General features: G+C 66.4%; 43 protein-coding genes and 1 tRNA gene (1 of these 44 running past the window's edge). 37 read left to right on the top strand and 7 right to left on the bottom strand.

Annotated features, from left to right (window positions below):
* Window positions 1-86: 86 nt before the first annotated feature.
* Together asd and ACJ7C5_RS03050 are read right to left on the bottom strand one after the other, a co-directional pair.
* Window positions 87-929: an archaetidylserine decarboxylase gene (asd, locus tag ACJ7C5_RS03055; protein WP_049436790.1), complete on the bottom strand. Its 843-nt coding sequence runs from the start codon at window positions 927-929 to the stop codon at window positions 87-89.
* Window positions 926-1,576 carry an SCO family protein gene (locus ACJ7C5_RS03050; protein WP_006381470.1) on the bottom strand — a complete coding sequence of 217 codons (651 nt, stop codon included), beginning with the start codon at window positions 1,574-1,576 and terminating at the stop codon, window positions 926-928. The genes asd and ACJ7C5_RS03050 overlap by 4 nt, the downstream gene beginning before the upstream one ends.
* A gap of 122 nt (window positions 1,577-1,698) precedes the next feature.
* Here ACJ7C5_RS03050 and prmB point away from each other — a divergent pair, with 122 nt between their 5' ends.
* From prmB to ACJ7C5_RS02985, 13 genes are all read left to right on the top strand, one after another.
* Window positions 1,699-2,628, top strand: a complete 930-nt coding sequence (gene prmB, locus ACJ7C5_RS03045) for a 50S ribosomal protein L3 N(5)-glutamine methyltransferase (protein WP_005410487.1) — start codon at window positions 1,699-1,701, stop codon at window positions 2,626-2,628.
* Window positions 2,625-3,728, top strand: a complete 1,104-nt coding sequence (aroC, locus tag ACJ7C5_RS03040; protein WP_412703012.1) for a chorismate synthase — start codon at window positions 2,625-2,627, stop codon at window positions 3,726-3,728. The genes prmB and aroC overlap by 4 nt, the downstream gene beginning before the upstream one ends.
* Window positions 3,721-4,758: a 2-hydroxyacid dehydrogenase gene (locus ACJ7C5_RS03035; RefSeq protein ID WP_412703011.1), complete on the top strand. Its 1,038-nt coding sequence runs from the start codon at window positions 3,721-3,723 to the stop codon at window positions 4,756-4,758. Before aroC ends, ACJ7C5_RS03035 begins: the two co-directional genes overlap by 8 nt.
* A gap of 92 nt (window positions 4,759-4,850) precedes the next feature.
* Window positions 4,851-5,879, top strand: a complete 1,029-nt coding sequence (locus tag ACJ7C5_RS03030) for an aspartate-semialdehyde dehydrogenase (RefSeq protein WP_049445577.1) — start codon at window positions 4,851-4,853, stop codon at window positions 5,877-5,879.
* A gap of 172 nt (window positions 5,880-6,051) precedes the next feature.
* Window positions 6,052-8,100 carry a FimV/HubP family polar landmark protein gene (locus ACJ7C5_RS03025; protein ID WP_412703010.1) on the top strand — a complete coding sequence of 683 codons (2,049 nt, stop codon included), beginning with the start codon at window positions 6,052-6,054 and terminating at the stop codon, window positions 8,098-8,100.
* Between the two features lie 26 nt (window positions 8,101-8,126).
* Window positions 8,127-8,489, top strand: a complete 363-nt coding sequence (locus ACJ7C5_RS03020; protein WP_088026667.1) for a VOC family protein — start codon at window positions 8,127-8,129, stop codon at window positions 8,487-8,489.
* A gap of 32 nt (window positions 8,490-8,521) precedes the next feature.
* Window positions 8,522-9,292 carry a tRNA pseudouridine(38-40) synthase TruA gene (gene truA / locus ACJ7C5_RS03015; protein WP_412703009.1) on the top strand — a complete coding sequence of 257 codons (771 nt, stop codon included), beginning with the start codon at window positions 8,522-8,524 and terminating at the stop codon, window positions 9,290-9,292.
* Window positions 9,289-9,945 carry a phosphoribosylanthranilate isomerase gene (locus ACJ7C5_RS03010; protein WP_088026665.1) on the top strand — a complete coding sequence of 219 codons (657 nt, stop codon included), beginning with the start codon at window positions 9,289-9,291 and terminating at the stop codon, window positions 9,943-9,945. The genes truA and ACJ7C5_RS03010 overlap by 4 nt, the downstream gene beginning before the upstream one ends.
* 168 nt (window positions 9,946-10,113) lie before the next feature.
* On the top strand, window positions 10,114-10,788 hold the full coding sequence (locus tag ACJ7C5_RS03005) for a hypothetical protein (RefSeq protein WP_412703008.1): 675 nt from the start codon (window positions 10,114-10,116) through the stop codon (window positions 10,786-10,788).
* Entirely contained in the window at window positions 10,788-12,806 is a 2,019-nt protein-coding gene (locus tag ACJ7C5_RS03000; protein WP_176433041.1) for a hypothetical protein, read from the top strand. Before ACJ7C5_RS03005 ends, ACJ7C5_RS03000 begins: the two co-directional genes overlap by 1 nt.
* A gap of 85 nt (window positions 12,807-12,891) precedes the next feature.
* Window positions 12,892-18,288 (top strand): DNA repair ATPase, encoded by a 5,397-nt coding sequence (locus ACJ7C5_RS02995; protein ID WP_412703007.1) that lies wholly within the window; start codon window positions 12,892-12,894, stop codon window positions 18,286-18,288.
* On the top strand, window positions 18,285-18,992 hold the full coding sequence (locus ACJ7C5_RS02990; protein WP_412703006.1) for a hypothetical protein: 708 nt from the start codon (window positions 18,285-18,287) through the stop codon (window positions 18,990-18,992). Before ACJ7C5_RS02995 ends, ACJ7C5_RS02990 begins: the two co-directional genes overlap by 4 nt.
* A gap of 44 nt (window positions 18,993-19,036) precedes the next feature.
* Window positions 19,037-20,146, top strand: a complete 1,110-nt coding sequence (locus ACJ7C5_RS02985) for a toxic anion resistance protein (protein WP_412703005.1) — start codon at window positions 19,037-19,039, stop codon at window positions 20,144-20,146.
* A gap of 71 nt (window positions 20,147-20,217) precedes the next feature.
* On the opposite strand, the gene ACJ7C5_RS02980 is transcribed toward ACJ7C5_RS02985, so the two are convergent.
* Window positions 20,218-21,105, bottom strand: coding sequence for a LysR family transcriptional regulator (locus ACJ7C5_RS02980; protein WP_412703004.1), 888 nt, complete (start codon window positions 21,103-21,105; stop codon window positions 20,218-20,220).
* A 96-nt stretch (window positions 21,106-21,201) separates the two neighbouring features.
* On the opposite strand from ACJ7C5_RS02980, the gene trpB reads away from it, so the two are divergent.
* The 6 genes from trpB (at window position 21,202) to ACJ7C5_RS02950 (ending at window position 27,139) form a co-directional block, all read left to right on the top strand.
* Window positions 21,202-22,419: a tryptophan synthase subunit beta gene (trpB, locus tag ACJ7C5_RS02975; RefSeq protein WP_088026659.1), complete on the top strand. Its 1,218-nt coding sequence runs from the start codon at window positions 21,202-21,204 to the stop codon at window positions 22,417-22,419.
* On the top strand, window positions 22,416-23,093 hold the full coding sequence (locus ACJ7C5_RS02970; protein ID WP_412703003.1) for a hypothetical protein: 678 nt from the start codon (window positions 22,416-22,418) through the stop codon (window positions 23,091-23,093). The genes trpB and ACJ7C5_RS02970 overlap by 4 nt, the downstream gene beginning before the upstream one ends.
* A 1-nt stretch (window position 23,094) precedes the next feature.
* Window positions 23,095-23,904 carry a tryptophan synthase subunit alpha gene (gene trpA, locus ACJ7C5_RS02965; RefSeq protein ID WP_088026657.1) on the top strand — a complete coding sequence of 270 codons (810 nt, stop codon included), beginning with the start codon at window positions 23,095-23,097 and terminating at the stop codon, window positions 23,902-23,904.
* A 259-nt stretch (window positions 23,905-24,163) separates the two neighbouring features.
* Window positions 24,164-25,039, top strand: coding sequence for an acetyl-CoA carboxylase, carboxyltransferase subunit beta (gene accD / locus ACJ7C5_RS02960; RefSeq protein WP_005410473.1), 876 nt, complete (start codon window positions 24,164-24,166; stop codon window positions 25,037-25,039).
* On the top strand, window positions 25,039-26,400 hold the full coding sequence (glmM, locus tag ACJ7C5_RS02955; RefSeq protein WP_088026656.1) for a phosphoglucosamine mutase: 1,362 nt from the start codon (window positions 25,039-25,041) through the stop codon (window positions 26,398-26,400). Before accD ends, glmM begins: the two co-directional genes overlap by 1 nt.
* A gap of 256 nt (window positions 26,401-26,656) precedes the next feature.
* A complete protein-coding gene (locus ACJ7C5_RS02950) occupies window positions 26,657-27,139 on the top strand; it encodes an RcnB family protein (protein WP_093999831.1) in 483 nt (160 codons plus the stop codon).
* Between the two features lie 48 nt (window positions 27,140-27,187).
* Here ACJ7C5_RS02950 and galE read toward each other — a convergent pair whose 3' ends face one another.
* The 4 genes from galE to ACJ7C5_RS02930 all read right to left on the bottom strand — a co-directional run bounded on the left by galE (window position 27,188) and on the right by ACJ7C5_RS02930 (window position 32,179).
* Window positions 27,188-28,210, bottom strand: coding sequence for a UDP-glucose 4-epimerase GalE (gene galE, locus ACJ7C5_RS02945; protein ID WP_093999832.1), 1,023 nt, complete (start codon window positions 28,208-28,210; stop codon window positions 27,188-27,190).
* Window positions 28,211-28,284: 74 nt separating this feature from the next.
* On the bottom strand, window positions 28,285-29,142 hold the full coding sequence (locus ACJ7C5_RS02940; RefSeq protein WP_088026653.1) for a polysaccharide deacetylase family protein: 858 nt from the start codon (window positions 29,140-29,142) through the stop codon (window positions 28,285-28,287).
* Window positions 29,135-30,280, bottom strand: coding sequence for a glycosyltransferase family 4 protein (locus tag ACJ7C5_RS02935; protein ID WP_412703002.1), 1,146 nt, complete (start codon window positions 30,278-30,280; stop codon window positions 29,135-29,137). Before ACJ7C5_RS02935 ends, ACJ7C5_RS02940 begins: the two co-directional genes overlap by 8 nt.
* An 18-nt stretch (window positions 30,281-30,298) precedes the next feature.
* On the bottom strand, window positions 30,299-32,179 hold the full coding sequence (locus ACJ7C5_RS02930; protein ID WP_412703001.1) for a DUF3413 domain-containing protein: 1,881 nt from the start codon (window positions 32,177-32,179) through the stop codon (window positions 30,299-30,301).
* 194 nt (window positions 32,180-32,373) lie between these two features.
* Here ACJ7C5_RS02930 and ACJ7C5_RS02925 point away from each other — a divergent pair, with 194 nt between their 5' ends.
* The 18 genes from ACJ7C5_RS02925 to nuoN form a co-directional block, all read left to right on the top strand.
* Window positions 32,374-33,309 (top strand): isopenicillin N synthase family dioxygenase, encoded by a 936-nt coding sequence (locus tag ACJ7C5_RS02925; RefSeq protein WP_412703000.1) that lies wholly within the window; start codon window positions 32,374-32,376, stop codon window positions 33,307-33,309.
* 681 nt (window positions 33,310-33,990) lie between these two features.
* Window positions 33,991-34,746, top strand: a complete 756-nt coding sequence (gene tpiA / locus ACJ7C5_RS02920; protein ID WP_088026649.1) for a triose-phosphate isomerase — start codon at window positions 33,991-33,993, stop codon at window positions 34,744-34,746.
* Window positions 34,747-34,777: 31 nt separating this feature from the next.
* Entirely contained in the window at window positions 34,778-35,215 is a 438-nt protein-coding gene (secG, locus tag ACJ7C5_RS02915; RefSeq protein WP_088026648.1) for a preprotein translocase subunit SecG, read from the top strand.
* A 51-nt stretch (window positions 35,216-35,266) separates the two neighbouring features.
* Window positions 35,267-35,351 (top strand) — tRNA-Leu (locus tag ACJ7C5_RS02910).
* 63 nt (window positions 35,352-35,414) lie between these two features.
* The gene (locus tag ACJ7C5_RS02905) at window positions 35,415-35,819 is read left to right on the top strand and encodes an NADH-quinone oxidoreductase subunit A (protein WP_006381135.1); all 405 of its coding nucleotides are present in this window, start codon (window positions 35,415-35,417) and stop codon (window positions 35,817-35,819) included.
* Window positions 35,820-35,839: 20 nt separating this feature from the next.
* Window positions 35,840-36,364 (top strand): NuoB/complex I 20 kDa subunit family protein, encoded by a 525-nt coding sequence (locus ACJ7C5_RS02900; protein ID WP_485873428.1) that lies wholly within the window; start codon window positions 35,840-35,842, stop codon window positions 36,362-36,364.
* Between the two features lie 33 nt (window positions 36,365-36,397).
* Window positions 36,398-37,147 (top strand): NADH-quinone oxidoreductase subunit C, encoded by a 750-nt coding sequence (locus ACJ7C5_RS02895; RefSeq protein WP_005410462.1) that lies wholly within the window; start codon window positions 36,398-36,400, stop codon window positions 37,145-37,147.
* Window positions 37,144-38,451, top strand: coding sequence for an NADH-quinone oxidoreductase subunit D (locus ACJ7C5_RS02890; RefSeq protein WP_006381133.1), 1,308 nt, complete (start codon window positions 37,144-37,146; stop codon window positions 38,449-38,451). Before ACJ7C5_RS02895 ends, ACJ7C5_RS02890 begins: the two co-directional genes overlap by 4 nt.
* A 97-nt stretch (window positions 38,452-38,548) precedes the next feature.
* A complete protein-coding gene (gene nuoE, locus ACJ7C5_RS02885) occupies window positions 38,549-39,076 on the top strand; it encodes an NADH-quinone oxidoreductase subunit NuoE (RefSeq protein WP_006381132.1) in 528 nt (175 codons plus the stop codon).
* A 4-nt stretch (window positions 39,077-39,080) separates the two neighbouring features.
* Window positions 39,081-40,421, top strand: a complete 1,341-nt coding sequence (gene nuoF, locus ACJ7C5_RS02880) for an NADH-quinone oxidoreductase subunit NuoF (RefSeq protein ID WP_005410459.1) — start codon at window positions 39,081-39,083, stop codon at window positions 40,419-40,421.
* On the top strand, window positions 40,418-42,652 hold the full coding sequence (gene nuoG / locus ACJ7C5_RS02875; protein WP_412702999.1) for an NADH-quinone oxidoreductase subunit NuoG: 2,235 nt from the start codon (window positions 40,418-40,420) through the stop codon (window positions 42,650-42,652). Before nuoF ends, nuoG begins: the two co-directional genes overlap by 4 nt.
* Complete coding sequence (gene nuoH, locus ACJ7C5_RS02870; RefSeq protein WP_057499473.1) at window positions 42,649-43,743, top strand: NADH-quinone oxidoreductase subunit NuoH; 1,095 nt, start codon at window positions 42,649-42,651, stop codon at window positions 43,741-43,743. Before nuoG ends, nuoH begins: the two co-directional genes overlap by 4 nt.
* Window positions 43,744-43,746: 3 nt before the next feature.
* Window positions 43,747-44,235, top strand: coding sequence for an NADH-quinone oxidoreductase subunit NuoI (gene nuoI, locus ACJ7C5_RS02865; RefSeq protein WP_006381128.1), 489 nt, complete (start codon window positions 43,747-43,749; stop codon window positions 44,233-44,235).
* Window positions 44,236-44,244: 9 nt separating this feature from the next.
* Complete coding sequence (locus ACJ7C5_RS02860) at window positions 44,245-44,901, top strand: NADH-quinone oxidoreductase subunit J (RefSeq protein WP_093999837.1); 657 nt, start codon at window positions 44,245-44,247, stop codon at window positions 44,899-44,901.
* On the top strand, window positions 44,898-45,203 hold the full coding sequence (nuoK, locus tag ACJ7C5_RS02855) for an NADH-quinone oxidoreductase subunit NuoK (protein WP_006381125.1): 306 nt from the start codon (window positions 44,898-44,900) through the stop codon (window positions 45,201-45,203). The genes ACJ7C5_RS02860 and nuoK overlap by 4 nt, the downstream gene beginning before the upstream one ends.
* Window positions 45,204-45,210: 7 nt before the next feature.
* Window positions 45,211-47,385: an NADH-quinone oxidoreductase subunit L gene (gene nuoL, locus ACJ7C5_RS02850; RefSeq protein WP_093999838.1), complete on the top strand. Its 2,175-nt coding sequence runs from the start codon at window positions 45,211-45,213 to the stop codon at window positions 47,383-47,385.
* Window positions 47,386-47,408: 23 nt separating this feature from the next.
* The gene (locus ACJ7C5_RS02845; RefSeq protein WP_032128647.1) at window positions 47,409-48,917 is read left to right on the top strand and encodes an NADH-quinone oxidoreductase subunit M; all 1,509 of its coding nucleotides are present in this window, start codon (window positions 47,409-47,411) and stop codon (window positions 48,915-48,917) included.
* Window positions 48,918-48,932: 15 nt separating this feature from the next.
* Window positions 48,933-49,065: the 5' portion of an NADH-quinone oxidoreductase subunit NuoN gene (gene nuoN / locus ACJ7C5_RS02840; RefSeq protein ID WP_032128648.1), read on the top strand. Its footprint extends 1,328 nt past the window's final position; the window shows 133 of its 1,461 coding nt (coding positions 1-133); it begins with the start codon at window positions 48,933-48,935; the stop codon falls past the right edge of the window.

The following is a 49,065-nucleotide window of genomic DNA, read 5'->3' as shown; positions in this document are numbered from 1 at the left end:
GTACCGGTAGTGCCGGCCGCTGGCCGGCAATGCTCGTCGCGTTGGATCAACGGAGATGCCGGCCAGCGGCCGGCACTACCGAAGCCTCAGCGCAGCTTCGCCAGGGCCTGGCCCAGCTGCACCGGGCTTTCGGCGCCCAGCTGCGGCGCGAATTCGGCCACGCCCGGCGGCAGCAGCACGATCACGGTCGAACCGTAGTTGAAGCGCGCCATTTCGGCGAAGCGCTCCAGCTGGATGCCCTGGCCGCGGTAGTCCTTACGGGTGATGCGGTCACCGTAGGCCGGGATCTCCTCGCCGCTCCACACGGTTTCCACGCCGGAGACCAGCAGCGCACCGACCATCACACTGACCATCGGGCCGAAGCTGGTGTCGAAGTGGCAGACCAGGCGCTCGTTGCGCGCGAACAGGCGCGGTACGCCGTTGACGGCGGCCGGGCCGACGCTGAACAGGCGCCCCGGCACGTGCACCGTCTCGCGCAGGGTGCCGGTCCACGGCATGTGCACGCGGTGGTAATCGCGCGGGGACAGATACACGGTGGCGTACAGGCCATCGTTGTACGGCTTGGCATCCTCGTCACTGCCCAGCAGCTCGGCGGCGGTGAACGACTGGCCCTTGGCCTGGAAAATGCGGCCGGCCTCGATCTTTCCCAGCTGGCTGATGCGGCCGTCGGCCGGCATCACCAGGCTGCGCGGATCGGCATCGGCCACGCGCGCGCCCGGCTTCAGCGCACGGGTGAAGAACTGGTTGAAGGTCGCATAGCTGCGCGGGTCCGGATTGGCCGCTTCGTCCAGGTTGACGTTGAACTTTCGGGTGACCGTATCGATCAGCCAGCGCGATACGCGCGGATCGTCCGAGTACGCCAACGAACGCGCCATCGAGGACAGCAGTCGGTGGGGCAGGGCGTACGTCAGGGCGGTGGTGAGGCTCATGGGGCGGTTTTCTCGGTCAGCTTCTGCAGGTCGCGGGCGATCGCCGGCGCATTGAACGGGGGCCGCACCAGGCCGGCAAGGCGGCCCTGCGGGTCGAGCACGGCCAGGCTGGCCGAGTGCTCGACGGTGTAATCCTCGGGGTTCTCGTCGAAGTGCTTGCCCGGCACCTTCTGGAACACGAAGCCCAGCGAGGTGGCGAAGCGCTCCAGCGAGGGAACGTCGGCGGTTGCAGCCAAGGTGTCCTTATGGAAGCCATGCACGTATTCGCCGAGGCGGGTGGCGCTGTCGCGATCCGGGTCGACCGAGATGAACAACACGCGCGGGCGCAGGCTGTCGGGCAGGGCCTCCCACTGGTTCTGCGCGCCGGCCAGCTCGGCCAGGGTGGTCGGGCAGACGTCGGGGCAGAAGGTGAAGCCCAGGAACACCAGGGTCCAGTGGCCCTTCAGTTCGCCCGGGATCAGCCGGGTGCCATCGGACTGGGCCAGGTTGAAGTCGGGCAGTTCACGCGGCTGCGGGTACAGCGTGATCGCTTCGGTGGCCGGGGCATTGGCCGGCGGCTTCGGCGCGAACACCTGCTGGGCGGCCAGCAGGCCGAGCCCCGCCGCCAGGGCGATCAGCAGGATGATGCCGGCGTTGCGATTGAACATGGGGGCTCCCGCGCGAAATGGGCTCCATCATACCGGCTGCGGCCCGATCGTTTCTGCCGCAACGGATGCCGCCGCGGGCGCCAGCCCCTATAATCGGGGGCCACTTTGCCCGCAGTACCGCCATGACCGCTGAAACGGCCGCCGAACTCCACACGATCATCGATCTGATCCGCTACGGCACCAGCCGTTTCAACGAAGCCGGACTGACCTTCGGGCACAGCTACGACAACGCGCTGGACGAGGCCACCCAGCTGGTGCTGCACAGCCTGCACCTGCCGCACGACCTCGGCCCGGCCTACGGCCAGGCGCGCCTGCTGCAGGCCGAGAAGCTGCGCGTGCTGGAGCTGTTCCAGCGCCGCATCGACGAACGCATCCCGGCCGCCTACCTGACAGGTGAAGCCTGGTTTGCAGGTTTGAGCTTCAAGAGCGACAAGCGCGCCCTGGTGCCGCGCTCGCCGATCGCCGAACTGATCGAGTGCGGCTTCGAGCCGTGGCTGGCCGGCCGCGATGTCAGCCGTGCACTGGACCTGTGCACCGGTTCGGGCTGCATCGCCATCGCCATGGGCCACTACTACCCGAACTGGGAAGTGGACGGTGTCGATCTGAGCGACGACGCGCTGTCGCTGGCCGAGGAGAACAAGGAGCGCCTGCAGGCGCACAACGTCACCCTGCTCAAGTCGGACCTGTTCAACGGCCTGACCGGCCGCCACTACGACCTGATCGTCACCAACCCGCCGTACGTCACCAACGACGAGACCGATGCCCTGCCGCAGGAATACTCCTACGAGCCGGAGATGGGCCTGCGTGCCGGCGACGACGGCCTGGACCTGGTGCTGAAGATCCTGCGCGATGCGCCGCTGCACCTGAGCGAAGACGGTCTGCTGATCTGTGAAGTGGGCGAATCCGAGCAGCACCTGATCAAGCTGCTGCCGGAAGTCGACTTCGCATGGATCGAATTCAAGGTCGGCCAGATGGGCATCTTCGCGGTCGAATGCCGCGAGCTGATCGCCCATAGCGCGCGCATCACCGAACTGGCGGCGCAGCGCCCGTGAGCTCCAATGCGTTCGGCAAGCTGTTCACCGTCACCACGTTCGGCGAGTCGCACGGGCCGGCCATCGGCTGCGTGATCGATGGCTGCCCTCCGGGGCTGGCGCTGGACGCGGCCGAATTCGCCCACGACCTGCAGCGTCGTGCCACCGGCAAGAGCCGGCACACCTCGGCCCGACGCGAGGCCGATGAGGTCGAGATCCTGTCCGGCGTGTACGAGGGCCTGACCACCGGCACGCCGATCGCCCTGCTGATCCGCAACACCGACCAGCGCAGCAAGGATTACGCCAACATCGGCCAGCAGTTCCGGCCGGGCCATGCCGACTACAGCTACTGGCACAAGTACGGCATCCGCGACCCGCGCGGTGGCGGCCGTTCCTCGGCGCGCGAAACCACCATGCGCGTGGCCGCCGGCGTGGTCGCCAAGAAATGGTTGGCCGAACGTTTCGGCGTCACCGTGCGCGGCTACCTGTCGCAGCTGGGCGACATCACCCCGGCCGGTTTCGACTGGTCGGCGGTGGAAGACAATCCGTTCTTCTGGCCGCACGCCGCACAGGTGCCCGAGCTGGAGGCGTACATGGATGCGCTGCGCAAGTCCGGTGATTCGGTCGGTGCGCGCGTGGACGTGGTGGCCGACAACGTGCCGCCGGGCTGGGGCGAGCCGATCTACGGCAAGCTCGATGGCGAACTGGCCGCCGCGCTGATGAGCATCAACGCGGTGAAGGGCGTGGAGATCGGCGACGGTTTCGCCAGCGCCGCACAGATGGGCACCGAACACCGCGACCTGCTGACCCCGCAGGGCTTCGCCAGCAACCACGCCGGCGGCATCCTCGGTGGCATTTCCACCGGCCAGCCGGTGGTCGCCTCGATCGCGTTGAAGCCGACCTCCAGCCTGCGCCTGCCGGGCCCGTCGCTGGATACCGCAGGCAACGTGGTCGAGGTGGTCACCACCGGCCGCCACGACCCGTGCGTCGGCATCCGTGCCACGCCCATCGCCGAGGCGATGGTGGCGATGGTGCTGATGGACCAGGCGCTGCGCCACCGCGCGCAGTGCGGCGATGTCGGCACGATCACCCCGCGCATTCCCGGGCAGATCGATGGCTGACACGCGGCCGACCGTGTGGGTGAGCCAGCCGCTGATCGACGCGGCCATCGCGCCGCTGCGCGATCGCGTGCAGCTGCGCAGCACCGACACTGTCACCGCCTGGTCACCCGAGCAGATTGCCGAACAGCTGGCCAGCGCCGACGGCGCGATCATCACCCTCAACGAGCGCATCGGCGCAGCGCAGGTGGCCGATGCCGCGCAGCTGCAGGTGATCGCCAATGTCGGTGTCGGCTACAACAACCTGGATGTCGACGCGCTCAGTGCGGCCGGCATCCTGGCCAGCAATACGCCGGACGTCCTGACTGAAACCACCGCCGATCTCGGCTTCGCACTGCTGATGGCCACCGCACGCCGCATCACCGAGTCCGAGCGCTGGCTGCGCGAGGGACAGTGGCAGCAGTGGTCGTTCCAGACCATGCTCGGTGCCGACATCCACGGCAGCACGCTGGGCATCCTTGGCATGGGCCGCATCGGCCAGGGCATCGCCCGCCGCGGCGCGCACGGTTTCGGCATGAAGGTGCTGTACCACAATCGTTCGCAGCTGCCGGCCGCGACCGAAGCGGAAGTGGGCGCCACCTATGTGGACCTGGACACGCTGCTGGCGCAGTCCGATCACCTGCTGCTGGTGCTGCCGTATACCCCGGCCTCGCACCACCTGATCGATGCCGCCGCGCTGGCGAAGATGAAGCCGTCGGCGACGCTGGTGAACATCGCCCGCGGCGGCCTGGTCGATGAAATCGCGCTGGCCGATGCACTGGCCAACGGTCGCCTGGCTGCAGCGGGTCTGGATGTGTACGAAGGCGAGCCGAAGGTGCGCCCCGAACTGCTGGCGCTGCGCAATGTCGTGCTGACTCCGCATATCGGCAGCGCCTCGCTGGCCACGCGCACGGCGATGGTACAGCTGGCCGTGGATAATCTGGTTGCCGGGCTGGGCCTGGACGGCGGCCCGTCGCGCATGCCGAGCGCGATCAACGCTGACGCGGCGATGGCCGCGCGCGTGACTCTGGGCAAAAAAACCGGGAAACGATAGGGAACCTCCGCGCGCCCCGCTTGAGGAGGTTCCCCGAACCCAGCTGTCGTGCGTGTTTTTTTCCTATCCCCGTTTTCGTGAGAGTTTCCCCCATGAGCAATGCACAGCGCAGTTTCCACGTCGCCGTCGTCGGTGCCACCGGTGCGGTCGGCGAGACCATGTTGTCGATCCTGGCCGAGCGTGATTTCCCGGTCGGCACCCTGAGCGTCCTGGCCTCCGAGCGTTCGGCCGGTGGCGAGATCGAATTCAACGGCCAGAAGGTTACGGTCCAGGACCTGGCCACCTTCGATCCGACCGGTGTCGAGATCGCGCTGTTCTCGGCCGGCGGCAGCGTGTCCAAGGAATACGCGCCGAAGTTCGCCGCCGCCGGTGCGGTGGTGATCGACAACTCCTCGGCCTTCCGTTACGACGATGACGTGCCGCTGGTGGTGTCCGAGGTCAACCCGGAGCAGGTCGCCAACCGTCCGCGCGGCATCATCGCCAACCCGAACTGCTCGACCATGCAGATGCTGGTGGCGTTGGCGCCGCTGCACCGCAAGTACGGCATCGAGCGCATCAACGTCTCCACCTACCAGTCGGTGTCCGGCGGCGGCCGTTCGGCAACCGAGGAGCTGGGCAAGCAGACCGGCCAGCTGCTGAGCTTCCAGGAGATCGATCCGCAGCGCTTCCCGGTGCAGATCGCCTTCAACCTGATTCCGCACATCGACGACTTCCAGGACAACGGCTTCACCAAGGAAGAGATGAAGCTGATCTGGGAGACCCGCAAGATTCTCGGCGACGACAGCATCCTGGTGAACCCGACTGCGGTGCGTGTGCCGGTGTTCTACGGCCACTCCGAGTCGGTGGCGATCGAGACCCGCGACAAGGTGACCGTGGCCGAGGCGCGCGCGCTGCTGGAGCAGTCGCCGGGCATCGAAGTGGTGGACCGCCATGAAGCCGGTGGCTACCCGACCCCGGTCACCCACGCCTCGGGCACCGACGCGGTGTATGTCGGCCGCATCCGCGAGGACCTGTCGCACCCGCGCGGCCTGAACCTGTGGATCGTGTCGGACAACGTGCGCAAGGGTGCTGCCCTGAATGCCGTGCAGCTGGCCGAGCTGGTCGCCGCCGAGCAGCGCTGATCTCCGGTTATGTAGCGGCGCGCCATTCTCGACTGTGGGTCGGTAGGGCCGGCCGCTGGCCGGCATTGCCCTGATCCACCAGCTGAAGGGATTGCCGGCCAGCGGCCGGCACTACCTCAAGGGTCTTTCCGGTGGGTGCGGACCCCGGTCCGCACGCTTTATAGTGTCGCCCATGAATAAACGGGCCAAGGGCGCAAAGCGCCCGCTCACCTATCTGTCCGCCGCACTGCTCGCCTTGGCCAGCAGTTCGGCGCTCGCCCTGGGCTTGGGCGACATCCGGGTCCTGTCCAAGCCGGGCCAGCCCCTGCTGGCCGAAATCCCGGTGGTCTCGGCGGACCCGTCCGAGCTGGAAAACCTGCGCGTGGCGCTGGCCTCACCGGTCACCTTCGAACGTGTCGGCCTGCAGCGGCCAACCGGATTGGTCAGTGAACTGCAGTTCGAACTGACCCGCGACACGCAGGGCAGGGCGGTGGTGCGCGTCACCTCGCAGGCGCCGGTGGAGACGCCGTCGCTGAGCTTCCTCATCGAAGCCGATTGGGGCCAGGGCCGCCTGGTGCGCGAGTACTCGGCGCTGGTCGATGCGGCGCCCAGTGCGTTGGCCGTGGCCGAGCCGGAGATCGTCGCACCGGCTGGCACGCTCTCCAATACCATCGTGCGCGAACCTGCGCCGGCTTCGGCAACGGTGCCAGCAGCAGAGACGCCCACCACGCCGCCACCTGCGGCGGCGCCAGCGCCGGCACGCCCGCGTGCGGCCTCCGCGCCGGTTGCTGCAGCGCCGACAGATGGCAGCATCACCGTGCAGCGCGGGCAGACCCTGTCGCAGATCGCCAGTGCGGTGGCACGTGGCAACCAGGTCAGTCGCGACCGCGCGATGATCGCCCTGCTGCGTGCCAATCCCGAAGCCTTCATCCGTGGCAACGTCAACCTGCTCAAGCAGGGGGCGGTGCTGCGCATGCCTGGCAGCGATGCGCTTGCTGCGGTCGACGCAGCCGAAGCGGCGACGCTCGTGCGCGAGCATGCTGCGCAATGGCGGCAGGCGCGTACCGTGCCGCAACCCGCGGGTACCGTCGCCCCGGTCGCCAAGGCCGAAACCACGAACGCTTCTTCCCCGGCTGCGGCCAACGGGGCACGACTTGAGATCGCTCCGGCGCTGGCGTCCGACGCCGCGCACGCGGGCACAACCACCGGCACCGCTGCCGGCAGCGAGGGTGACATGCTGGGCAACGAACAACTGCGCCAGGCGCGTGAGGACATCGCCACCCGCGATGCCGAGATCGGCGAGCTGAAGCAGCGCGTGGCCGACCTGGAGAAACTCAAGGAACAGCAGCAGTCGCTGATCGCGATGAAGGACAACGACCTGGCCGCCGCGCAGCAGCGCCTGGCGCAGGCACCGGATGCCCGCGATGCGGCAACGCCGTGGTACTGGCTGGGGCTGCCGGTGCTGCTGCTGGCGGCGGGGGCGGCCTGGCTGCTGCGTCGTCGCAAGCCGTCGCCGCTACCGCCGCTGCGCGAGGAAGACGATGCCGCCGGCCTGGCCGCAGCGGTGCCGGCGGGCGGGGCGCTGGATACGCTGGCCGAGCAGTCTTCGTGGTCGGCGGTAGCCGATGGCGGCCGCCACGAACCGGCGATGCCGGCCTGGGCGAGCGAGCCCGAGACACCGGCCGAAACAGCGGTCGATCCGACCACCGACCCCGTGGCGCCGCCCGAGTGGCGGGCTGACACACTGCGCGACGAAGACGTGGTCGTACTGCCCGAGGCGGTGACCGATCTGCCGCGCTGGGACGAACCCGCGACCGCCAGCGGCGAGGGTGTCGTCGTCGAGCCGGTGCAGGATGAACCGATTGCACTGGAAGCCCCGGCGGACGTGGGTGTGCCGGACTATGCGCTGCATGCCGAACAGCAGCCGCAGTTCCGTGGCGTGTTCGATCTGCCGGCAGAAACGCATGACGTCGACGCCCCGGTCGATGCCATCGATCCGGCGCCCATCGACCGCGACGGCATCGATGCCCAACATCACCTGGATGCCGCGCCGATCACCGCAGCGGCGGGCACCGACGCTGGCTGGTCGCCCCGTGCGGGCCAGGAGCGCCTGGAGCTGGCGATCGCCTATCTCGACCTGGGCGACGCGCAGACTGCGCGTACCCTGCTGCTGGAAGTCGCAGAAGGCGGCGACCTGCACAGTCAGGCACAGGCGCGCGAACTGCTGGCCCGCCTGCCGTGACCGAACCTGCTGACAAGGACCGTGCCATGAGCCGCGAGCGCCGCATCGACTACGTTGAATTCGCCTCCAGTGATCCCGCGGCCAGCCGTGCGTTCTTCGAGAAGGTGTTCGGTTGGTCGTTCGTCGACTATGGCAGCGACTACACCGCCTTCGACGATGGCCGCCTGCAGGGCGGCTTCTTCCGTGGCCAGCCGCAGCGGGCCAGCGACAGCGGTGCACCGCTGCTGGTGCTGTATGCCGACGAGCTGGCACCGGTCGAGGCGGCGGTGCGTGACGCCGGCGGCGAGATCGTGCGCGCGGTGTTCTCCTTCCCCGGCGGCAGCCGCTTCCAGTTCGTCGAGCCCGGTGGCAACGAACTGGCGGTCTGGTCCGAACGCGACCCGGCCTGAGCGCCGCCCCATCCGCAACATCGAGGTAGCACATGCGTTATGCGCTTGGCGTCGAGTACGACGGCAGCGATTTCAGGGGCTGGCAGAACCTGGGCGAGGGTGGTCCCAGCGTGCAGGCCAGCCTCGAGCAGGCTCTGTCGTCGGTGGCCGATGTGCCGCTGCAGGTGGTCTGTGCCGGTCGCACCGATGCCGGTGTGCATGGCCAATGCCAGGTTGTCCATTTCGATACCGACGTGGTGCGCGATCCACGTGCCTGGATGCTCGGCACCACCACCCGCCTGCCTCGCTCGATCGCGGTGCGCTGGTGCGTACCGGTAGCTGATGATTTCCATGCCCGTTTCTCGGCGCGTGCGCGCCGCTACCGCTACCGACTGCTCAACCGCGAAATGCGGCCGGCGCTGGAGCGGCAGACCCTCAGCTGGGAGCGCCGGGCGCTGGACGAGACCCTGATGCATGCCGCCGGCCAGGCCCTGCTCGGCGAGAACGACTTCAGTGCGTTCCGTTCGGTACAGTGCCAGGCGCTGCACGCCCGGCGTGAACTGCAGTCACTGCAGGTCAGCCGCCAGGGCGAGGTGATCGAGGTCGCTGTGCAGGGCAATGCATTCCTTCATCACATGGTCCGCAATATCGTCGGATCGTTGATCCTGGTGGGCAGCGGCGAAAAACCGGTGGAATGGATCGCTGAGCTGCTGGCTGGGCGCGATCGCACCGTAGCTGGTCCCACCGCACCGCCGCAGGGCCTGGTGTTCCTTGGGCCCCTGTACCCCGACAACTGGCATCTGCCCGCCGAGGTCACGCTATGAGCCGTTCCTACTACCGTACACGCATCAAGTTCTGTGGCATGACCCGTGCCGGCGATGTCCGCCTGGCCGGTGAGCTGGGCGTGGACGCAGTGGGTTTCATCTTTGCCCGCGAGAGCAGCCGTCGGGTCGCGCCCGCCGAGGCCCGCGCGATGCGCCAGGCGATCGCGCCGATGGTCGATGTGGTGGCGCTGTTCCGCAACAACAGCAAGGAGGAAGTGCGCGAGGTGCTGCGCACGGTACGTCCGACCCTGCTGCAGTTCCATGGCGAGGAAGACGAGAGCTTCTGCCGCAGCTTCAACATGCCGTACCTGAAGGCGATTGCCATGGGGGGGCGTGAAGAGGTCAATGCCCGCACCCTGCAACTGCGCTATCCCAGCGCCGCCGGCTTCCTGTTCGACAGCCATGCTCCGGGTGGCGGTGGCGGTACCGGTGTGGCGTTCGACTGGGGTCGCATTCCGACCGGGTTGCACCGGCCGTTCCTGCTGGCCGGCGGCCTGAACGCGGAAAACGTCTATGACGCCGTGCTGGCCACGCTGCCGTGGGGCGTGGACGTCTCCAGTGGCATCGAGCTGGAGCCGGGCATCAAGGACGGTTACAAGATGCGCACCTTCGTCGAGGAAGTGCGCCGCGCGGACTGCACGGTTCTCGAGTGATTCGCGTCACTATTTGCTCTGGTCAGCGCCCGGATTTGAGCCTGCACGCATTCTTCACATAGGATGGACCCAAGCGCGCCTGCCATGAGGGCCGGCGCGGGGATCGACGGGGCGCGCTCTGCGCGTCCCGAACGGGCGACCGCCGCCCACAGCCCAGGAAGGCAAACGATGCAGGAATTCCTCACCGTCGTGTTCGGTTTCCCGACTCTGCCGTACAGCATCGTGCTGGCGGTGGCGGTGCTGTATTGGGCGCTGGCGGCGTTCGGGCTGGTCGATGACGGGTTCGGCGATGCCGGCGCCGATGGTGTGCTGCATGGCGATCATCACGACCTGCAGGGTCTGTCCGCGTTGCTGGCCCGCTGGGGCCTGGGCGGGGTGCCGCTCATGCTGGTGGTGACGCTGCTGGGCTTCTTCGCCTGGATCATCACCTATTTCATCCATCTATTCGTGCTGCTGCCGCTGCCGGACCTGCTGCGCTGGTTGATCGGTGCGGTCGTGGCCGTGCTGGCGCCGTTGCCGGCGGTACCGGTCACCGCGCTGCTGCTGCGGCCCATCCGCCGGTTCCTGCTGCGGCTGCGGCCGGTGGCGCAGGCCTCACTGCTGGGGCGGACCGGCGTGGTCGCCTCGCCCAGGGTGGATGCCCGCAGCGGTCACGCCACTTTCGACGACGGTGGTGCCGGGCTGGTGCTGCAGGTGCGCAGCGACATCGAATTGCAGCGTGGCGAGCGCATCGTGCTGGTCGAGCACATGGCCGAACAACACTATTACCGGGTGGTCCGCGCTGATGCGGTCGCCCTCGATTTCCAGGACAACCTGCTTCCGGGCAACAAGGAGAATCACTGATGACATTGGCAACCATGGCCCCCTTCCTGATCGGCGTGGTGGTCCTGCTGGTCGGTCTGCTCGGCCTGGCCGGCCTGTTCAAGGCCTTCTACCGCAAGGTCGACCAGGGTGTGGCCCTGATCGTCAACGACATGAGTTCCACGCCCAAGGTGCACTTCACCGGTGCGCTGATCATTCCCGTGCTGTACCGCGCCGAGCTGATGCGGATCAGCCTGATCACCCTGCAGATCGACCGCCGTGGCAAGGAAGGCCTGATCTGCCGCGACAACATGCGCGCCGACATCGCCGTGGCTTTCTACCTTCGGGTGAACGAGACCCAGGCCGACGTGCTGCGCGTGGCCAAGGCCATCGGTGCCGACCGTGCGTCGGACAAACACGCCGTCGATGAGCTGTTCAACGCCAAGTTCTCTGAAGCGCTGAAGACGGTTGGCAAGAAGTTCGACTTCACCGAACTGTTCGAGAAGCGCCAGGAATTCCGCGACGAGATCATTGCGGTGATCGGCAACGACCTCAACGGCTATGTGCTGGAAGACGTGGCGATCGATTACCTGGAGCAGACCCCGAAGTCGCTGCTGGACCAGTTCAACATCCTCGACGCGCAGGGCATCCGCAAGATCACCGAGCTGACCGCCGCGCAGAACGTGGTGACCAACGAGCTGGAGCAGAACGAGAAGCTCGCCATCACCAAGAAGAACGTGGAAGCGCGTGAAGCGCTGCTGGCGCTGGAACGCCAGCAGGCCGAAGCCGAAGCACGCCAGAAGCGCGAGATCGAGACCATCCGCGCGCGCGAGGAGGCCGAGACCGCCAAGGTGCAGGAAGAGCAGCGCCAGCTGTCCGAGAATGCCCGCATCGAAGCACAGCAGCTGATCGAGATCCGCGACCAGAACCGCCTGCGCGAAGTGGAAGTGGCCGAGCAGAACCGCCAGCGTGCCGTGGCCATCGAGGCCGAGCGCGTGGAGCGTGCACGCCAGCTGGAGCAGGTCACCACCGACCGCGAAGTGCAGCTGCAGGGCGTGGAGCGCGACAAGGTGGTCGAGCAGGGCAAGATGGACGTGGCCAACATCACCCGCGAACGCATCTCCATCGACAAGACGGTGGCGCAGGAAGAAGAGCGCATCAAGGAGGTGCGTGAAGTCTCCGAGGCCGATCGCCAGAAGCAGGTGCTGATCCTGGAAGCCGAAGCCAAGGCGCAGGAATCGCTGGTGCGCGAGGTGAAGGAAGCGCAGGCACGCGAAACCGCCTCCAAGCACCGCGCGGTTGAACTGACCACGCTGGCCCAGGCCGAGCATGAAGCGGCTGGCAAGCAGGCCGAAGCCAAGCGCCTGCTGGCCGACGCGCTGCGTGCCGAACAGGCCGCGCCGGGCCTGGCCGAAGCGCAGGTGCGTGAGGCGTCCGCGCTGGCCATCGAGAAGGTCGGCATTGCCGAAGCGCGCGTGATCGAAGCCAAGGCCGAAGCCAGCCTGAAGCAGGGCAGCAACGAGGCCCAGGTGCTGGCGCAGACGCTGCAGGCACAGGCACAGGGCGAGGAGAAGATGGGCCTGGCCCGTGCCACCGCCACCGAGTCGCTGGGCAACGCCGAAGCCGGCGTGGTGCAGAAGAAGCTGCTGGCCGAGGCCGAGGGCCTGGTGCGCAAGTTCGAAGCCATCGCCTCGCTGAGCGACCAGGCGCGTGGCCACGAAGAGTTCCGCATGATGCTGGACAACAGCCTGAAGCAGGCGCTGGCCTCGATCGAAGCCGGCAAGGAAGTCTCGCGCGAGAACGCCAATGTCATCGCCAGCGCGCTGCGCAACGCCGACATCGACCTGGTCGGTGGCGACGGCGGCATGTTCGAGAACCTGGTCAAGGCCGTCTCGCTGGGCAAGTCGATCGAAGGCTTCGCCGGCAAGAGCCCGATCGTGCAGGAGCTGATGCAGCGCTACCTGGGCGTGGCCGTGGCCGAACCGGCCCCGCGTCAGATCGCCGAGGACGCCGAAGCGGTCCCGACCGTGTCGGCCACCGTGGTCGACAGCGCCCGTTGATGCACCGGGCGATGGCCGGCCTGGCCATCGCCCGCCCGTGCCGGCCGCACGCGCGGCCGTTCGCCCGTGAGCTGGAAGCCTGCTGATGTCTGAAACCCATCCGTCCGCCGAAACCCCCGCGCCGGAGGCCGGCGGCAACACCGTCGACCAGGCCGTTGCCCAGGGCGGCGCCTACGAAGTCCTGCGCCGCCGCCTGACCGAGCAGGGCCAGCGCCTGCAGGGCCTGGCCGAGACGCTCAACCGCCAGCGCCTGGCCGAGTTCGGCGACAGCCGCCTGGAGGTGGTCGGGCGTTTCCGCATCCGCAGCGAAAACAACTGCGTCGGCCGTGACATCGTGCAGGTCGGGCCGGACCGCCTGCTGTTCGGCTACAACGTTTTCATCGGGCTGAAGACCCAGACCCGCATCGAGGATGTGTTCGGCCTGTACCGGCTGGTGCAGGGCAGCGACGGCTACGACGTGGCCGCGCTGGAGCTGAAGGGCAGCTTCCTCGACCAGCCCGGCTTCGTGCACGACTTCAACGAGCTGTACGCCTACTACAAGCACGCACGCCTGCTGCAGCTGATCGTGGTGGGCGACAAGCTGCTGGCTTCGTTCCAGATCGGCGAGCGCAGCAGCGATGTGCGCGTGTTCCGCTGGGCGCTGTCGCGCGATGGCGAACTGGCCTATCTGGATGCGCGCGGCGAGCGCGATATCGCACTGCCGCCGCCGTTCGACTTCGAATGGACCAGGGCGACCCGCGACCTGGCAGTCAATGGACGCCATTCGCACCTGAACATCCTCGACACCCTGTTCGTGGAGACCACCGGCGGCGACCTCACCATCAAGGTCGAGAACAACACCGAGACCGGGCAGGGCATCTACAGCGAACCGGTGGAGGACAGCACGCAGTCGCTTGACGACGCCCAGTTCGAATTCGCCCGGGTCGGCTCGCTGGTACTGCTGAAGGTGCTGCCGTACCGCGAGACGGAGTGGCGCGGCCTGATCTACAACACGCTGACCGGCGGCATCGTGCGCAACGATGCGATCGTTCAGGCCTGCGTGCAGCTGCCTGAAGACCACGGTGTGATCTTCCCGGGTGGCTATTACCTGCAGGGCGGCGAGCACAAGGCATTCGACGCCTCGATGGCCGGCATGCAGTTCAAGCGCAGCATCCGTTCGCCGAATGGCGAGGATGTGCTGTACATCTTCTACGAGCGCGAAGGTGGGCGCTCGGCGTTGTTCGTCTACAACACCATCCAGCGCGTACTGCAGAACCCGGTGTTCGGCCATGGCTACGCCTTCATGCAGGATGGACGCATGGTGCTGTTCCATGCCGAAGGCAACGAACCGACCCGCATCCATCCAATGCAGGTCTGGCAGACCCCGTTCAGCAGTGACGAGTTCGCCGCCAGCCGGCCGCCCGGCAACACCTTCATGGGCCGCATCGGCAACGCCGAGCTGGTGCGCGGCATTTCCAACCTGTTCAACCTGGCACGAGAGATCGACGGTCAGGATGTGTCGGTGCAGCGCTACCAGCGCCTGGTGGCCGATACACGACGCTTGTTCGATGCCCACCACTGGCTGGGTGACGCGGCCTGCGATGGTGCAGAGACGCTGCTGCGGCAGATCAGCGCCACCGGCGAATCGGTGCTGGACGAATACGAGAAAGTGCAGTCGATCCGCCAGCAGTCGGCGCAGGCGATGGTCGAGGCCGAGGCCGCGCACAAGGCGTTGCTGGGACGGCTGCAGCCACAGAACTGGAACGAGGTGCAGGCCTTCGTCGAGGCGCTCAATGCGATCACCGCCTTGCGTGGACGGCTGTTGACCATCCGCGAGCTGCGCTACATCGACACCGCACGTATCGAGGCCATGGCGGCCGAGCTGGTGGAGGCGCAGGACCATGTCGGCGCCGCCACGGGTGACTTCCTCGCCGGTGATGCTGCGCTGGCGCCACTGACCACGCGCCTGCAGGCGCTGGATGAAGCGGCCCAGCAGGCACAGAGTGCCCGCCAGCTGGACGAGCAGCTGGAAGGGTTGCGTGGCATGGCCGCCGACCTGGACATGTTGTCCGAGCTGATGGCCGGCCTGAAGGTGGACGATGCCACTGCCCGCACCCGCGTGGTCGAGTCGATCTCGGTGCTGTACGGGCGCCTCAACCAGGCCCGTGCGCGTGCTGATCAGCGTCGCCGGTCGCTGGGTTCGGCCGAGGCCGTGGCGCAGTTCGCCGCGCAGTTCGCGCTGTTCTCGCAGTCGATCACCAGCGCGCTGGCGCTGGCCACCGATCCGGAACGCGCCGACGAGCAGCTGTCGCGCCTGCTGGTGCAGCTGGAGGAGCTGGAGAGCCAGTTCGGCGAACACGAGCAGTTCCTTGGCGACATCCTGAGCAAGCGCGAAGAGCTGGTTGAAGCCTTCGAGACGCACAAGCAGGCACTGCTGGATGACCGCCAGCGCAAGGCACGTTCGGTGCTGGACGCGGCCAGCCGCATCCTCGATGGCCTGGCCAAGCGCACCGAACGCTTCGCCACCGCCGATGAGCTGAACGCGTTCTTCGCCGGCGATCCGCTGATCCTCAAGCTGCGTGAGCTGGCCGAACGCCTGCGCGCGTTGCATGACAACGTCAAGGCCGACGACATCGAGGCGCGGCTGAAGGGTGTGCGTGACCAGGCGGTGCGCCAGCTGCGCGACCGCAGCGATCTGTACGAAGCCGGCGGCAACGTGGTGCGGCTGGGGCCGCGCCACCGCTTCAGCGTCAACACCCAGGCACTGGACCTGACCCTGCTGCCGCGTGGTGACACGCTGGCGATCCATCTCACCGGCACCGACTTCCTGGAGACCCTGCACGATCCGGAGCTGGATGCGCTGAAGCCGTTCTGGCCGGTCACCCTGGACTCGGAGTCGCCCACGCTGTATCGCGGCGAGTATCTGGCCGGCAGCCTGCTGATGGCCGCGCAGGAGGGGAGCGATGGCCTTGACCTGGCCGCGCTGCAGCACGACGTCGCCACGCCGGAAGCACTGGACCAGCGCGTGCGCGCATTCGCCGCACCGCGCTACCGCGAAGGCTACGAGCGCGGCATCCATGACCATGATGCTGCGCTGATCCTGCGTGCGTTGCTGCCCTTGCAGCAGGCCGCTGGCAGCCTGCGCCATGCACCACGGGTGCGTGCGCTGGCGCTGCTGTTCTGGGCGGCCGAGCAGCGGTGTGAGGCAGTGGTGCAGTGGCCGGCGCGGCAGGCAGGTGCCGAGGCGCTGGCACGAGTGTTCGGGTCCGACGAGGGACGCCAGGCCCTGCGTGCGGAGATGGCCGAGGCACTGTTGGCCTACGCGCAATCTCACGCGTTGCCGTTCGATGCCGATGCCGCAGAGGCCGCGGCCGCCTATCTGGGCGAAGAGCTGGCGACCGGCGAGCCGGTGTTCAGCAGCAGCCGTCATGCGGTGGCACTGCTGGAGGCATTGGCGCAGCAGCTGGAGCAGGCCGGGCAGCGCGAGGCGGTCGAACGCGCCCTGCAGCGCAGCCAGGATCCGCTGGCCACGCGCTGGGGACTGGCCGGGCAATGGCTGCGTGCACTTGCGGGTACGCCGGCGTACGCCATGCATGCCGGCTATGTTGATGAAGCGGCGGCACTGCTGCTGGTGCAGCGCCAGCTGCGCACCCGTGCCAGCGACGCCGCGTTGCGGGTAGAGGTCAGCGGCCTGCTCGGTGAGCACGCGCGCATCGGCAATGGCACGCTGGTGATGTCGCTGGATGATTTCCTGACACGCCTGCAGCAGCACCTGCGTCACTTCGTGCCGGCGTTCCATGCCTATCAGGCATTGCGCCAGGGCATCATCGGCCGCGAGCGCGAGACCCTGCGTCTCTCCGAGTTCAAGGCGCGGCCGCTGTCCTCGTTCGTACGCAACAAGCTGATCAACGATGTCTACCTGGGCGTGATCGGTGACAACCTGGCCAAGCAGATGGGCACGGTTGGCGAGAACAAGCGCAGCGACCTGATGGGCCTGCTGATGATGATTTCGCCGCCCGGCTACGGCAAGACCACGTTGATGGAATACGTGGCGCACCGCCTGGGCCTGGTCTTCATGAAGATCAACGGCCCGGCGCTGGGTCACGAGGTGCGCTCGCTGGACCCGGCCCAGGCGCCCGACGCGACCTCGCGACAGGAGCTGGAAAAGCTCAATCTGGCGCTGGAAATGGGCAACAACACCATGCTGTATGTCGACGACATCCAGCACACCCATCCCGAGTTCCTGCAGAAGTTCATTTCGCTGTGCGATGGCACCCGTCGCATCGAAGGCGTGTGGCGCGGCCGCACCCGCACCTACGACATACGCGGCAAGAAGTTCTGCGTGGTGATGGCCGGCAACCCGTATACCGAGTCCGGCGAGGTGTTCAAGATTCCGGACATGCTGGCCAACCGTGCCGACATCTACAACCTCGGCGACGTGCTCGGTGGCATGGAGGCTGCTTTCACGCTCAGCTACATCGAGAACAGCCTGACCTCCAACCCGGTGCTGGCGCCGCTGGCCACGCGTGACATGGCCGATCTGTACGTGCTGGTCGAGCGTGCGATGGGCAAGGAGGTCTCGACCAATGGCCTCAGCCATGCCTACAGCAGTGCCGAGATCAACGAGATCACCGCCACCCTGCAGCGCATGCTGCGCGTGCGCGACGTGGTCTACCGGGTCAACCAGCAGTACATCGCCAGTGCCGCGCAGGATGACCGCTACCGCACCGAACCGCCGTTCCGGCTGCAGGGCAGCTACCGCAACATGAACAAGCTGGCCGAGAAGATCTCGCCGGTGATGAACGAGGACGAGCTGCAGCAGTTGATCTCCGACCACTATCTGGGCGAGGCGCAGCTGCTCACCACCGGCGCCGAAGAGAATCTGCTGAAGCTGGCCGAACTGCGCGGCGTACTGGATGACACGCAGGCGCAGCGCTGGGCACAGATCAAGCGCGACTTCCTGCGCAACAAGGCCATGGGGGCTGACGACAGCGATGTTGGCGGGCGTGTGGTCGCGCAGTTGGCAGACATCGCCAGCGCGTTGCAGTTGCCACCGCCGACGCCGGAGACGGCCCCCGCTGCCGTCGCCGACCCTGCGCCGTGGCCGGCCTTGCTCGAGGCCCTGCAGCAACTCTCCGAAACACGCCCTGCACCCGCCGCGTCGGTGCCGGTCGCGGCGGCACCCAGTGTGCCGGCCATGGTCCTGGCCGAAGATCTGCAGGCCGGCCTGGCGCCGCTGGTGGAACTGCTTGCGGCATCACAGGCGCAGCAGGCACAGGTGTCGCAGACCCTGGCTGCGTTCGCCGGCTGGGCACGGCAGCAGGTCGAGCGCGGCGGGCCGAGTGCCGTGGTTGCGCAGCGCGCGCGCGTGCGCCGTGCCGCGACGCCGGAGGAGCGCGCACTGGATGAGGCCCTGATGCGCCACTTCTACGGCGAGTCGTTGCCGCCGGACGACAGTGAGGACATTCCGGCAACGACACCGAAGCCGCCGCCGCTGCCGTGACCACGCAGGCGCCACTGCCGCCACCGAGCTTGCCGGACACGTCCGATGTCGCCGTGCTGGCCGACTATGGTGCGCCGTTGCTGCAGGCACTGGCGCGGCGCGAAACACCGTTGCCGCCGGGTGCGGGCGAAGGCCTGGTGGCCGCACTGGCACGCATCGCGCTGGCCCTGCAGGCCGCCAACCCGGCGCAGATCCGGCAGGAGGAGAGCTGGTGGGGCCGCCTGCTGGGGCGCGATGTCGCTCGCGAGGCGGAAGGGCGTGCGTTGCAGTCGCAGCTGGGCGTGCTGGCCCTGCAGGCGCGCGAGCAGGCCCTGCACCTGCAGCAGCACCTGCAGCGGCGGGCCATGGCCATCGCCGGGCATTCAGCGGCGGCCGCAGCGCTGGACGACTGGGTCGGGCTGGCTGCGGCGCGGCTGGCGTCGCTGGATATCGCCGGCCAGGCCGCGCTGTCGCAACGGCTCGATCATCTGCGCCGGCTGGCCATGCTGCGCCGTCTCGAGGCCGGCCAGTGGCAGCTGCTGCAGGACCAGGACAACGTGCTGCTGCAACGCTTCGCGCGTATCCATGACGTCCTGCTGCCGGCCTGGCGGCAGGCCGCCGTCGCGGGCCAGGCCGCGGCCGGCGCCACACTGGCGGCGAAGGCCGCCACGCTGCACGCACAGATCGATGACGAGGTCGCGGCGGCTCAGGCTAGACTGCCTTGAGCCGGCCGCCGCTGCCGCTTACCCAACTGCAAGGAGACTGCCCGATGACCCAGGACAGCCAGACCCCCGGTGCCCTTGTGCCCGGCACGACCACCGCCGCTCCGCTCGATGAAGGCGCATTGCAGGCGCTTGGCCTGGTCCGCGAGGATCTGCCGCGCATCGCCGAGATCCGTCTGGAGCTGGATGACCTGCGGCCGGGCAACCTGCAGGTGTTCGGTCGCGAAGCGGCCACGCGCACCGCAGCGTTCTCCAGCCAGTTGCTCGACCAGGTGCGCAATCGTGACCTGGATGCCAGTGGCGAGAAGCTGGGCGAAGTGGTGCGCATCGCGCGCAGCCTGAAGCTGGACGGCTTCGCCCAGCGGTCGAAGGTGCCGGTGATCGGTGGCCTGATCGACCGCCTGCGCGTATCCAAGGGCGAGCTGGTGCAGAAGTTCAGCGACACCAACGCGCAGATCGAGCAGCTGCTGGGCGATGTCGGTGTGCAGCAGAAGTTGATGGGCAAGCGCGTGGGCGAGTTCGACCGCATGCATGACATCGTCCGCGAAGAACGCCATGCGCTGGGCCTGTATGCTGCCGCCGGCAAGCAGCGCCTGGCCGAACTGCAGGCCGAGCAGCAGGCCGGGCAGGGCAGTGAGGATCCGCAGCAGCGCATCCGCCAGAGCGAAGTCGACAACGCGATCCGCCTGATCGAAAAGCGCGTGTCCGACCTGCAGCTGATGCAGCACGCCGCCGACCAGTCGCTGCCGATGATCCGCCTGATCCAGGCCAACGCGCTGCAGCTGATCGAGAAGTTCAACACGGTGCGCGAGATCACCATCCCGTCATGGAAGCGCCAGTTCGCCATCCAGCTTTCGCTGGGTGAGCAGAAGGCCGCGGTCGAGTTGTCCACCGCCATCGACGATGCCACCAACGAGCTGATGCGCCGCAATGCCGATCTGCTGCGCCAGGCCTCGGTGGATACCGCGCGCAGCAACCAGCGCGGCGTGATCGACGTGGCCACGCTGCGCCACGTGCACGACCAGTTGATCGCCACGGTCGAGGAAGTGCGCAGCATCCATCGCGAAGGCATGCAGCAGCGGCAGCAGGCCGAAGTCGAGCTGTCGCGCCTGCGCGAAGACCTGCAGCAGCGCCTGGCCACTCCAACCGCCAGCTGAAAAAAGGGGACGGAGGGGATTAAGTCGTTTGTGCCACTTGCGACTTAATCCCCTCCGTCCCCTTTTTGTTGTCAGCGGAGTTGTTGGCTCGCCCAGTCCGCCAGTGCTTCCACGCGCGCGTTGGCCGGGCCGTCCGGCCAAGCCAGTACCCAGAAGCCACCCGTGGCGGCAAATCCCCAGGGCGCGACCAGACGGCCTGCCGCCAGGTCCTCGGCCACCAGCGGCTCTGGCGCGATCGCCGGGCCCAGCCCGGCCACTGCGGCTTCCAACAAGTAGTACAGGTGCTCAAAGGCGATGCCCAGCTGCAGCTTCGACACGTCCAGGTCGTGCGCTTGCGCCCACGCCGGCCACGCCTGTGGCCGTGAGCTGGTGTGCAGCAGCGTCTCCTGCAGCAGCGCCGAGGGCGGTACATGCCGCAGGCGCTGCGCGGCCGGATGCGAGGGGGCCACCACCACGCCGACCCGTTCCGGCGCCAGCTCACGCACCTGCCAGCCCCGGGGCCAGGGCCCCTGCGCCAGCAGCAGCACCGCATCCAGTGCTGCCTGCGCTTCGGTGAAACTGCCATCCAGCGCCGACCATTGCAGGCGCACGCCGGGCAGGGCGGCCTGCAGCGCAGGCAGGCGCGGGATCATCCAGCGCGCCAGCACGCTGCCGCTGCAACCCAGTACCAGCGCCGGGGCTGCCGCCGGCCGCCGCAGTTCTCGCACGCAGTCTTCGATGCCGCCGAAGGCTTCGCTGCACGCTGCCTGCAGGCGCGTACCCGCAGCGGTCAGGCGCAGCCCGCGACCGGCACGCTGGAATAGCGCCAGGCCCAGATGATCTTCCAGCAGCTTCAGTTGCCGGCTGACCGCGCCATGGGTGACGTGCAGATCCTGTGCGGCGCGGCCCACGCCGCCAAGGCGGGCAGTGGTCTCGAACGCGCGCAGTGCATTGAGCGGCGGAAGCAGGGAACGGCTCATGTGAGATTTCCTGACGATATGCGCCAGATAATATCCATTTTCCGGTCACGACCCGTGCGCTAGAGTATCCACCTGTCTGAACCACCGGTCGTATCCATGTCTGCCTCCCCCATTGCCGACTACCACGCTTTCCCGGATGCCCAGGGCCACTTCGGCCGCTACGGCGGCAGTTTCGTTGCCGAAACCCTGGTCGGCCCGCTGCAGGAACTGGCCCAGGCCTATGACCAGGCCCGCCAGGACCCCGAATTCCAGGCGGCCTATGACCGCGACCTGGCGCATTACGTGGGCCGGCCGAGCCCGATCTATCACGCCCAGCGCCTGAGCGATCACGTCGGCGGCGCGCAGATCCTGCTCAAGCGCGAGGACCTGAACCACACCGGCGCGCACAAGATCAACAACACCATCGGCCAGGCACTGCTGGCCGCGCGCATGGGCAAGAAGCGCATCATCGCCGAGACCGGTGCAGGCCAGCATGGCGTGGCCAGTGCCACGGTTGCTGCGCGCCTGGGCCTGGAATGCGTGGTGTACATGGGTGCCACCGACATCGAGCGGCAGAAGATCAACGTCTACCGCATGAAGCTGCTGGGCGCGACGGTGGTACCGGTCACTTCCGGCTCGGCCACCCTGAAGGACGCGCTCAACGAAGCGATGCGCGACTGGGTGACCAACGTGCAGGACACCTTCTACATCATCGGCACCGTGGCTGGACCGGATCCGTACCCGCGCATGGTTCGTGACTTCAATGCCATCGTCGGCCGCGAAGCGCGTGAGCAGATGCTGGCCGAGTACGGGCGCCTGCCGGATGCGATCACCGCCTGCGTCGGCGGCGGCAGCAACGCCATCGGCCTGTTCCATGCCTTCCTCAACGATCGTCAGGTCGAGATCGTCGGCGCCGAAGCCGCAGGTGATGGCATCAGCACCGGGCGCCATGCCGCCTCGATCGCTGCCGGTCGCCCGGGCGTGCTGCATGGCAACCGCACCTATGTGCTGTGCGATGACGACGGCCAGATCATCGAGACCCATTCGGTGTCGGCCGGTCTGGACTATCCGGGCGTCGGCCCTGAGCACGCGTTCCTGGCCGATACCGGCCGCGCGCGCTACCTCGGCATCACCGATGAAGAAGCGCTGCAGGCCTTCCACCTGCTGGCGCACACCGAAGGCATCCTGCCGGCACTGGAGTCCAGCCATGCGCTGGCGCAGGCGATCAAGCTGGCGCGCGGTCGTCCGCGTGACCAGATCGTCCTCTGCAATCTGTCCGGCCGTGGCGACAAGGACGTGCACACCATCGCCGCCCGCGAAGGGCTGGTGCTGTGAGCGCGCTGCTGCGGAACAGTGGCGCGCTGCTGATGGCGCTGGGGTTGGCCGCGTGCCAGCCGCCGGAGCCGCCGGTGCTGGCACCGGCCGCCAAGGCCAACACGCAGCCTGTGCAGCAGGCGGCCAACGATGATCTCGACCCGATGGCGCGTACGCCCATTGTCGATGCCCCCTCCGAAGAAGGGACGAGCGGCGATGATGCGCCCGCGGTGGCTTCGGTGGCGCTGGATCATGCTGGTGACGTGCTGGTTGGCCAGCACATGAGTGACCTGAAGGCACTGGGTCCCTGGAAGGCGCAGGGCGCGAAGGAATTCTTCGAAGGCGACTGCGAGTACTACGACGGCAAGGGGCTGCCGCCGGGCGTGTCGATGATGACCGACGACGACCGCGTGGTCCGTTTTGATCTGAAGCCGGGCGACGAGCCGGAACTGCCGGTTGAACAGCCGGGACCGTTCGGCCTGCGCATCGGCATGACCCGTGCCCAGGCCATGGCCCAGTTCCCGAAACCGCCGGTGTCCAGCCCGCATTCCTACGACGGTGACCAGGGCGAGTACCTCACCTGGCAGGACCCGGGTTCGGACCTGGGCATCCGCCTGGAACTGTTTGAAGGGAAGGTCACCCGGATGTACTGGGGGACCAGCGATGCGATTGAACTGATTGAAGGATGTGCCTGAGATGTCTGTATCCCGACTCGATGCTTGTTTCCAGCGCCTGCGCGAGCAGCAGCGCAAGGCGCTGATTCCCTTCATCACTGCCGGTGATCCCTCGCTGGAGGCCACCGTGCCGGTCATGCACGCACTGGTCGATGCCGGCGCCGACGTGATCGAACTGGGCGTGCCGTTCTCCGACCCGATGGCCGATGGCCCGACCATCCAGCGCAGCTCCGAGCGCGCGCTGGCGCGCGGTGCTGGCAGCCGCTACGTGCTGCAGGCCGTGGCGCAGTTCCGCGAGCGCGATGCGCAGACCCCGGTGGTACTGATGGGCTACCTGAACCCGGTGGAGATCCACGGCTACGCGGCCTTCGCCAAGGCCGCCGTGGACGCCGGCGTGGACGGCGTGCTGCTGGTCGACCTGCCGCCGGAAGAAGCGGGCGAGGCCCAGCAGGCGTTCGACGCAGCCGGCCTGGCGCTGGTCCTGCTGGCGTCGCCGACCACCAGCGAGGCGCGCGCCGACAAGCTGCTGGCGTTGGCCCGTGGCTATCTCTACTACGTCAGCTTTGCCGGTGTCACCGGCGCGTCCGAGCGCCTGGACAGCGATGCCGCCAGTGCCCGCCTGCAGGCGTTGCGCGCGCGTGCGTCGGTGCCGGTGGTGGCGGGCTTCGGCATCAAGGATGCCGACAGCGCCGCGGCGATGGCCCGCCAGGCCGACGGCGTGGTGGTGGGCAGCGCGCTGGTGGCGGTGCTGGCCGAAGCGGACTCGGCTGAAGAGGCCGCGCAGCGCGCTCGAACCTTCCTGGCCCCGCTGCGGCAGGCGCTGGACGCGTAACAGGACTGCCGGCCGCTGGCCGGCATCCTCCATACCCGCCTGCGCACAGGGCTGCCGGCCAGCGGCCGGCACTACCCATCGGTCTGTACATAAGGGTTGCCGGGCAGCGGCTGGCACTTCCCCGCGCTAAACGTACGTCCCAGCATGGTTTTTTCCGGCGGCCCGCAGGCCGGCAAGGGGGTGCACGGGCAGGGAAAGCGGAGCTAGACTGTCCGCCTTTGCGGCCCCTGGGCCGCCCTGAACGGAAGTGTCCTCCCGCATGAGTTGGCTCAGCAAGTTGATGCCGTCCGGCATCCGCACCGACAACACCCCCAGCAAGAAGCGCAGTGTCCCCGAGGGCCTGTGGGAAAAGTGCAGCAACTGCGGCAGCGCGTTGTACCGTCCGGAACTGGAAGAAAACCTGGAAGTCTGCCCGAAGTGCGGCCATCACATGGCGATCCGCGCGCGTGCACGCCTGGCCGCCCTGTTCGATGCGGACAGCACCACCGAGATCGGTGCGCGCCTGGGTCCGACCGACCTGCTCAAGTTCAAGGACCAGAAGAAGTACAGCGAGCGCATCAAGATCGCGCAGAAGAACACCGGCGAATATGATGCGCTGATCGCCATGCGCGGCCTGCTCAAGGGCCGTGCGCTGGTCGCCTCGTCGTTCGACTTCGCTTTCATGGGCGGCTCGATGGGCTCGGTGGTGGGTGAGCGGTTCGCGCTGGCCGCGGAAACCGCGGTCGAGATCGGTGCGCCCTACGTCTGCTTCTCGCAGAGCGGCGGCGCGCGCATGCAGGAAGGCCTGTTCTCGCTGATGCAGATGGCCAAGACCTCGGCCGCGCTGGGCAAGCTGCGTGAAGCCGGCCTGCCGTATATCTCGGTGCTGACCCACCCGACCACCGGTGGCGTGTCGGCCTCGTTCGCGATGCTGGGCGATATCAACATCGCCGAACCGCAGGCGCTGATCGGCTTCGCCGGCCCGCGCGTGATCGAGCAGACCGTGCGCGAAAAGCTGCCGGAAGGTTTCCAGCGTTCGGAGTTCCTGCTGGAGCACGGTGCCATCGACCAGATCTGCGACCGCCGCGAGATGCGCGACCGCCTGTCTGATCTGCTGGCGATGCTGGGCCGTCAGCCGGCGCCGGAGGTGGCTTGATGGGAGGCCGCAAGTACTTCGGTACTGATGGCATCCGTGGACGGGTCGGCCAGGGCGTGATTTCGGCCGACTTCGTGCTGCGCCTGGGCAACGCCCTGGGCCGTGTCCTGGTTGCCCAGCGCGGCCAGGACGGGCGCCGGCCGATCGTGGTGATCGGCAAGGACACCCGCATTTCCGGTTACATGTTCGAGGCCGCACTGGAAGCCGGCCTGGTCGCCGCCGGTGCCGACGTGCAGCTGCTGGGACCGATGCCGACCCCGGCGGTGGCGTTCCTGACTCGCACGCTGGGCGTGGATGCCGGCATCGTCATCAGTGCCTCGCACAACCCGCATTACGACAACGGCATCAAGTTCTTCTCCGCCCAGGGCGAGAAGCTCGACGATGCCACCGAGCTGGCCCTGGAAGCGGCGTTGGACATTCCGTTCACCACCGCTGAATCGGAGAAGCTGGGCAAGGCATCGCGCGCGCGCGAAGCGGTTGGGCGCTACATCGAGTTCTGCAAGGCCAGCGTGCCGCGCGCGTTCGACCTGCGTGGCGTGCGCCTGGTACTGGATTGCGCGCACGGCGCCACCTACCAGATCGCACCGTTGCTGTTCCGCGAACTGGGTGCCGAAGTGATCGGCATCGGGGCCGAGCCCAATGGCGTCAACATCAACGCCGGTGTGGGCTCCACCCATATCGACAACCTGGCGGCCAAGGTCCGCGAGACCCGCGCCGATCTCGGCATCGCCTTCGATGGTGATGGCGACCGTGTGCTGATGGCAGACGATCAGGGCAACCCGGTCGATGGTGACGATCTGCTGTACATCCTGGCCCGCGCATGGAAGGACGAAGGCCGCCTGCGCGGCCCGGTGGTCGGCACGCTGATGAGCAACTACGGCGTTGAGAAGGCATTTGCCGACCTGCAGATTCCGTTCGTGCGCAGCAATGTCGGTGACCGCTACGTGCACCAGGCATTGGTCGAAGGCGGTGGTGTGCTCGGTGGTGAAGCTTCAGGCCATCTGCTGTGCCTGGACCGGGCCACCACCGGCGATGGCATTGTCAGCGCCCTGCAGGTGCTGGTGGCGCTGCGCAACAGTGGGCAGACCCTGCGCCAGGCACTGAAGGGCCTGGTGCGGGTGCCGCAGAAGACCGTCAACGTGCGGCTGGGCAATGTCTCGGCCAAGGCCACGGTGCAGGCCGACAGCGTGCAGGCCGCGCTGGCCGTCGCGCAGCAATCGGTGGCGGGTCGTGGTCGTGCGTTCCTGCGCCCGTCCGGTACCGAGCCTGTAGTGCGGGTTACGGTCGAGGCCGATGACGCAACGCTGATGCAGGAGACGCTGGACCGCCTGTCCGCCGCGGTGCGCGACGCCGCGGCCTGAGCCCGGCGACGGTACAACCTGGCACCCCGACATGGCCGCTTCTGCGGCCATGTCGCTTTCAAGCGCCACTGGCTGAACCGATCGCGACCTGCGATCACGTTCAGCTGCTGCTGTGCGCTTTGTGACGCGCTTTGAACGATGTGCGGCGTATCCCCGGCATCAGGATCCCTGCATCGACGCACGCCATGCGCAGGTGGGGACCCGGTCGGAGCGGACCACGCTCCATCCTTCTTCCTTCGTTGCAAGGACCATGACCATGAACACCTCACTGCGCTACGGCCGCCGCCTGCTGGCAGGGGCGCTGCTGGTGCTGCCGCTGCTGGGCGGTGTCTCCACTGCCAGCGCCGAACGCCGGCCCGAAGGAGGGCCGCACATGTCCGCGCCACGCGAAGAGCCCCTGCGGGCGCCGTGGGGCTACACGCGGATGGAACGGCCACGAGAGCTGGGCAATGCACGCCCGGCGTTCCGCGAAGACTACCGGCACAACTTCCGCGCCGACCATGCCTTCCGCATCGGCCCGTACCATCCGCCGGTCGGCTACGCCTACCAGCGTTGGCATTACGGTCAGATCCTGCCGCGCCCCTACTGGGTCGGCGACTATATCCTCAACGACTTCTGGCTGTTCGGCCTGGACATGCCGCCGATGGGCTTTGAATGGGTGCGCTATGGGCCCGATGCGCTGCTGATCAACACGGGAAACGGCGAGATCGTGCAGGTCGTCTACGGGCGATTCTTCTGACCGACAGAACCTGCCTGCGTCATGGCACAGGCAGGTGCGGTGTTTCGTTCACGGGCGTGTTGGTGGCGCTTGGGTCGGCATTTCCCGCTGCCACTTCCATGTGTCACGACACATGTCGGCCAGCGTGTGACGGGCCTTCCAGCCCAGCTCGCGCAGCGCCAGCGAGGCGTCGGCAAAGCTGACCGCGATGTCGCCATTGCGGCGCGGGACGATGCGGAACGGGATCCGTATCCCGGTGGTGTGCTCGAAGGCCTGGATCAGTTCCAGCACGCTGTGGCCCTGGCCGGTGCCGAGGTTGAGCGTGATGCTGCGCCGCTGATCGTGCAGGAACTGCAGGGCCAGCACATGGGCATTGGCAACGTCCTGCACATGGATGTAGTCGCGTACGCCGGTGCCGTCACGGGTCGGGTAGTCATCACCGAAGACCTGGACTTCCGGCAGCAGCCCTGCGGCAACCTGCGCGATGTAGGGCATCAGGTTGCTCGGCGTGCCGTGCGGCAGCTCACCGATCAATGCCGTGTCATGCGCACCGACCGGGTTGAAGTAGCGCAGCGTCGCCACGTGCAGGCCCTGGTCCGTCGCGGTCAGGTCTGCAAGCAGCTGCTCCACCACCAGCTTGGTGCGGCCGTAGGGCGTCATTGCACAGGTTGAAGCAGACTCGGCAACCGGGCAGTGTTCCTGGTTGCCGTACACGGTGGCGGAAGAGCTGAAGACCAGCAGCGTCACGCCGGCATCCTGCATCGCACCGAGCAGCGCAATCGTGCCGTTGATGTTGCTGTCGAAGTACTGCAGGGGCACCTTCTGCGATTCGCCCACGGATTTGAGCGCCGCGAAGTGCAGCACCGCATCGATCGCATGCTGCTGCATCAGGGCGGCCATGCGCGGTCGATCACGGATGTCAGCCTGCACGAACACCGGTGCGGTCCCGGTGATCCGTCCAATGCGCTCGACGACACCGGCGTCGCTGTTGCACAGCGAATCCACGATGACCACGTCGTGCCCCTGCTGCTGCAGCTCGACGCATGCATGCGAGCCGATATAGCCAGCGCCGCCGGTCACCAGTACGTTCATTGCCTTCACTGTTCCTTGGAATCCATTCAAGAATCGGGTACTGCCAATCGCGGGGGTGGGCGCCTTCGCGCCGTTTACGGGCCCGGCACCATCTTCTTCTGCCGGGCCTTGAAGCCGTTGAAGATCGGTGCGATCAGCGGGTTGTAGCTCCACGCGATGCGTTTGCGCAGCCAGCTGGCTGGGCGGTTGCGGATCGCGAAGCGGTAGATGCGTTCCGGATCCCCACCGACTACGTTGCGGCCGAACGGATGGGTGGTATGCAGGTAGCGGAAGCCCTGTTCGCGCGCTACTTCGATGTAGTCATCGTCGAAGTCGCCATAGGGCCAGCACAGGGTGTCGGAGACTTCGCCGAGCTTCTCCAGCAGCGTCTGCCTGGCCATCGCCAGGTCGCCGCTGATGCCTTCCCGGCGCTGTGCACGGTCCAGGTCGTCACGCTTCAGCCAACGGGTGTGGCTGTGGGTATGGCAGTGGACCTCGAAGGTGCCGGCTTCGATCGCCGCGCGTGCTTCGCTCCAGCGCATCATCACTTCGTCGCTGCGGCCCTGCTTGTAGATCAGGTCTTCGCAGGCACGGTGCTCCGGCGTAACCGGCAGCTCGGCGCCTTCGATGCCGGCGTGCGGGCGCATCGGGCCTTCGTGCATCCAACCGGTAACCACGAACACCACCGCATGCATGCCGTACTTCTGCAGGATCGGATGGGCGTAGACCCAGTTGTCCAGGTAACCGTCATCGAACGTGATCACGATCGATTTGCGCGGTACCGGCTTGCCGGCAAGGAAGTCGGCGTACTGGTCCAGCGTCAGCGATGTCCAGCCGGTACGTGCGAGCCAGGCGATCTGGCTCTCGAAGTTCTCAGGGGAGACGGTGATCATGCCCGGAGAGTTGCTGACATGGTGGTGCATCAGCACCGGTACGGTTCTGGCATTAGCCATGACCCAGCTCCTTCAACCATTGGAGGTAATAATTTTCGGTGGCCTCGCCATGACCGGCCGCGCTGAACCGCGGGGTGCTGCGGATCCAGTCCCAACCGGCACGGCCCATCTGCCGCCGACGTTCCGGATCGTCCACCAGCAGGCGCAACGCGCCGGTGAGGGCGGCGTCATCGCCCAGCCGGGTGAGGATGGCATTGCTGCCTTCCACCAGCATTTCAGGCACGCCGCCAACGCGGTGCGAGACAATTGGCAGCGCCGCCTGCGCGGCTTCGAGGAAGACCGTGCCCGAAGCTTCCTTGTGGGTGGCCAGGGCGAAGATGTCGAAACCGGCCATCAGCCGGTGGGCATCGCTGCGGAAGCCGAGCAGATGCACCTGCTGCTCCAGGCCGAGTTCGCTGCGCAGGGCCTGGAGGCGGCCCATCACCGGCTCGCCGTCGCCAACCACGGCCAGGTGCAGGTCGGGGTTGGCCTTGCACAATGGCGCAATGGCATGCAGCAGTTCGGCATGGCCCTTGGGTTCGCGCAGCACGGCCACGCAGCCAACCACGATATCGCGCTCGGCGAAGCCGAGTTCGGCACGCACCTGCGCACGGGTGTCCTGCAGTCTTGTCCAGGGATCGCCCTGCGCGGCGGCGTCCCAGCGTGGCGGCGTTGCCATGGGCGGCACGATCCCGATGCGATCCGCAGCGATGCCACGGTCGACCAGCAGTCGCTTGACGAAGTCGCTGACGGTGATGATCCGGTGCGGCAGACCGGTATAGGTGAGCAGCGAGTTGACCGGGCTCATCAGGTGGCGTGAGCGCACCACCAGCGGCGTACCGCCCAGGCGTGCGCCGGCGGCCGCGATCAGCGCGTCACGGCGGCTGGTGGTGTTGACCACGTCGTAGCGCTCGCGGCGCACCAGGCGCGATACCGACCAGATGCCGCGCAGCAACCGGGCCATGCCCCCCATGCGCAGGGTGTGTACGGTGAAACCATCATCACGTGCCAATTGGGCCAGGCGCGCATCGGGCTGGCACAGCAGCGATACCTCGTGGCCACGCGCACGCATCACCTGCATGTGGCGGAAGATGTAGATCTCCTGGCCACCCATGCCCCTGGCGGCTTCGGTGTGCAGGATGCGCAGTGCGCGTTTCATGGAAACCATCCTCTGTGGTCAGCGGTTGCGGAAGCGGGTCAGCGCTTCCCATGCGGTACGGACGGCAGCGGCATCCGGGGCCTGCTGCGGCAGTGGGCGATAGTGCAGGTCCAGCGAGGTCGCATTGCCGAACTTGTCGAACACGTAGATGGCGTTGCCGTGGCGGACGGCGCGTTGCGACCAGCTTTCCACCACAAGCGCGCGCTCGCCCGCGGGTTCGGCCAGCAGGTCCTGGCCGGTACTGAAATCGGTCAGCGCGTTCTCGCAGCCCAGCGCGTGGCGCATCAGGGTAGGCACCCAGTCCTCGTGCGAACTGACGCGCGTTTCATGGGCATTGCCCTTGCCAGGCCAGTGCAGCACGAACGGCACCTGCAGCTGGTAGTCGGAGAAGTTGCCGTTGTGACCCCAGTAGTTCAGCTTGAGGTCGTTGAATTCCTCGGCATGGTCGCCGGTGACCAGCACGATCGTGTCCTGGTCCAGGCCCTGCGCGCGCAGGTCGTCCAGCAGCGTGCCGACCAGGCTGTCGGCGTAGTGCACGGCGGTCCGATACCTGTTCAGTTCGGGGGTTGGGTCGTGGTCCGGGCCGAACTTCAGGAAGTCGATTTCACTGGCCATTGGCGTCGCCAGCGGCGGGTAGCCCGGGGGCATGTGGTAGGGCGCATGGGTGGAATCGAGGAAGACGAAGCCGAACCACGGCCTGTGCGCGGCCTGGCTGGTCAGGATGTCCTTCCGCAGCGCGTCGACGATGCTGCGGTCGCGTCCTTCAGAGCCCAGCTGGGAAGGCCCCTGGTGCAACTGCTCGCGGACGTCCGCGAACGCAGTGCGGTCGAATTCGGGGCTGTACATCGGTGCACTGCCGTACAGATGCAGGTCGTAACCCTGCTGGCCCAGCACCTTGAACAGCTGCGAGCCGCGCTGTTCGTCGAGCATGCTTGGCCAGTAGCCGCCCGGGAGGCCGTAGAGCAGGCCGAACAGGCCATAGCGGGTGGCATTGCCGGTGCTGAAGTGGCGGTCGAAGACGTGCGCGGACTGCGCCAGTGCCGAGGTATTCGGCATGATCTGCGGGGTGAGGACGTCGTGGCGCAGTGATTCCAGCACCACCATCAGCACATTCGGCCGGTGCGGATTCTGGCAGCGCAGCGGCTGCAGCGGATACAGCAGCTGCGCATGGCGCGGATCGGGCAGGCCGACCTGCTGCTCGCTGACCACGCCCAGCTTGCGCATGAAGCTCTTGGCGGTGATCGGCTGTGCCCAGGGCAGGTAGTTCCACTGGGCGATCACGTCACGGTCGCCGCGCGCGTCGTAGTAGGCGGTGGCCACCTGGCCGCCGGCCATCAGCAGGACGACCGCCGTCCAGGCCTGCAGCACCCGGCGCCGGCGCGGCGCGTCAGGCAGCAGTTTCCAGCAGGCCCAGGCCAGGATGCCTTCGGCAGTGAAGATCGCCGTGACCAGCAGGCCGACCTGCGCCCAGGTCTTCCACGACAGCGCGACCTGGTCCTGCAGTGCGCCGCCGAACACCATGTTCACGACCATGGCATTGAGGTGGAAGCGATAGAGGGTGAAGACCTTGGCATCGACCAGCAGCAGGCAGAGCCACAGGCCCTGCAGCAACACTGCGCTGATGCTCAGCGTGCGCGCACTGCGCTGCCACAGGCCCAGCAGCAGCGGCAGCACACCGGCCAGTGCACCGAAGGCGAGCAGGTGGCCGGGCAGGGCGACTGCCAGATAGGCCAGGCCCTGGTTGCCGCCCGGGTTGTCACGCAGCGGCACGTTGCCGAGGGTGATCATCGTCGCCAGAAATGCATTGCCCATGACGAACAGCGACCACCATGCGAGCCTGCGCCAGCGGCGGGCAGGGCCTGCGGGGGAGGTGGCGATGGGGTCTGGAGCTATGGGCATGGTGCAGGCGGGGTGAGATGGCGCGGAAGGACGGCGCGCCAGCAACGTAAGGATTCGTTAAATGTGCGCGGGTCGCGCATTGTATCGGTTTGTTTCCTTGTATCGAGTCGCGTTCGCCGGGCGATCTGTCACAATGTTCAGGCGGGCCATGAATGCGCTGGCCCCCCAGACCCAACGACAAGCCAGGAACCGCTGTGAGCCAGATCCCCACCCTCGACATCACCCGTTTCGACAGCGACCGCGAGGCCTTCGTGGCCGAGCTGGGCGCGGCCTACCGCCAATGGGGATTCGCGGGCATCCGCAACCATGGCATCCCGCAGGCCGACATCGACGCGGCCTACGATGCCTTCAAGGCCTTCTTCGCCCTGCCGGAAGAGGTCAAGCGCAAGTACCACGTGGCCGGCAGCGGCGGCGCCCGCGGCTACACCCCGTTCGGGGTGGAAACCGCCAAGGGCTCCAAGCATTTCGACCTGAAGGAGTTCTGGCACATCGGCCGTGAAATCGCTGATGACTCCAAGTACCGCGACGTGATGGCGCCGAACCTGTGGCCGACCGAGGTCGAGGGCTTCCGTGAGCGCGGTTACGGCCTGTACCAGGCGCTGGACAACCTGGGTTCGCGCGTGCTGTCGGCGCTGGCCCTGCACATCGGCCTGCCGCAGGATTTCTTCGCCGACAAGACCAACTTCGGCAACTCGATCCTGCGCCCGATCCACTACCCGCCGATCACCACCGACGACATCCCGAACGTGCGTGCCGGTGCCCATGGCGACATCAACTTCATCACCCTGCTGGTCGGCGCCAGTGCCGCTGGCCTGGAAGTGCAGTCGCATGAAGGTGAGTGGGTGCCGTTTACGTCAGATGCGGACACGATCGTGGTCAACATCGGCGACATGCTGCAGCGCCTGACCAACCACGTGTATCCGTCGACGATCCACCGCGTGGTCAACCCCCCGGGTGACCTGGCCCGCCAGCCGCGCTACTCGGTGCCGTTCTTCCTGCACCCGAACCCGGACTTCCTGATCGATGTGCTGCCGTCGTGCATCACCCCGGAGAACCCGAGCCGGTACCCGGAGCCGATCACCGCCCACGGCTTCCTCGAGGAACGCCTGCGTGAGATCAAGCTGAAGTAATGAGAAGTGAAGGCCGCCGAAAGGCGGCCTTTCTCTTTGCAGGGCTGCGCCCTGCACCCGCAGAGGCCGAAGCCAAAGCCAAAGCGGCTCTGGGTTTCTACTGGTTGGGCGGGGCGGTGTGGGTTGGCAGGACACGCCGTGAACCCGTCCCTGGGGGCTCGATGGCGCCATCCATGGCGCCAACGGTCCTGCCAGCCCACGCCGCCCCACCTCCGGCAGTTTCCCGGTGACGGCGGGTAAATCGCGATTTCCGGTAGGTGTCGACCTTGGGCGACACGGTAGATCCACGCCATGCGTGGATAAGATCTGTTAGATCGAAGCGGGGCAGGGGTTACCTGGAATGCCGCTTTTGCTTTTGATCTTCTTTTTTCTTTCCGTGGCGGCCGGAACCGCCGGAATGTGTCAGAGGCCGGGCGGGTGGGGATGGCGGGGGGCCAGATCAGTCCGCGGCATGGATGCCGCGGCCAAGCCCCCAGGGACGGGTTTACGGCGTCCCCCGCCATCCTCACCCGCCCGGCCAGTCCCCCAAAACCCAGCCGGGCTCTCTGCGACCAACCAACCCCACCCCGCCACGAGGGGCTGTGCCGTTGGCTGAAAATCCATGTAACCGCTTACAAGGAAACGGGTTTTTCCCGTAGCAGGTATCATGGGCGGCTGACTTCACACAGGAGCCACCCGCTCATGCGCCGCAAGATCGTCGCCGGAAACTGGAAGCTGCATGGCAGCCGTCAATTCGCCAATGAACTGCTGGGGCAGGTCGCCGCCGGGCTGCCGCTGGAGGGGGTGGACGTGGTGATCCTGCCGCCGCTGCCGTACCTGGGCGAGCTGGTCGAGGACTTCGGTGAGACCGGCCTGGCCTTCGGCGCACAGGACGTAAGCAGCAACGAGAAGGGGGCCTACACCGGCGAGGTCTGTGCGGCCATGCTGGTCGAGGTCGGCGCCCGCTATGGCCTGGTCGGCCATTCCGAGCGCCGCCAGTACCACCATGAAAGCAGCGAGCTGGTCGCGCGCAAGTTCGCCGCCGCCCAGCATGCCGGCCTGGTGCCGGTGCTGTGCGTGGGCGAGACCCTGGAACAGCGCGAGGCCGGGCAGACCGAAGCGGTCATCGCCAGCCAGCTGGCGCCGGTGCTGGAGCTGGTCGGCGCGGCCGGTTTCGCCAAGGCCGTGGTCGCCTACGAGCCGGTCTGGGCCATCGGTACCGGCCGTACCGCGACCAAGGAGCAGGCACAGCAGGTGCACGCGTTCATCCGTGGCGAAGTCGCGCGTATCGATGCTAGAATCGCTGATTCACTGCCCATTGTTTACGGCGGTAGCGTGAAGCCCGACAATGCCGGGGAACTGTTCGCGCAGCCGGATGTCGATGGTGGGCTGGTCGGCGGCGCCTCCCTGGTGGCCGCGGACTTCCTGGCCATCGCACGGGCGGCGGCCGCGAACTAATCCTAGAAGTTTTGTCCGAGGGCGGTTTCCAATGCTGATGTTGATCCTCAATGTCGTCTACGTGCTGGTCGCTGTGGCCATGATCGCGCTGATCCTGATGCAGCGTGGCTCGGGTGCGGCGGCGGGTTCGGGCTTTGGTGCCGGTGCCTCGGGCACGGTGTTCGGTGCGCGTGGCGCCTCGAACTTCCTGTCCAAGTCGACCAAGTGGCTGGCTGTCGTGTTCTTCGGCATCAGTCTCTTCATGGCCTGGTATGCCGGTCACGGCACCCGTCCGGCGGCCGACCAGGATCTGGGTCTGATGTCCGCCCCGGCGGCAGTCGCTCCGGCGGCTCCGGCGGGCGAACTGCCGGCCGTTCCGAAGGCCGATGCGGTCCCGGCAGCCCCGGTTCCGGCCGCGAATGTGCCGGCTAAGGCGGAATCTTCGGTTTCTGGTGAAGAAAAGCCTTCGGAAGGCTCCCAGAAAGACTGAAGCCGGTTACAATACGCGGCGCATCGGGAAGATAGTCTGATGTGATCGTTTGCCCAGGTGGCGGAATTGGTAGACGCACTACCTTGAGGTGGTAGCGACGCAAGTCGTAGGGGTTCGAGTCCCCTCTTGGGCACCATTTGTAAGTAAAGCGGGTTCGTCTGGCGCGCAAGGCGCCAGGCAGATTCCCGTCCACTCCCCCATGCCAAAGCGCCTGCAGGCGCAGCGGCAGAGGCAAGAGAGAATCGCTGTGCTGGCCGAATATTTGCCGTCTCTGCTGTTTCTGATCGTTGCCACCGGTATCGGCATTACGCTGATGCTGGTTGGCCGATTCCTCGGTCCCCGCCGCCCCGATCTGGAAAAGCTGTCGCCGTACGAGTGCGGCTTCGAGGCCTTCGAAGACGCGCGCATGAAGTTCGACGTGCGCTACTACCTGATCGCGATCCAGTTCATCGTCTTCGACCTGGAAATCATCTTCATCGTGCCGTGGACCCAGGTCTTCATGGAGCTGGGTGCCCGTTCGCTCATCACCATGGGCCTGTTCGTCGGCATGCTGTTCCTCGGTTTCATTTACGTCTGGAAGAAGGGAGCGCTGGAATGGGAGTGATTCAGACTCTCGATGGCCTCATGAACAACCCCACGCCGGAAGGCCGGGTTGATGACATCCTGCGGCCGGAAGGCGACAACCCGCTGCTGGAAAAGGGCTTCGTCACCACCAGCGTCGATGCACTGCTGAACTGGGCACGCACCGGCTCGATGTGGCCGATGACCTTCGGTCTGGCCTGCTGCGCGGTCGAGATGATGCACGCCGGCGCCGCGCGCCTGGACCTTGACCGCTACGGCGTGGTGTTCCGCCCGTCGCCGCGTCAGTCCGACGTGATGATCGTGGCCGGTACCCTGGTCAACAAGATGGCCCCGGCGCTGCGCAAGGTCTACGACCAGATGCCGGACCCGAAGTGGGTCATCTCGATGGGTAGCTGCGCCAACGGTGGCGGCTATTACCACTACTCCTATTCTGTGGTGCGCGGCTGTGATCGCGTGGTGCCGGTGGACGTCTACGTCCCGGGCTGCCCGCCGACCGCCGAGGCGCTGGTGTACGGGATCCTGCAGCTGCAGAAGAAGATCTGGCGTACACAGACCATCGCCCGCTGACCCCTTCACCTGACAAGAGCGCGCCAAGCCCCCATGGCAGAGCAAGCATCCTTCATCGACCGACTCTCCGCACGTTTCGCTGGTGCGAAGGTCATCGTGGTCGAACCCCGCGGCGAAGTGACGCTGGAAGTGCCTGCCGCCGAGTGGCACGCCACCGCCCTGGCGCTGCGTGACGAGTTTGGTTTCGAGCAGGCCGTGGATCTCTGCGGCGTCGACTACCTCGGTTATGGCTCCGACGAATGGGACACCGCCGACGTGTCCTCGCAGGGCTTCAGCCGTGGCGTCGAAGGCAAGGCCCAGGGCCGCTTCGCGTGGGGCGAGTTCCCCACCGAGGAAAACGGTGCCGACGGTGCCCGCCCGCAGCACATGCCGACCCAGCGTTTCGCCGTGGTCGCCCAGCTGCGTTCGTACCAGCACAACCTGATGATGCACCTGCGCTGCTTCGCCCCTGACGAAGCGCTGCCGGTGGTGTCCTCGCTGACCGGCATCTGGCCGGGCCTGAACTGGTTCGAGCGCGAAGCGTTCGACCTGTACGGCGTGATCTTCGAAGGCCACCCGGACCTGCGCCGGATCCTGACCGACTACGGTTTCGTCGGCCATCCGTTCCGCAAGGACTTCCCGCTGATCGGCAATGTCGAAGTCCGCTACGACGAAGAAAAGAAGCGCGTGATCTACGAACCGGTCACCTCGGTGGAGCCGCGCGTCGGCGTGCCGCGCGTGATCCGCGACGACGCCCGTCTGCAGACCGCAGAAGGTGAGCGCGCGCAGGAGGCAGTGAAGTGAGCCACGTACACCAGGCCGGCGAAGCGTTCGCCAGCAACGCCGCCGAGAGCCGGCAGGAAATCCGCAACTACACCATGAACTTCGGCCCGCAGCATCCGGCCGCTCACGGTGTGCTGCGCCTGATCCTGGAAATGGACGGCGAAACCATCATGCGCGCCGACCCGCACGTGGGTCTGCTGCACCGTGGTACCGAGAAGCTGGCCGAGTCCAAGCCGTTCAACCAGTCGATCGGCTACATGGATCGCCTGGATTACGTGTCGATGATGTGCAACGAGCACGCCTACGTGCGCGCGATCGAGACCCTGATGGGCATCGAAGCGCCGGAGCGTGCGCAGTACATCCGCACCATGTACGACGAAATCACCCGCATCCTCAACCACCTGATGTGGCTGGGCTCCAACGCGCTCGACCTGGGTGCGATGGCGGTGATGCTGTACGCCTTCCGCGAGCGCGAAGAGCTGATGGACTGCTATGAAGCGGTCTCCGGCGCGCGCATGCACGCGGCGTACTACCGTCCGGGCGGCGTCTACCGCGACCTGCCGGACCACATGCCGAAGTACAAGGAATCGCGTTGGCACAAGGGCAAGGCGCTGAAGCAGCTCAATGCTTCGCGTGAAGGCTCGCTGCTGGACTTCCTGGAGAACTTCACCAACGAATTCCCGGGTCGCGTCGACGAGTACGAAACCCTGCTGACCGACAACCGTATCTGGAAGCAGCGTACCGTCGGCATCGGCGTGGTCACTCCGGAACTGGCCCACCAATGGGGCATGACCGGCGTGATGCTGCGTGGCTCGGGCATCGCCTGGGACCTGCGCAAGAAGCGTCCGTATGCCAAGTACGATGCCGTCGATTTCGACATCCCGCTGGGCAAGGAAGGCGACTGCTACGACCGCTACCTGGTCCGCGTTGCCGAAATGCGCGAGTCCAACCGCATCATCAAGCAGTGTGTGGCGTGGCTGAAGGCCAACCCGGGCCCGGTCATGGTCAAGAACTTCAAGGTCGCTCCGCCCAAGCGCGAGGACATGAAGGACGACATGGAAGCGCTGATCCACCACTTCAAGCTGTTCAGCGAAGGCTATTGCGTGCCGGCCGGCGAAACCTACGCGGCAGTGGAAGCGCCGAAGGGCGAGTTCGGCTGCTACCTGGTCTCCGATGGCGCCAACAAGCCGTTCCGCGTGCACCTGCGCGCACCGGGCTTCGCCCACCTGTCCTCGATCGATTCGATCGTGCGCGGCCACATGCTGGCCGACGTGGTGGCGATGATCGGTACCTACGACCTGGTGTTCGGCGAGGTTGACCGGTAATGCCGTCCGCCACGCCAACGCCCGCTGCAGGCAGCCGGCGCAAGCCGGCGCCGCAGTTTCTGGAATTTCACGTTATGCATTTCGCTGAGGTCGGCCGATGAAGGCGACAGGTAATTTCGAGGCGGCGCGCGACGTCGACCCGATGGTGGTGCTGAGCGACAAGACCCGCGCTCACATCGATCACTGGCTGTCCAAGTTCCCGCCGGACCGCAAGCGCTCTGCCGTGCTGCAGGGCCTGCATGCGGCCCAGGAGCAGAACGAGGGCTGGCTGACCGACGAACTGATCGCCGGCGTGGCCAAGTACCTCGACCTGCCGCCGGTATGGGCCTACGAGGTCGCCAGCTTCTACTCGATGTTCGAGACCGAGAAGGTGGGCCGCAACAACGTGGCCATCTGCACCAACATCAGCTGCTGGCTCAATGGCGCCGAGGACATCGTGCGCCATTGCGAGAAGAAGCTGGGCATCAAGCACGGTGAATCGACCCCGGACGGCCGCGTCTACCTCAAGCGCGAGGAAGAGTGCCTGGCCGGCTGCGGTGGCGCGCCGATGATGGTCATCAACGGTCACTACCATGAGCGTCTGACCCTGGAAAAGGTCGACGAGCTGCTGGACGGGCTGGAGTAAGGGCATGGCACATCACCACGAATCCAAGGGTCCGGTCGGCCCCGCGCCGCTGCCGCACCAGGTGGTCTACACCACCCTGCATTACGACACCCCGTGGTCGTACGAAAGCTACCTGAAGACCGGTGGCTACGCCGCCCTGCGCAAGATCCTCGAAGAGAAGATCCCGCCGGAGCAGGTCATCGAGATGGTCAAGGCCTCGGGCCTGCGCGGCCGCGGTGGCGCGGGCTTCCCGACCGGCCTGAAGTGGTCCTTCATGCCCAAGGGCAACATGCAGAAGTACATCCTCTGCAACTCGGACGAATCCGAGCCGGGCACCTGCAAGGACCGCGACATCCTGCGCTACAACCCGCATTCGGTGGTGGAAGGCATGGCGATCGCCTGCTACGCCACCGGTTCGACCGTGGGTTACAACTACCTGCGCGGTGAGTTCCACCACGAGCCGTTCGAGCACTTCGAACAGGCCTTGGCCGATGCCTATGCAAACGGCTGGCTGGGCAAGAACGTGATGGGCTCGGGCGTGGACATCGACATCTACGGTGCGCTGGGCGCCGGCGCGTACATCTGCGGCGAAGAAACCGCGCTGATGGAATCGCTGGAAGGCAAGAAGGGCCAGCCGCGCTACAAGCCGCCGTTCCCGGCCAACTTCGGCCTCTACGGCAAGCCGTCGACGATCAACAACACCGAAACCTACGGTTCGGTGCCGGCGATCATCCGCAACGGTCCGGAGTGGTTCAAGGGCCTGAGCCTGACCGCCAACGGCGGCCCGAAGTGCTTCTCGGTGTCCGGCTGCGTGCAGAACGGCGGCAACTTCGAAGTGCCGCTCGGCACCAAGTTCCACGACCTGCTGGAAATGGCCGGTGGCCTGCGTCCGGGCCGCACCCTGAAGGGCGCGATCCCGGGCGGCGTGTCGATGCCGGTGCTGACCGCAGCCGAGCTGAAGGATCTGCCGATGGACTACGACACCATCCGTGCGCTGGGCTCCGGCCTGGGTTCGGGTGCGATCGTGGTGCTCGACGACAGCGTCTGCTGCGTCAAGTTCGCTTGCCGCATCAGCCAGTTCTTCCACAAGGAATCGTGCGGCCAGTGCACCCCGTGTCGTGAAGGCACTGGCTGGATGCACCGCGTTCTGGAGCGCATCGTCGCCGGCAAGGCCACGATGGAAGACCTGCACCAGCTGAAGGCGGTGGCCGGCCAGATCGAAGGCCACACCATCTGTGCGTTCGGTGAAGCGGCTGCATGGCCCATTCAGGGCTTCCTGCGCCAGTTCTGGGACGAATTCGAGTACTACATCGTCAACGGTCATTCGATGGTTGACGGCAAGAAGGTGGAGGCAGCCGCCGCATGAGCGCGCAACCCGTAAACCCGAACGTGCCACCGGATCACGTGACCATCGAAATCGATGGCAAGTCCCTGGTCGTGCCCAAGGGTTCGATGATCATCCAGGCGGCCGACAAGGCCGGCATTTCGATTCCGCGCTTCTGCTACCACGAGAAGCTGCCGATCGCCGCCAACTGCCGCATGTGCCTGGTGGACGTGGAAAAGTCGCCGAAGCCGGCGCCGGCCTGCGCCACCCCGGTGATGGATGGCATGAAGGTCGCCACCCGCAGCGAAAAGGCACTGAAGTTCCAGCGCTCGGTGATGGAGTTCCTGCTCATCAACCACCCGCTGGACTGCCCGATCTGCGATCAGGGCGGCGAGTGCGAGCTGCAGGACGTGTCGCTGGGCTATGGCCGTTCGGTCAGCCGCTTCAACGAGCGCAAGCGCGTGGTGCCGGACGAGGACATGGGCCCGCTGGTCGCCACCGAGATGACCCGCTGCATCCAGTGCACCCGCTGCGTCCGCTTCACCGCCGACGTTGCCGGTACCTATGAACTGGGTGGCATGTACCGCGGTGAGAACCTGCAGATCGGTACCTTCGACGGCAAGCCGCTGACCACCGAGCTGTCCGGCAACGTCGTCGACGTCTGCCCGGTCGGCGCGCTGACCAACAAGGTGTTCCAGTTCCGCGCCCGCCCGTGGGAACTGACCGCGCGCGAATCGCTGGGCTACCACGACGCGATGGGTTCGAACCTGTTCCTGCACGTGCGTCGCGGCGAAGTGCTGCGCACCGTGCCGCGCGACAACGAAGCGGTGAACGAGTGCTGGCTGTCCGACCGTGACCGCTACTCGCACCAGGGCCTGTACAGCGAAGACCGTGCGGTCAAGCCGCTGCGCAAGGTCAATGGCGAGTGGAAGGAAGTGAGCTGGGCCGAAGGCCTGGCCGCGGCCGCCGAGATCCTCAAGGCCAACCAGGGCGACAACCTGGGCGTGCTGGTGCATCCGTCCACCTCGAACGAGGAAGGCGCGCTGCTGGCCCGCCTGGCCAAGGGCCTGGGCTCGAGCAACATCGACCACCGCATCAACAACCGCGATTTCTCCGACGCTGCAACCGCCGAAGTGTTCGGCCTGCCGCTGGCCGAGATCGAAGGCGCTGACCGCATCGTCGTTCTGGGCAGCAACATCCGCCACGAACTGCCGCTGCTGCACGCCCGCCTGCGCAAGGCGCAGACCACCAACGGCGCGAAGATCCACGTCGTCAACCCGGTGGACTTCGACTTCGCCTTCAGCATCGCCGGCAAGCAGATCGTCGCGCCGTCGAAGTTCGTCGACGCGCTGGCCAACGCCGAGCTGCGTTCGGCGGTGCAGGGCGGCAACAACACCGTGCTGATCGTCGGTGGCATTGCCGAAAACCACCCGCAGGCTGCCGCGATCCGCGCCGCCGCGCGTGACTTCGCTGCCGCCACCGGTGCCAAGCTCTGCCGCATCCCGCAGGGCGCCAACGCCGTTGGCCTGACCCGCGCTGGCGTGCTGCCGGCCGGCAAGGACGTCGCCGCGATGCTGGCGCAGCCGCGCCAGGCCTACGTGGTGTACGGCCTGGAGCCGGGCCTGGACTTCGCCGATGCCCCGGCCGCGCGCAAGGCGCTGGTTGGCGCAAAGGTGGTGGCCTTCAGCCAGTTCGCCTGCGTCTCCACCCGCGACGTTGCCGACGTGATCCTGCCGATCGGTGCGCTGCCGGAAATCGACGCCACCCTGACCAACCTCGATGGTCGCGAGCAGTCGGCGCGTGCCGGCGGCAAGCTGCCGGGCGAAGCCCGTGAGGGCTGGCGCGTGCTGCGCGCCCTTGGCGGCGAACTGGCGGTAGCAGGTTTCGACTTCACCGACCTGGCCGGCCTGCGCGCCAGCCTGGCCCCGGTGTCGGTCGCCGTCGCTGCCTCGGCGCAGCCGGTGGTTGCCGGCGAAGGCCTGGAAGTGGCTTCGACCGCCGCGATCTACCGCACCGATGCGGTGGTCCGTCGCGCCCCGGCGCTGCAGTCGCATCCGCTCAACAACGCCCCGCGCATCGTGCTGAACGCTGAAGATGCCGCTCGCCTGCAGCTGCAGGAAGGGCAGATGGCCAAGGTCGGCACCGATGCCGGCAAGGCTACCCTGCCGGTGGTGGTCGACGCCCGCGTCGCTGCGGGTTCGGTCTGGATTGAATCGGGCCACGGCGCGACCGCGCCGCTGGGTGCCGCTCGCGTAACGGTGGTGGCTGCATGAACGAATTGCTGTTGAACGCGGTCGACCCGCTGCACCAGTGGCTGCTTGGCCTTGGTGACATCGGCGCGCTGATCTGGATCATCCTGAAGATCCTGGTGATCACCGTTCCGGTGATCATCTCGGTGGCCTTCTACGTGGTCTGGGAACGCAAGCTGATCGGCTGGATGCACGTCCGCCACGGCCCGATGTACGTGGGCATGGGCATCTTCCAGGCCTTCGCCGACGTCTTCAAACTGCTGTTCAAGGAAGTGGTCCAGCCGAGCAGCGCCAACAAGGCGATCTACCTGCTGGCACCGTTGATCACCCTGGCTCCGGCCTTCGCGGCCTGGTCGGTGGTCCCCTTCGATTCGCAGATCGTGCTGTCCAATGCCAACGCCGGCCTGCTGTACCTGCTGGCGATGACCTCGCTGGGCATCTACGGCATCATCCTGGCCGGTTGGGCATCCAACTCGAAGTATGCGTTCCTGGGTGCGATGCGCGCCTCGGCGCAGATGATCAGCTACGAAATCGCCATGGGCTTCGCCCTGGTCGGCGTGATGATCGCGTCGGGCAGCCTGAACCTGAGCAACATCGTGATGGCGCAGGCCGGCAATTCCGGTTTCTTCGACTGGTTCCTGCTGCCGCTGTTCCCGCTGTTCGTCATCTACTGGGTGTCGGGCGTTGCCGAAACCAACCGCGCGCCGTTCGACGTGGTGGAAGGTGAATCGGAAATCGTCGCCGGCCACATGGTCGAGTACTCGGGCGGTGCGTTCGCGCTGTTCTTCCTGGCCGAATACGCCAACATGATCCTGATCAGCTTCCTGATCTCGATCTTCTTCCTCGGCGGCTGGCTGAGCCCGGTCCAGGGCTGGGTCAACTTCGGCGACGTCTCGCCGCTGGTCGACTGGATCTGGAAGGGTGGTGCGCCGTGGCTGTTCGTCAAGGTGTTCTTCTTCGCCAGTGCCTACATCTGGTTCCGTGCCAGCTTCCCGCGCTTCCGCTATGACCAGATCATGCGCCTGGGCTGGAAGGTCTTCATCCCGCTGGCCATTCTGTGGATCGCGGTTACCGCCGTCATGGTGTTCTTCGGCGTGATTCAAAAGGGCGTCTAAGTGATGAACAGGATTACCCATTACTTCAAGAGCCTGCTGCTGCTCGAACTGCTGGGCGGTCTTTGGCTGACGCTGAAGTACAGCTTCAAGCCCAAGTACACGATGATGTACCCGATGGAGAAGTTCCCGCAGTCGCCGCGCTTCCGTGGCCTGCACGCCCTGCGCCGTTACCCCAACGGTGAAGAGCGCTGCATCGCCTGCAAGCTGTGCGAAGCGGTGTGCCCTGCATTGGCCATCACCATCGACTCGGCCAAGCGCGAAGACGGCACCCGCCGTACCACGCGCTATGACATCGATCTGTTCAAGTGCATCTTCTGCGGCTTCTGTGAAGAAAGCTGCCCGGTGGACTCGATCGTCGAAACCCACATCCTCGAGTACCACTTCGAGAATCGTGGCGAAAACATCGTTACCAAGCCGCAGCTGCTGGCCCTGGGCGACCGTCTCGAGTCCGAGATCGCCGAGCGTCGCGCCGCCGATGCCGCTTACCGCTGAGGTCGAGAGATGGATTGGGTAAATATCGCTTTCTGGGTGTTCGCCATCGCGGCAACGGTTTCGGCCGGTGCGGTGATCAGCGTGCGCAACCCGGTTCACGCCGTGCTCTGCCTGGTGCTGACCTTCTTCTCCATCGCCTGCGTGTGGCTGCTGGTGGGTGCCGAGTTCCTCGGCGTCGCCCTGGTACTGGTCTACGTCGGCGCGGTGATGGTGCTGTTCCTGTTCGTGGTGATGATGCTGGACATCGACCCCACCAAGATGCGTGAGGGTTGGGTGCGCTACCTGCCGGTCGGCCTGATCGTTGCCGTGGCCATGCTGGTGCAGATGCTGATCCTGATCGGCGTGAAGGGCAGGGCGGTTACCCCGTTCCCGGCGGACAACGCCGCTGCGGTCGCCGCCGACAGCTCCAACGTCACCTGGCTGGCGCGCACGCTGTTCACCGAATACCTGCTGCCGTTCGAGTTCGCTGCGGTCATCCTGACCGTGGCCGTGGTTGCCGCCGTGATGCTGACCCTGCGTCGCCGTACCGGCGTGAAGAGCCAGAACCCGGGCGAGCAGACCATGGTCAAGGCCGGTCAGCGCCTGCGCATGGTCAAGATGGGCGCCGAGGCACCGGTCGTGCACAGCAACAGCAAGCCGGCCGCCGGCGAGGAGACCCAGCCGTGATTACCCTTGGCCACATGCTTGCGCTGGGCGCGGTGCTGTTCGCCATCAGCCTGGCCGGCATCTTCCTCAACCGGAAGAACGTCATCGTCCTGCTGATGTCGATCGAGCTGATGCTGCTGTCGGTGAACGTCAATTTCGTCGCGTTCTCGCGTCAGCTGGGCGATCCGTCCGGCCAGCTGTTCGTGTTCTTCATCCTGACCGTCGCCGCCGCGGAAGCCGCCATCGGCCTGGCGATCCTGGTGACCCTGTTCCGTACCCGCCGCACGATCAATGTCGGCGAAGTCGATTCGTTGAAGGGCTGATCCACAGATGGAAATCACTCTCTCCAAGAGTCTGTTGATCGCAGTGGTGCTTGCGCCGCTGTTCGGCAGCATCATCGCCGGCCTGTTCGGTCGCCAGGTCAAGCGCTTCGGCGCGCAGACCATCACCATCCTCGGCGTTGCGGTTGCCTGCGGCCTGTCGATGTACACGCTCTACCAGCTGCTCTGGGGCGGCGCACAGCCGTTCAACCAGAACATCTACACGTTCTTCGAAGTCGGCCAGTACTCGGCCCACGTCGGCTTCATGGTCGACAAGCTGACCGCGATGATGATGGTGGTGGTGACCTTCGTGTCGCTGCTGGTCCACATCTACACGATCGGCTACATGCAGGACGATCCGGGCTACCAGCGGTTCTTCAGCTACATTTCGCTGTTCACCTTCTCGATGCTCACCCTGGTGATGAGCAACAACTTCCTGCAGCTGTTCTTCGGCTGGGAAGCGGTGGGCCTGGTGTCGTACCTGCTGATCGGCTTCTGGTTCAAGCGCCCGACCGCGATCTTCGCCAACATGAAGGCGTTCCTGGTCAACCGCGTCGGCGACTTCGGCTTCCTGCTCGGCATCGCCGGCGTGCTGTGGGTGTTCGGCACCCTGGACTACTCGCAGGTGTTCTCGCAGGCCGGCATGCTGGCTGACCCGCGCGCCCAGCTGCAGATCTGGGACGGCACCATGTTCGGCATGCAGCTGCTGAACGAGCCGGTGATCTGGTCGATCGCCACCGTCATCTGCATCTGCCTGTTCATCGGTGCCATGGGCAAGTCGGCCCAGGTCCCGCTGCACGTGTGGCTGCCGGACTCGATGGAAGGCCCGACCCCGATCTCGGCACTGATCCACGCCGCGACGATGGTGACCGCCGGTATCTTCATGGTCACCCGCATGTCGCCGCTGTTCGAGCTGTCGCAGACCGCGTTGAACTTCATCCTGTTCATCGGTGCCACCACCGCGTTCTTCACCGGCCTGATCGGCATTGTCCAGAACGACATCAAGCGCGTCGTCGCGTACTCCACGCTGTCGCAGCTGGGCTACATGACCGTGGCACTGGGCGTGTCGGCCTATTCGGCCGCCGTGTTCCACCTGATGACCCACGCCTTCTTCAAGGCGCTGCTGTTCCTGGGTGCCGGCTCGGTCATCATCGCGATGCACCACGAGCAGGACATGCGCAAGATGGGCGGCCTGCGCAAGTACATGCCGATCACGTTCGTCACCATGTGGATCGGTACCCTGGCCCTGGTCGGTACGCCGTTCTTCTCCGGCTTCTACTCGAAGGACACCATCATCGAGGCCGCCGAGATCCACGCGCACATGCAGAACAGCTGGGTGGCCACCTATGGCTACTGGGCCGTGCTGGGTGGCGTGCTGGTGACCAGCTTCTACAGCTTCCGCCTGCTGTTCCTGACCTTCCATGGCAAGGAGCGCTTCCGCGACGCGCACGATGATCACGGCCATGGCCATGACGATCACCACGCCGCTGACGCCCACCATGCTGATGCCCACCACGGCGATGCCCATGACGACCACGGCCATGGCCACGGTCCGCATGAGCCGCATGAAACTCCGTGGGTGGTGACCCTGCCGCTGATCCTGCTGGCCATCCCGTCGATCGCCATCGGTTTCTTCAGCATCGGTCCGATGCTGCACGGCACCGACTGGGCCGGCCAGCATGCACACGACGCCATCAAGGGCCAGGTCAACACGTTCTTCACCGGTATCGTCGATTTCTACGATCCGGCCAAGAACACCGTTGCCTTCCTGGGCGAAGAGTTCCACGGGCCGGTGGCGTTTGCGCTGCACGGCATGATGCTGCCGCCGTTCTGGCTGACCCTGGCGGGCTTCCTGCTGGCTGCGCTGTTCTACCTGTGGAAGCCGGACCTGTCGGGCAGGGCTCGCAAGACCTTCGCTCCGCTGGTGTCGGTGCTGGAAAACAAGTACGGCTTCGACAAGCTGTGGATCGATGGCTTTGCCGGTGGCAGCGTCAAGCTGGGCAAGGTCGCACGCTGGATCGACAGCAACATCGTCGACGGCGTGGTCAATCTTTCGGCACGTGTTGTGGACGTCGCAGCCGGCGTGCTGCGTCGTACCCAATCCGGTTTCCTCTATCACTACGCCTTCGCGATGATCATCGGCCTGATTGCCCTTCTGGGCGTGCTGATGCATTACCTGCGTTGATGACCTGTACGGAATAAGAAGACGTGTCGAACTGGCCTCTACTCAGTGTCCTCATCTGGCTGCCGATCATCGGTGGCGCCCTGATCCTTGCGATCCGTGATGCGCAGACCGCCCGCTGGGCGTCCCTGGGCGTAGCGGTGCTGACGTTCGTGGCGAGCCTCTCGCTGCTGAGCGGCTACAACGCGGGCATCGACGGTCTGCAGTTCGTCGAGACCCATGCCTGGATCCCGGCGTACAAGATCGGCTACAACCTGGGCGTGGACGGCATCGCCGTGGCGCTGATCCTGCTGACCACCCTGGTCAGCGTGCTTGCCCTGATCGGCGCCTGGAGCGCCATCGACAAGCGCGTCAACCAGTACGTGGCCGCCTTCCTGATCCTGGAAGGCGTCACGGTCGGTATCTTCTCGGCCACGGACGCGATGCTGTTCTACGTGTTCTTCGAGGCGATGCTGATCCCGATGTTCCTGATCATCGGTGTCTGGGGTGGCCCGCGCCGCATCTACGCCGCGCTGAAGTTCTTCCTGTACACCTTCCTCGGCTCGGTGCTGATGCTGGTGGCACTGATCTACCTGTACATGAAGGGCGGCAGCTTCCAGCTGGCCGACCTGTACGCGCTGCCGCTGTCGGCCAAGGAACAGACCTGGATCTTCTTCGCGTTCCTGATCGCCTTCGCGGTCAAGGTGCCGATGTTCCCGGTGCATACCTGGCTGCCGGATGCCCACGTGGAAGCGCCGACCGCCGGTTCGGTGATCCTGGCCGCCATCGCCCTGAAGATCGGTGGCTACGGCTTCCTGCGCTTCAACCTGCCGATCGTCCCGGACGCGTCGCAGGAATGGGCGTGGCTGGTGATCGCGCTGTCGCTGATCGCCGTGATCTACGTCGGCCTGGTCGCCCTGGTGCAGGACGACATGAAGAAGCTGATCGCCTATTCGTCGATCGCGCACATGGGCTTCGTCACCCTGGGCACCTTCATCGCGCTGTGGCTGGTGCGTGAAGCCGGCAACGCCGATGCGGCCCGCCTGGGCCTGCAGGGCGCCATGGTGCAGATGATCTCGCACGGCTTCGTGTCCGGCGCGATGTTCTCCAGCGTCGGCGTGCTGTACGACCGCATGCACAGCCGCCGCATCGCCGATTACGGCGGCGTGGTCAACGTGATGCCCTGGTTCGCGACCTTCGCCATGCTGTTCTTCATGGCCAATGCCGGCCTGCCGGGCACCAGCGGTTTCGTCGGCGAGTTCATGGTCATCCTCGCGGCCTTCCAGCGTAATCCGTGGATCGCGCTGGGCGCGGCCACCACCCTGATCATCGGCGCCGCCTACACCCTGTGGCTGTACAAGCGCATCTTCTTCGGTGAAGTGGCCAACAGCCACGTTGCCGAACTGAAGGACATCAACGGTCGCGAATGGCTGGTGCTGGGCGTGTTCGCCATCGGCGTGCTGGCCCTGGGCATCTACCCCAAGCCGCTGACCGACCTGATGGAGCCCTCGATCGCGAAGCTGGCGATGCAGATCGCATCCAGCAAGCTGCTGTAATTCCAGGATTTGATGATGACCACCTCGCCGCTGCTGCCATTGACCGCTGCTGACCTGCCACCGCTCGCTCCCGAGCTGGTGCTGATCGGCAGCGCCTTCGCCCTGATGATCCTCGACCTGTTCGTCAGCAACCGGAACAAGATCGTCA

Source organism: Nocardiopsis yanglingensis, from assembly GCF_045809185.1.
Taxonomy (GTDB): domain Bacteria; phylum Pseudomonadota; class Gammaproteobacteria; order Xanthomonadales; family Xanthomonadaceae; genus Stenotrophomonas; species Stenotrophomonas yanglingensis.
Note: the sequence above shows the minus strand (reverse complement) of the source record. Positions and strands in the feature narration are given on the sequence as shown.

Coding starts and splice junctions, on each gene's coding strand:
- asd (WP_049436790.1), bottom strand. CDS start 929: ATGAGCCTCACCACCGCCCTGACGTACGCCCTGCCCCACCGACTGCTG.
- ACJ7C5_RS03050 (WP_006381470.1), bottom strand. CDS start 1,576: ATGTTCAATCGCAACGCCGGCATCATCCTGCTGATCGCCCTGGCGGCG.
- prmB (WP_005410487.1), top strand. CDS start 1,699: ATGACCGCTGAAACGGCCGCCGAACTCCACACGATCATCGATCTGATC.
- ACJ7C5_RS03035 (WP_412703011.1), top strand. CDS start 3,721: ATGGCTGACACGCGGCCGACCGTGTGGGTGAGCCAGCCGCTGATCGAC.
- ACJ7C5_RS03030 (WP_049445577.1), top strand. CDS start 4,851: ATGAGCAATGCACAGCGCAGTTTCCACGTCGCCGTCGTCGGTGCCACC.
- ACJ7C5_RS03025 (WP_412703010.1), top strand. CDS start 6,052: ATGAATAAACGGGCCAAGGGCGCAAAGCGCCCGCTCACCTATCTGTCC.
- ACJ7C5_RS03020 (WP_088026667.1), top strand. CDS start 8,127: ATGAGCCGCGAGCGCCGCATCGACTACGTTGAATTCGCCTCCAGTGAT.
- truA (WP_412703009.1), top strand. CDS start 8,522: ATGCGTTATGCGCTTGGCGTCGAGTACGACGGCAGCGATTTCAGGGGC.
- ACJ7C5_RS03010 (WP_088026665.1), top strand. CDS start 9,289: ATGAGCCGTTCCTACTACCGTACACGCATCAAGTTCTGTGGCATGACC.
- ACJ7C5_RS03005 (WP_412703008.1), top strand. CDS start 10,114: ATGCAGGAATTCCTCACCGTCGTGTTCGGTTTCCCGACTCTGCCGTAC.
- ACJ7C5_RS03000 (WP_176433041.1), top strand. CDS start 10,788: ATGACATTGGCAACCATGGCCCCCTTCCTGATCGGCGTGGTGGTCCTG.
- ACJ7C5_RS02995 (WP_412703007.1), top strand. CDS start 12,892: ATGTCTGAAACCCATCCGTCCGCCGAAACCCCCGCGCCGGAGGCCGGC.
- ACJ7C5_RS02985 (WP_412703005.1), top strand. CDS start 19,037: ATGACCCAGGACAGCCAGACCCCCGGTGCCCTTGTGCCCGGCACGACC.
- ACJ7C5_RS02980 (WP_412703004.1), bottom strand. CDS start 21,105: ATGAGCCGTTCCCTGCTTCCGCCGCTCAATGCACTGCGCGCGTTCGAG.
- trpB (WP_088026659.1), top strand. CDS start 21,202: ATGTCTGCCTCCCCCATTGCCGACTACCACGCTTTCCCGGATGCCCAG.
- trpA (WP_088026657.1), top strand. CDS start 23,095: ATGTCTGTATCCCGACTCGATGCTTGTTTCCAGCGCCTGCGCGAGCAG.
- accD (WP_005410473.1), top strand. CDS start 24,164: ATGAGTTGGCTCAGCAAGTTGATGCCGTCCGGCATCCGCACCGACAAC.
- glmM (WP_088026656.1), top strand. CDS start 25,039: ATGGGAGGCCGCAAGTACTTCGGTACTGATGGCATCCGTGGACGGGTC.
- ACJ7C5_RS02950 (WP_093999831.1), top strand. CDS start 26,657: ATGAACACCTCACTGCGCTACGGCCGCCGCCTGCTGGCAGGGGCGCTG.
- galE (WP_093999832.1), bottom strand. CDS start 28,210: ATGAACGTACTGGTGACCGGCGGCGCTGGCTATATCGGCTCGCATGCA.
- ACJ7C5_RS02940 (WP_088026653.1), bottom strand. CDS start 29,142: ATGGCTAATGCCAGAACCGTACCGGTGCTGATGCACCACCATGTCAGC.
- ACJ7C5_RS02935 (WP_412703002.1), bottom strand. CDS start 30,280: ATGAAACGCGCACTGCGCATCCTGCACACCGAAGCCGCCAGGGGCATG.
- ACJ7C5_RS02930 (WP_412703001.1), bottom strand. CDS start 32,179: ATGCCCATAGCTCCAGACCCCATCGCCACCTCCCCCGCAGGCCCTGCC.
- tpiA (WP_088026649.1), top strand. CDS start 33,991: ATGCGCCGCAAGATCGTCGCCGGAAACTGGAAGCTGCATGGCAGCCGT.
- secG (WP_088026648.1), top strand. CDS start 34,778: ATGCTGATGTTGATCCTCAATGTCGTCTACGTGCTGGTCGCTGTGGCC.
- ACJ7C5_RS02905 (WP_006381135.1), top strand. CDS start 35,415: ATGCCAAAGCGCCTGCAGGCGCAGCGGCAGAGGCAAGAGAGAATCGCT.
- ACJ7C5_RS02900 (WP_485873428.1), top strand. CDS start 35,840: ATGAACAACCCCACGCCGGAAGGCCGGGTTGATGACATCCTGCGGCCG.
- ACJ7C5_RS02895 (WP_005410462.1), top strand. CDS start 36,398: ATGGCAGAGCAAGCATCCTTCATCGACCGACTCTCCGCACGTTTCGCT.
- nuoE (WP_006381132.1), top strand. CDS start 38,549: ATGAAGGCGACAGGTAATTTCGAGGCGGCGCGCGACGTCGACCCGATG.
- nuoF (WP_005410459.1), top strand. CDS start 39,081: ATGGCACATCACCACGAATCCAAGGGTCCGGTCGGCCCCGCGCCGCTG.
- nuoG (WP_412702999.1), top strand. CDS start 40,418: ATGAGCGCGCAACCCGTAAACCCGAACGTGCCACCGGATCACGTGACC.
- nuoH (WP_057499473.1), top strand. CDS start 42,649: ATGAACGAATTGCTGTTGAACGCGGTCGACCCGCTGCACCAGTGGCTG.
- nuoI (WP_006381128.1), top strand. CDS start 43,747: ATGAACAGGATTACCCATTACTTCAAGAGCCTGCTGCTGCTCGAACTG.
- ACJ7C5_RS02860 (WP_093999837.1), top strand. CDS start 44,245: ATGGATTGGGTAAATATCGCTTTCTGGGTGTTCGCCATCGCGGCAACG.
- nuoL (WP_093999838.1), top strand. CDS start 45,211: ATGGAAATCACTCTCTCCAAGAGTCTGTTGATCGCAGTGGTGCTTGCG.